The sequence below is a fragment of the Pseudomonas sp. ACN5 genome (assembly GCF_002303975.1).
GTDB classification, from domain to species: Bacteria; Pseudomonadota; Gammaproteobacteria; order Pseudomonadales; family Pseudomonadaceae; genus Aquipseudomonas; species Aquipseudomonas laurylsulfatiphila.
This window is the reverse complement of sequence record NZ_MRCP01000007.1, coordinates 56474-112781: the sequence shown is the minus strand read 5'-3', so window position 1 is coordinate 112781 and position 56308 is coordinate 56474. Positions and strand designations below refer to the sequence as shown.

Sequence of the window (56308 nt, the reverse complement as noted above, 5' to 3'; positions counted from 1 at the left end):
CTTGCTCGCGATGGCGTCTTCAAAGGCGCCAACCCTCTCTACTGGAGAATTGAGTCATGTCCGGCAAACACACCCTGCACGACATTGAAGAAGCCGAAAAAAAACCGCTGTGGCAGCGGCTCGGCTGGTTGGCCCTGATCTGGGTCGGCAGCGTGGGCGCCTTGTTCATCGTCGCCAGCCTGATGCGTCTGTTCATGAACGCGGCCGGCCTGACGACGCACTGACATCTCTCCCGCAGCCTCAAGGCGCGGATTTACAACCCTCCGACCGGAGGGTTTTTTTTGCCTGTTACTTGCGCGCCTTGAGGATCACGAATTTCGGATTGGCCGCCACTTGCTCGACGCCACGGAACAATCGCGCCAGCTTGCTGTGGTAACCCAGGTGACGATTGCCGACGATGTACAGCGCGCCGCCCACAACCAGCGCTTCGCGCGCTTGCTGGAACATCCGCCACGCCAGGAAGTCGCCCACGACCTGTTGCTGGTGAAACGGCGGATTGCACAGCACCACATCAAGCGATTGCGCTTCCTGGCCGGCCAGTCCATCGCCGGCACGTACGATCACTTCCCGCTCACCCAACGCTGCGCGCCAGTTTTCGGTAGCCGATTGCACGGCCATGAACGATTCGTCCACCAGCGTGTAGTGGGCTTCGGGGTTTTGCAGGGCGCTGGCGATGGCCAGGACGCCGTTGCCGCAGCCGAGATCGGCAACCCGCGCCGAGCCAAGGTTTTTCGGCAGGTGTGGCAAAAACGCTCGGGTGCCGATGTCCAGGCCTTCGCGGCAAAACACATTGGCGTGGTTGAGCAGTTCGATAGCCGGTTCGTCGAGTCTGTACCGTGTCGGATAAGGCGACACAACCGGGGGGGTGTCTTGCGCCGTGGCAATCAACAACCGCGCCTTCTTCACCGCCAGCGAGGCTTGTACGGGGCCGATGTAACGCTCCAGCAAATCGCCCGCTGCCCGAGGCAGGTGCTTGATCATGGCCGCGGCGACCACTTGGGCGCCGGGTGCCAGTTGGCCTTGCAGGCGGATCAGCTGCTCTTCCAGCAGTGCCAGGGTTTTCGGTACGCGGATCAGCACGCAGTCGAAGGGCCCGACGGGGGGCTCGCTGGCGGGGACGCTCGGTACCGCATCAAACGCCAGGCCGTTGCGCACCAGGTTCTTTTCAAGACCCTGCAAGGCCAGGAATGAATCACCGCTACTGACTACCCGCACCTTGCCCGTCAGGCTGGCCGCCAGGGCGCCGAAACTGTCGTTGAGCACCAATACCCGGGTATCGGCCGTCGGTTGCTGTTCGGCCAGATGGTTGAGCAGGTATTCATCAGCCGCATCGAAAGCTTGCAACGGTTCGTTCTGCTGTTCAGGCTGGCGGATCAGGTCGAGGCTGGCGAAAGGTGTTTCGAGCAAAGGCATGGGGCGGGGCTCTGGGTAATCAACGGATGTCCCGCTGCCCTCAGGCGTTGGTGCGGGCGGAGCCGTCCGAGTGTACTGCGTCGTGAAGGTTTACACGCCATCACTCAGGAGGGACCGCAAATGGTACGTTTTTTTTGTCTGGATTACCCGCAGGTTTTCCCGCGGTCGGGCGTTTTCAGATGACTTTGGCCCGGACCGCGGCCATGACTGCCGCCATCTTGTTGTTGACGCCGAGCTTTTCGATAGCCCTGTGCACATGAAAGTTGACCGTGCGTTCACTCAAATTGAGGATCCTGGCAATTTCATAGGCCGTCTTGCCATCGGCCGACAGTTTCAATACTTCGATTTCCCGCCGTGACAAGGGGGGCGCTTGAGTGCGAACCGGTTTTTTCGGTTGCATCCTGATCGCCAGGGCGTGCAGGTGGCGACTGATGAACACCGAGAATCCAAGATTCTCGTACAGCTCATAGGCTGAAATCGGGCAATGGCTTCGGGCCAGGCTGAGAATGCTGCGCAGGCCGGTTTCTTCATCGTGGATTGCTTGCGACCAGCCATGCGCCAAGCCTTGCTGTTGCAGCAGTTGCCATAACCACGGGGTTGCGCAGAAGAGCTCTTTGCTCCAGAGCACGGGTAGCATGGAGTGATTGCAATAGGCTGCTACTGGGTCAATCTTGCTGGCATTGCTTTGTTCATACTGTGTGTTCCAGTCGTGTGGATAGTTGTTCAGGTTGACGGGGCAGCAATCAGAGCAACTGTTGGCTGAAATGGTTGAAAAGGCACAAAATTTATATCCAAGGTTCCTGACGAAATTCAGTGATATTCGATAGGCCGTATTAATGTCCTGTGTTTGAGAAAGCAGTTGAAGCTGTGACTCCTTCCAGATTTCCATATACGGGGTTCTCCAACAGTATGTTTTCGGAAGGTGCTGACTTTGGATCCGAGATCACGACACGTGACGGATTGTAGGACATGTCCGACAAGTGTGGTTCGACGATTTTGCTCTTTTGACGGCTGAAAAGTGTGTTCCAAGTTCTTAAGTCGTGTGTGAAATATTAAATGCCGTATGTCATTTTAAGTTGGCTGGTGTTTCTCGATTCGAATAATCAATAAGTTGCACGCTCAATAACACTACAAAATGTCTGTGTTTATGCTGCCGTCTTTGCGGGACACTGAGGCATGTTTCGATTGGAGCCTTCCATGTCCGTCAGCGAAGAAAAATTTACCCGTCAGACCTTGCTCGAGGTTCATCCGTTGACCCCGAACCTGTTTACCCTGCGTGCCACGCGGGATGCGGGGTTTCGTTTTCGGGCGGGGCAGTTTGCCCGGTTGGGTGTCACCAGGGCGGATGGCAGCACGGTATGGCGCGCCTACTCCATGGTGTCCTCACCCTTTGACGAGTTCCTCGAGTTCTTTTCCATTGTCGTACCGGGCGGTGAGTTCACCAGCGAGCTCAGCCGGCTGGTCGTTGGCGACAAATTGCTGGTCGACCGCCAGGCCTTTGGCTACCTGACGCCGGACCGTTTTGTCGATGGGCGCGATCTATGGCTGTTATCCACCGGGACCGGCGTGGCGCCGTTCCTGTCGATACTGCAGGACTTCGAAGTCTGGGAGAGATTCGAGCGGATTATCCTGGTCTACAGCGTTCGTGAAGCCCGGGAACTGGCTTATCAGGAACTGATCGCGGGGCTGACGCAACGTGACTATCTGGCCGAGTACGCACACAAACTGCAATTGATCACCACGGTCACTCGTGAACAGCATCCGGGCTCATTGAACGGGCGGATCACCACGCTGATTGAAAGCGGCGAACTGGAGCGCACCGCGGGTGTTGCGCTGACGCCTGAACACTCACGGGTCATGTTGTGCGGCAATCCGCAGATGATCGATGACACGCGCAAGCTGCTTAAACAGCGGGACATGCACTTGAGCCTCAGCCGGCGACCCGGTCAGGTGGCGGTGGAAAACTTCTGGTAAAAAAACGGCGCCTCGAAAAGGCGCCGTTTTTATGCGGGTGCGTTCAAGGTCGGTTGTTCTGGACCTTGAGCAAGTCGCGGATCTCGCCCAGCAACTCTTCTTCCTTGGTTGGAACCGGCGGCAGGCTAGGGGCCACGGCCTCTTCGCGCTTCAGGCGGTTGATGGCCTTGACGCCCACGAAGATCGCGAGGGCGACGATGATGAAGTCGATGATGGTCTGGATGAATTTGCCATAGGCCAGCACCACCGCCGGAGTCGTACCCTCTGCTGCCTTGAGCGTTATGGCCAGATCACTGAAGTCCACGCCACCGATCAGCATCCCGATTGGCGGCATGACCAGGTCACCGACAAACGATGTAACGATCTTGCCGAAGGCCGCGCCGATGATGATGCCGACGGCCATGTCGACCACGTTGCCTTTGACCGCGAAGGCCTTGAACTCGTTTAGCACGCCCATAGGTTATTCCTTGTTACAGATGAGGTTGATGAACGCAGTGTAAATCAGCCAATCGCATTCTGCTCGAATCAAAGGCCTGCCGTGCTTGCCAGCAATCGATCCGGGTGGTCATGGAGAACTCGTCGATTGATCTCGTCTGTGGGCCGGCCAGCCCTTCTGCGGCGGTTCGCTTTTGGATTTTTTTCAGCGATATGACTTCGCTGTGTGAGCGAACCAGGTTGAAGGACCATCCTTGAGTTGGGATGTTGAAATTGTTCGGGTAGTTGTTAAACAAAAAACCGGCATTGAAATTTACTGCAACTGCAGTGCTGTTAACTGTTTTGTTAGTTTGGGCTCGGTTTTGTTTGAGTGTTTTTTAAGTTATGCATCAGGTATGAAAGTGAATAAAGCTTGTATAAGTTTTTAAGGCGGTAGTGAGGCTCGTATCAAGAGTCTGTTGAGTGTGTTGTGTGAAAACTTATACAAGGTTTTTGTATAGCGCTCGTGTTTCAAAAAAACACGACTGTAATAAGGCTATTTGACATCATTCAAGGGATTACAAAATATCTGGCCGCACTCGCGTGCCTCAGCTGAGCTATCATCGCGTTTTTTTCCGGGAGTTCCGATGGCCAAGGCCAAGCGCATGTACGGCTGCACCGAGTGCGGCTCAACCTTCCCCAAATGGGCTGGCCAGTGTGGTGAATGCGGGGCCTGGAACACGCTCACCGAAACCATGGTGGAAAGCGGCGGGGCAGGCGCCCCCAGCGGTCGTACCGGCTGGGCCGGGCAGCAGGCGCAGATCAAGACGCTGGCTGAGGTCAGTGTCGAAGAAGTTCCTCGTTTCTCCACCGCTTCCAGCGAACTCGACCGGGTTCTGGGTGGTGGCCTTGTGGATGGCTCGGTGGTGCTGATCGGTGGCGATCCGGGCATCGGCAAGTCGACCATTCTGTTGCAAACCTTGTGCAACCTCGCCAAGAGCATGCCGGCGCTGTACGTCACCGGTGAAGAATCCCAGCAGCAAGTGGCCATGCGCGCGCGACGCCTGGGTTTGCCTCAGGATCAACTGCGGGTCATGACCGAAACCTGCATCGAAGCCATCATTGCCACGGCTCGCCAGGAAAAGCCCCGGGTGATGGTGATCGACTCGATCCAGACGATCTTTACCGAGCAACTGCAATCGGCACCGGGTGGTGTATCTCAGGTGCGTGAGAGCGCGGCGTTGCTGGTGCGTTATGCCAAGCAGAGCGGTACGGCGATTTTCCTGGTGGGGCACGTCACCAAGGAAGGCGCGCTGGCGGGCCCTCGGGTTCTGGAGCACATGGTCGACACTGTGCTGTATTTCGAAGGCGAGTCCGACGGGCGTCTGCGTCTGCTGCGGGCGGTGAAGAACCGTTTCGGTGCAGTCAATGAACTGGGCGTGTTCGGCATGACCGACAAGGGCTTGAAAGAAGTCTCCAACCCTTCGGCGATTTTTCTGACCCGGGCCCAGGAAGAGGTCCCGGGTAGTGTGGTAATGGCGACGTGGGAAGGCACGCGGCCGATGTTGGTGGAGGTACAGGCGCTGGTGGACGACAGTCATTTGGCCAACCCGCGGCGGGTCACGCTGGGGCTGGATCAAAACCGGCTGGCGATGCTGCTGGCGGTGCTGCACCGTCATGGTGGCATTCCGACCCACGACCAAGACGTGTTTCTCAACGTGGTCGGCGGGGTCAAGGTGCTCGAAACGGCGTCCGACCTGGCGTTGATGGCAGCGGTGATGTCCAGTTTACGCAACCGGCCGTTGCCTCACGATCTGCTGGTGTTCGGCGAAGTGGGGCTGTCCGGTGAGGTGCGACCGGTGCCGAGCGGTCAGGAGCGTTTGAAGGAAGCTGCCAAGCACGGCTTCAAGCGGGCCATCGTGCCCAAGGGCAATGCACCGAAGGAGGCGCCACCGGGGTTGCAGATTATTGCCGTGACCCGTCTGGAGCAGGCGCTCGATGCATTGTTCGAATAGTTTCGGGTTAATACACAACCCTGTGGGAGCGGCGGTGCAGCGATCCGACTTGCTCGCGAACGCGGTGTGTCAGTCAACAGAGATGCTGAATGTAATGGCCTCTTCGCGAGCAAGCCCGCTCCCACATTGAATAGATGACAGGCTGTCAAACTTCGATCAAGGCACCCAGTTCGCGCTCCAACTCTTCTGGATCAGCCAGGTTGAGCTCGATCAGCCGCCGCAGCCGTTCGATGGACTCCAGACTGATGTGCAGGCAGGCAAAGCCCAGTTGATCATGGTCATCGTGGGCCAGTTGCGCATCCATGGTGATGTCGACGCCTTCGCTCAGATGAATGTTGACCAGAAAGTCCTGCTGCGGATTGCCCTGCCACGAATCGGGTCGCTCAATCAGCACCCCTTTGAACGACAGATCAACCAACTTCACCGGCCAGGTGAACTCACCCTGACTCAGCTCGGTTCGGGCATCGAATGCAATACGTTTGAAGCGGCGACGGTCGGCAGGGTGCTCGCTCATGGCACGATCCTCGTAGATGTACGCTGACTATAGACCTGCATTCTTCAAGGCTGCCAGCGCTGGCGGGTGTCCAGACCTATCTCGGGGGATGGCCTTTGCCGTCAGGAGCGCTAAACTCGGTGTGGCTGTCTTTCTTGTCCACTCTGGCTGGAATAATAAAATGAAAAATAATAATAGCCCGCTACGCCATCTGCCCTGGCTGGTGCTGGCAATCGTAGGTGCGTGCGCCCTGGGTGTCGTGGCATTACGCCGAGGGGAGGCAATCAATGCCTTGTGGATTGTGGTCGCTGCCGTGGCCATCTATCTGGTCGCCTACCGTTACTACAGTCTGTTCATCGCCAACAATGTCATGCAGCTCGATGCGCGACGGGCCACGCCGGCTGTGCTCAATAACGACGGTCTGGACTATGTTCCGACCAACAAACACGTGCTGTTCGGTCACCACTTCGCGGCCATTGCCGGTGCCGGTCCGCTGGTCGGCCCGGTACTGGCGGCGCAGATGGGCTACCTGCCCGGCACGCTGTGGCTGATTGCCGGCGTAGTGCTGGCCGGTGCCGTGCAGGACTTCATGGTCCTGTTCATGTCCACCCGCCGCAACGGCCGCTCCCTGGGCGACATGGTCCGTGAAGAAATGGGCCGCATCCCTGGCACCATCGCGCTGTTCGGTTGCTTCCTGATCATGATCATCATCCTCGCGGTGCTGGCGCTGATCGTGGTCAAGGCCCTGGCCGAGAGCCCTTGGGGCATTTTCACGGTGATGGCGACCATCCCGATCGCGATGTTCATGGGCATCTACATGCGCTACATCCGCCCGGGCCGCATCGGTGAGATCTCGGTGATCGGCGTGCTGTTGCTGCTGGGTTCCATCTGGCTTGGCGGGCAGATTGCCGCAGATCCGGTGTGGGCCAAGGCATTCAGCTTTACTGGCGTACAAATCACCTGGATGCTGATCGGTTACGGTTTTGTCGCGGCGGTGTTGCCGGTGTGGCTGATCCTGGCGCCCCGTGACTACCTGTCGACCTTCCTGAAAATCGGCACCATCGTCGCCCTGGCCATCGGCATCCTGGTGACCATGCCCGAGCTGAAAATGCCGGCCCTGACCCAGTTCATCGACGGCACTGGCCCGGTCTGGAAGGGCGGTCTGTTCCCGTTCCTGTTCATCACCATTGCCTGTGGCGCGGTCTCGGGTTTCCACGCGCTGATCTCCTCCGGTACCACACCGAAGCTGCTGGATAACGAAACCAATGCCCGCTACATCGGTTACGGCGGCATGCTGATGGAATCGTTCGTGGCGATCATGGCCATGGTCGCCGCCTCGGTGATCGAACCTGGCGTGTACTTCGCCATGAACAGCCCGGCGGCCGTGGTCGGCGGTGATGTTGTGGCCGTTGCGACAGCCGTCAGCAACTGGGGCTTTGCGATCACGCCGGAAGCCCTGCAAGCGGTGGCCCATGACATTGGTGAAACCACCATCCTGGCCCGTGCCGGTGGTGCGCCGACCCTGGCGGTGGGGATCGCGCAGATCCTGCACAGTGTTCTGCCGGGCGAGAACACCATGGCGTTCTGGTACCACTTCGCGATCCTGTTCGAAGCGCTGTTCATCCTGACCGCAGTCGACGCCGGCACCCGTGCCGGGCGCTTCATGCTCCAGGATCTGCTCGGTTCGTTCGTGCCGGCCCTGCGCCGCACCGAATCCTGGACCGCCAACCTGATCGCCACCGCCGGTTGCGTGGCCATGTGGGGTTATCTGCTGTACCAGGGCGTGATCGACCCGCTGGGCGGCATCAACACCTTGTGGCCGCTGTTCGGTATCTCCAACCAGATGCTGGCCGGTATTGCGCTGATGCTCGGCACCGTGGTGCTGATCAAGATGAAACGCCAGCGCTACATTTGGGTGACCCTGGTGCCAGCCATGTGGTTGCTGATTTGTACCACCACCGCCGGCTTCATCAAGCTGTTCGATGCCAACCCGGCGATCGGCTTCCTCGCCCTGGCGAAAAAATACAGCGATGCATTGGCTAACGGCCAGATCCTCGCCCCGGCCAAGGACATCACGCAGATGCAGCACGTGATTTTCAACGCCTACACCAACGCCACGCTGACCGCGCTGTTCCTGTGCGTGGTGTTCAGCATCCTGTTCTATGCGCTCAAGGTCGGTATTTCCGCCTGGGGCAGCAAAGAGCGTACGGATAAAGAAGCGCCATTCCAGGCGCTGCCGGAAGCGTGATCGAGGATTTGCATCATGTTCAATGACCTGAGTCGCCTCGGTAAATACCTCGGTCAGGCCGCGCGCCTGATGGTCGGCATGCCCGACTACGACAACTACGTCGAGCACATGCAGACCAAGCACCCGGACAAACCGGTGATGAGCTACGAGATGTTCTTCCGCGAACGTCAGGAAGCCCGTTACGGTGGCAAGGGCGGGCCGAAGTGCTGTTGATCTTGTGGGAGCGAGCTTGCTCGCGATGGACGTCAACGATAACGCGTGCTGTCTGAATGCTCGCGTTATCCTTGCGTTCATCGCGAGCAAGCTCGCTCCTACAGTTGTTTTTGCGTTTCCATTTCCAAGGAGAACCCGTTTGTCCTCTCCCATCCCGGTCACGATCCTCAGCGGCTTCCTCGGCGCCGGCAAGACCACCCTGTTGCGCCACCTGCTCAAGGCCGAGCACGGCCTGAAAATCGCCGTGATCGAGAACGAATTCAGCGACGCCGGTATCGATACCCAATTGTTGGGTGATGAACCGGTCCAAGTGATGACACTCTCCAATGGCTGCGTCTGCTGCACCATCCATACGGACCTGACCAAAGCGCTTTATCTGCTGCTCGAACGTCTGGACCAGGGCGACATTGCCTTCGACCGACTGGTGATCGAATGCACCGGCCTGGCCGATCCTGCACCCGTGGCGCAAACCTTCTTCATCGATGAAGAACTGCGCGAACGCTACATCCTCGACGGCATCATTACGCTGGTCGACGCGGCACATGCCGACTTGCACCTGACCCAGACCATCGCCCAGGCGCAGATCGGTTTCGCCGACCGCTTGCTGGTGAGCAAGCGCGATCTGGTAGACGAACCGACCTTCACCACGTTGAGCGACCGCCTGACCCGCATCAACCGTCGTGCCCCGATCCGCGTGGTCGACCACGGCAAGATCGACCTGGCCGAATTGCTGGACGTACGCGGTTTCAATCTCAACGCCGACCTCGGTGGCGGTGTGAGTTTGCGACCGGTCAGCCAGGCACCGTCCATCGATCGTATTTCCAGTCTGGTCCTGCGCACTGAAAAGCCGCTGGATATCGACGCGCTCAGCGAATTCATGAACGAGCTGCTGGAGGAGCATGGCAAGCAGTTGCTGCGCTATAAGGGCGTGTTGAACATCCTCGGCGAGCCGCGGCGGATGGTGTTTCAGGGTGTCCTGAAGTTGTACGGATTCGATTGGGACACGGAGTGGGCTGACGATGAATCGCGTGAAAGCGTGATCGTGTTCATTGCCGATGACTTGCCGGAGGAAAAGATTCGCGAGGGTTTTGCGCGTGTGGCGGCTCAGTAAAGTCAGAAATTGCAGCGAGCCTTGAGCCGCCATCGCGAGCAGGCTCGCTCCCACATTTAAAGTGCAGTTGCCTGTGGGGGTGAGCCCGCTCGCGAAAGCGGTCTAACCGGCGGCACAGTTTTGACCCAGTGCCGATGCAGGACTCAGCAACAAGTCTTCCAGATAATCCAGATGCCGGTTGAGCGCGACTTGCGCCGTCGCTGCATCTCCTCGCTCCAGCGCATCGAGAATCTCAAGGTGCACTTGTCCTGCGCAATAATCCTTCTGCTGCAGAGCAAACTTCGCAATCGCCAACGAAGTCAGTGGGACAAGGCTTTCAAGAAAATGCGCTAGCGGTGCATTTCCCGCCATTTGTGCCAACTGCAAATGAAACTCTCCCGACAAACGAATCGCCCGGCCACGCGCGGCGCATTGACGCTCGTTTTCGACCAGTGTCCGCAGGCGCTTCAAGTCTTGCGCGCAGGCTCGCTGAGCGGCCAGCCGCAACAGCGTGATCTCGGCCAGCCGACGGGCGTGCAGTGTCTGCCGGGTCTGCTCGGCATCAGGCTCGGTGACGCGGGGACGATGGTTGGCGCGCAGGAGGATGATGTGCTGATGGGACAGTCGCCTCAGCACCTCCCGCATGTCGCTGCGCCTTGCACCGAACATCTGCGCAAGGCTTTCTTCCGTAAAGCGACTGGCCGAATGGATGCGCTGCTCGAAAATGGCCTCGAGGACCCGTGAGTACAGATCATCCACGGAAGGGCGGACGGGCAGGGTGGCGAGTGTTTGTGGCGAGGCGAAGCGGTTCATGGCCGATCTCCAGTTAGAAGAGGTTTCAACTGCCGAGGTTGTCTTCCGGGATGTTCAGTTCGATGCCCATGCGTTGACCTTCGCGCAGAATGTGCCGGCGCATCTCGGCGCTGGCCTGGGCGCTGTTCTTGCTGCGGATTGCCCGCACCACGGCTTCGTTTTCTTCAAGTCGCTCGGCCAGATGCTCCGGGGAGTTGCGCAACACTTCGGCGCTTTGCTTGAGGGCATTGCTGGTTTGCTGCACCACACTCTGGAAGATCGGGTTCGACGTCAGCGTGAACAGCTCTTCGTGGAACGCAATGTAGGCGTTTACGCCGGCTTCACTGTCATTGGCCTCCAGGGCTTCGCGCATGTCCATCAAGGTCAGGCGCAGTTGCCCGACTTCCTTGCTGCTGATGGACTGCGCGACGAGGCCGACGATGAATGGCTCAAGGGTGTAGCGCAGTTGCAGCACGTCTTCCAGGCTCGCTGCGGCCACCGCGTTGTCATGGGCCTGGCTGTCGGCGAGATTGGCTTCGAGCACCACCACGCCTTTGCCCGGCATCGAGCGCACCAGCCCGAGGGTTTCCAGAACGATGACGGCTTCACGCAGGCTCGGACGGCTGATACCCAGTTGTTCGGCCAGTTCACGTTGCCCAGGCAACATTTCGCCGGAGCGCCACTGACCTCGGGCCAAAGCGGCCCGAAGTTTTTCTACCACTGAGTTGACGACGGTTGATGAGGTAATCACTTGTTCGCTCCACGAGCCGTGCCTGCGGTCGGCAGGCACGGCGATCATTCAGAATTCTTTGGCTGCCGCCTGAGCAACCGGTTTTCTTGGCTGAAAGGTATAACCCGCCTGGCCGGAAAGTACCTTGTTCGCCCGCTGCACATCGATGTCCTTTTCCCACCGCGCGATGGCCACGGTCGCCACACAGTTGCCAATCAGGTTGGTCAGCGCCCGGCCGATGCCCATGAACCAGTCCACGGCCAGCACCAATACCAGACCCACCACCGGAATTGCCGGAACGGCTGTCAGGGTGGCCGCCAGAATCACCAGCGCCGAGCCAGGAATACCGTGGGCGCCTTTGGATGTGATCAGCGACACCAGCAGAATGGTCAGCAGGTCAGTCATGGCCAGCGGCGTGCCGGTGGCGTTGGCGATGAACACGATGGCCAGGGTCAGGTAGATCGAGAAACCGTCGAGGTTGAACGAGTAACCCGTTGGAATCACCAGGCCGACAGTCGAACTGCCGATGCCCAGGTGCTCAAGCTTGCGCATGATTTGTGGCAGCACCGCGTCGGAAGAAGCGGTACCCATGACGATCAGCAGTTCTTCGCGCAGGTACTTGAGCAACGGCCACATCTTCAAGCCAGAAAGGCGCATCACCAGGCCGAGAATCAGGGCCACGAAGGCAGCGCAGGTCAGGTAGAAGAGGCCGACCAGACTGCCCAGGTGCTGCAGCGAGTCCAGGCCATATTTGCTGGTGGTGAAGGCGATCGCACCGAATACACCGATCGGTGCCAGCCGCACGATCATGCCCATGATGCGGAAGATCACATGGCTGAGTTCATTGATCAGCCGCGAAATACCCGATGCCGCCTCGCCCACCAGATTCAGTGCACTGCCGAACAACACTGAAAACAGCAGGACCTGCAGGATATTGTTATCGGCAAAGGCACCGATCACCGAAGTCGGAATCAGGTTCATCAAGAACTGCGCAGTGGTGTGCATGTGCTGACTGCGCTGGGCAATATCGCCCATGTCGGCTGCGGAAAGCTGCTCCAGGTGAATGTTCGCGCCGCTGCCGATGCCGGTGCTGAAGGCGAGCACCAGGCCGATCACCAGGGCGATGGTGGTCAGCACTTCGAAGTAGATCACCGATTTCAGGCCGATGCGCCCGACCTTTTTCAGGTCGCCGGCACCGCTGATGCCGCTGACCACCACGCAGAACACGATCAAGCCGATGAGCATCTTGATCAGCTTGATGAAACCGTCGCCGAGGGGTTTGAGTTGGGCGGAGTATTCGGGAAGGGTCAGCCCGCAGACGATGCCGAGCACCAGTCCGAGAACCACTTGGAGGAAGATTGAACGCGAGCACCATCTGAGCATGGGAGGAATCCTGGTCGGTGTCCTGGCTGCCGTGTGCGGGGCACATCAGATTCAGGACTTAATTATTGTGGTCTTACCGGTATGTCCAGTGCAGGCGCAGTCTACGCTGGATTTTTTCTCGATTACAAGTGGAAAACATAAAATTGGCATGACCGGTCTGACCAGTGGCCTACAGGTAAATCGCGGGCGAAAAAAAACCGGCCAATCACTTGGCCGGTTTTTCATGTTGCGGATTTAACGTCGCATTAAGCGCCGTACACCGGCAGCTTCTTGCAGATGGCCTTGACCTTCTCACGAACGGCGTCGATTACCGCTTCGTTGTTCAGGTCAGCCAGGATGTCGCAGATCCAGCCGGCCAGTTCCTTGCACTCTGCTTCCTTGAAGCCACGAGTGGTCACAGCCGGAGTGCCGAAGCGCAGGCCGGAGGTGACGAACGGGGAGCGTGGATCGTTTGGCACGGAATTCTTGTTGACGGTGATGAACGCTTTGCCCAGAGCGGCGTCGGCGTCTTTACCGGAGATTTCCTGCTTGATCAGCGACAACAGGAACAGGTGGTTCTGAGTACCGCCGGAAACCACGTCGAAGCCGCGCTCGATGAATACGCTGGCCATGGCCTGGGCGTTTTTCACCACTTGTTGCTGGTACGCCTTGAACTCAGGCTGCAGCGCTTCCTTGAAGCAGATCGCCTTGGCGGCGATCACGTGCTCCAGCGGGCCGCCCTGGGCGCCCGGGAATACCGCGGAGTTCAGTTTCTTCTCGATGTCGGCGTTGGCGCGAGCCAGGATCAGGCCGCCACGTGGACCGCGCAGGGTCTTGTGGGTGGTGGTGGTCACGACGTCAGCGAATGGAACCGGGTTCGGGTAGACGCCAGCGGCAACCAGACCGGCCACGTGGGCCATGTCGACGAACAGGTAGGCACCTACCTTGTCGGCGATTGCACGGAAGCGCGGGAAGTCGAGGATCTGCGAGTAGGCAGAGAAACCGGCCACGATCATTTTCGGCTTGTGCTCAACGGCCAGGCGCTCGACTTCGTCGTAGTCGATCAGGCCATTGGCGTCGATGCCGTACTGGATGGCGTTGTACAGCTTGCCCGAAGACGAAACGCTGGCACCGTGGGTCAGGTGACCGCCGTGGGCCAGGCTCATGCCCAGGATGGTGTCGCCGGCCGACAGCAGGGCCAGGTAAACGGCGCTGTTGGCTTGCGAGCCGGCGTGCGGCTGAACGTTGGCGTAGTCGGCGCCGAACAGCTCTTTGGCGCGATCGATAGCCAATTGCTCGACGATGTCGACGTACTCGCAACCACCGTAGTAGCGCTTGCCCGGGTAGCCTTCGGCGTACTTGTTGGTCAGTACCGAGCCTTGGGCTTCCATCACGGCAGGGCTGGTGTAGTTTTCCGAAGCGATCAGCTCAATGTGCTCTTCCTGGCGCTGAGCTTCTTGCTCCATGGCGGCAAAGAGATCGGCGTCGTACTTGGCAATAGTCAAATCACGGCTGAACATGGCGGTCCTCAGGGATCGGGGGCGGAAAAGGGGGGCATTCTAACCCAATGGGTTTTAGATGGCATATGAAACGGCATCATGTCGCAGACAAGTGGGCTTCATGAGCGGATATGCGGTGCCTGGGCGGGCCTCTTCGCGAGCAAGTCGGATCGCCGCACCGCCGCTCCCACATTTGGAATGCGTTCCCCTGTGGGAGCGGGCTTGCTCGCGAAGAGGCCGTCCGCATCAGCGCAAGGTTTCAGTCAAACATGAACAGCGCATCATTGCTGAACTGCCCTTCGAACCGCCCCGCCGGCATCGGCCGGCCGAACAGGTAACCCTGCACCTCGTCGCAACCGTGTTCCCTTAGAAAATCAAGCTGCTCGTGGGTTTCCACACCCTCGGCGATCACCGCCAGGTTAAGACTGTGGGCCATGGCGATGATCGCCCGGGCGATCTGCGCATCCTGTTCGCCCGAAGGCAATCCGTCGACGAAGGTACGGTCGATTTTCAGTACGTCGATCGGGAACTGCTTGAGGTAGTTGAGCGATGAGTAACCGGTGCCGAAATCGTCGACTGCAATGCTCAGGCCGAGGTTCTTCAGGCCGTCGAGGATCTGCATCGCCTCGCTGACTTCGCGCATCAGGATACTTTCGGTGAGTTCCAGTTCCAGGCACGCCGGCGGCAGGCCGGTTTCCTTGAGGATGGTGGCAATGCGCGTACCGAGCTGGCCGTCGGAGAACTGCCGCGCCGAGATGTTCACCGACACCTTCGGCACCCGTACCCTGGCCTGATGCCAGGCCTTGAGTTGACGGCAGGCTTCGCTGATCACCCAGTCGCCGACATCCACCACCAGCCCGAGCTCTTCGAGCACCGGTATGAAATCCCCCGGCGGCACCAGCCCGCGGCGGGGATGACGCCAGCGCAACAGCGCCTCGGCACCGGTCAGGCGCTTGCCGTCGCCGCTGAACTGCGGCTGGTAATACAGCACGAATTCGTTCTGTTCCAGGGCATGGCGCAAATCGCTTTCCAGTTCCAGTCGCTCCAGGGCGCTGGCGTTCATGTCCGCCTGATAGAACTGGAAGTTGTTCTTGCCACGCTCCTTGGCGTGGTACATCGCCGTGTCGGCGTTCTTCATCAACTGGCTGAGTTCGTTGCCGTCCTGCGGACTCAGGGCGATGCCGATACTGGCCGTGACGAAGAACTCGCGGCCCTCGAGCACAAAGGGTTTCACCAGGCTGGCGAGTATCTGTTCGGCCACGTGGATGGCCCGGTTCAAGGCGATTTCACGGTTGGCTCGCGGTTGCAGGAGCAAGGTGAATTCGTCACCGCCCATGCGCGCCACCGTGTCGTCATCGTCGACGCAACCGAGCAGGCGCGTGGCCATCTCCTTGAGCATGCGGTCGCCGGCGGCGTGGCCGAGGGAGTCGTTGATCGGTTTGAAACGATCGAGATCGAGGAACATCAGCACCACCCACGACTTCTGCCGTTCGGCCGATTGCAATGCCGTGTACAGGCGATCCTGGAACAGCGTGCGGTTGGGCAGGTGGGTCAGGGCGTCGTAGTAGGCGAGGCGATGAATCCGCTGCTCGCTGGCCTTGCGCTCGCTGATGTCGCTGAAGAAACACACATAACTGGCCAGGTCGCCTTCGTCGTCGAGTACGGCGGTAATCCCGACCCAGGCCGGGTAATGCTCGCCGTTGCGGCGCTTGAGCCAGACTTCGCCTTCCCAGGTACTGTGCTGGCCCAATTGCTTGAGCACATAACGCAGATGCGCTTCCTGCTGCTCGTCGACGGTCAGCATGTTCGGCAACTGGTCGAGCACCTGTTCCACGGCATAGCCGCTGACACGGCTGAAGGCTTCGTTGGCCTGGACGATGTAGCCGGCCGGGTCGGTGATCAGGATCGCCGAGGTCGAGTGCTCGAATACCGTGGCGGCCATGCGCAAGTCTTTTTCGGCCCGGCGTTGCTGGCTGATGTCGCGGCCGACGCCGAGCACGCCTTCGAACGTCCCGTGCTCGTCCCAGACCAATACCAGGCGCAGTTCGATCGGGATCTTGCGCCCGTCGGCCCGCAGGCAATCGAACAGGAACAGTTGGGTTTGTACCTGGCTGCGTAACACCGCCAGTTGGTCCGGCTGATCCAGCGCCTTGCTGACCCGGTCCATCAGGTGGTAGATGCCGGTCAGTTGTTGCGGGTTGGCGATGGTCGATTGCCAGCCGTTCTGGAAGATCCACTCGGCGTCATAGCCCAGCACGGCTTGCACCGAAGGGCTGACGTAATTGAGGTTGAGGCGGTTGTCAGTGGAGAAAATCACGTCGCTGATGCTTTCGGCGAGCATGCGGTAGCGCTGCTCGCTGTCGCGCAGGGATTCGCTGGCTTCGATCTGGTCGGTGATGTCCTTGGCCACGCCGATGATCCGCGTGACCTGGTCCTCGTTGTCCCGCGCCAGTGCCTGCTCGCGAATCTCGAAGCGTCGCCACTGGCCGTCCCGATGGCGGAAGCGCAACTGACACTGCATCAACTGGCGATAACCGGCCTGGCGCTGGATCTGGCGGGAGCGGTGGTAATAGTCGGCGTCTTCGGGGTGCAGGAGGATTTCCCAGAAGTATTCGCCCATCTGGTGCAGTTCGGTGCGGTTGTAACCCAGTGTCTGGCCCAGATGGTGGTTGCTGTAGATCATGCGCTGGCTGATTACATCCTGCACATACAGATGATCCGGTACGGTACGCACCACGTCCGACCAAAACCCTTCGCGTTCCTGCAACGACAGTTCGATGAGCTTGCGGCTGGTGATGTCGGTGATGCTCAAAATTACCGATTTATAGTCGTCCTGGGTTTGCGGCAGGCGCAGTACCAGCCACAGGTGCTGGTCGCGACCGCCGGCATCCTGCAATTTGATTTCCAGCTCAAGCTGTTGCTGCTGATTGAGCACCGCGTCGAGCACCTGGTTGCCGATGGCGGTGCCGTCCAGGGGATGGCCGTCGATCAGCAGCTTCCAGGCTTTATTGGCGTTATCGACATTGAGCAACTGCAGTGCGACCTGGTTGACCTCGGTGATCCGCAGCTCCTGCAGCAGTTGTCGGCGTTTTTCCGGGATCGCCAGCCACGCTTGCAGTTGTTCGCTGTCCTGCAGGTGTGCCTTGTCGAAAAAGCTCTTCAGCCCGGACATGTCGAGGACACACAAGGCCACACCGGTGCCTTCGAAAATGTCCTGATAGCGTCGGCGGCCTTCATTCAATTGGCGTTGACGCCGGCGCATGTTCAGCAAAGCGATGAACGGCAGCATGGAAAACGCCAGGCCCAGCAGGCATTTGCCGATGAACGCCGGTAGCAGTTCTTCCAGTACGCGCTGACGGTCAAACAAGCCGCGCAATTGCCAATCGCTGCTGCTCAGCGGAACCGTCAGCACACTGTTGGCGACATCGTCCTCGGTCAGTGTGCCCGGATTGACCGAGGGCAGCCCTTTGTCACGGCTGATGATCTGATGATTGATGCGGTTTTCCACCAGCCACAACGGACGGCTGCCGGTCTCGCTTTGCTTGGTCAAGGACGAAAAGAAGGTCGGTGTCAGGCGCAAGGCCCAGTAGCCCCGGGAACTGCCGCTGGCCTGATGCAACAATAAATGCACCACGGAACCATCGGTGGCGTTGCTGAAGTAGTGCGCCTGGGCATGGCTGCGGCGTACCAGTTCACCCAGGTAGTCGCTGTCTTCGCTGTCGGGAGCGCTGTCACTGATGACTTTTCCCGAGGGGCTGAGCAAGGCCAGGCTGCGCAGTTCCGGCAGCGACTGTTGCAGCTTGCGCAGCAGGGCCTGCAGCTCATCGGCATCCTGCGGTTGCTCGACGATGGGCAACAGGTTGAGGGCAATCTGGGCGTTGAGTGCCATGTTGAGGCTGACCTGCGCGGCCAGGTCGGCGGTGTAGTCGATGGTGTACTGGCGCTGGTTTTTCTGGGTTTCGCGCAACTGATCGAGTAACTGCCAGAACAGCAATGCCAGCAACAACAATGCAAGTGTCGCCAAGGTGCCCTTCAAGGTCCCGCGCAGGGGGGAGCCGGGCGCTGTGGTCGGCGCACTGGAAGTCAGGGGCGGAGGGACATTGGACAAGCTGTAATCCTGCGGTTTGGCTGGACTGGCGCGACGTGCACTATAAGCCGGACGCCCGAAGGGCGGCTAGCATGCCTTGAGTTGTGGCGAAGTGCCAGCCCCAGCCCGTCGGCTGGACTGCCATCGGTCATTAAGGTAGCTTTGCCGGTTACGCGGGAGCGTTCCAGCTCCTAGACTCAGACTTTTTCAGCGCGCACGTATTGATAGCCTCAAGCGAGCGACGCGCACGGTCTGGCCGGGCATTGCCTGCGCTCCAATCATTCATCAGTCACTGACCCTAGGTTCTCCATGGCTCAATACGTATTCACCATGCATCGGCTGGGCAAAGTTGTTCCGCCGAAGCGGGAAATCCTGAAAAACATTTCTCTTTCGTTCTTCCCCGGCGCCAAGATCGGTGTGCTCGGCCTTAACGGTTCGGGTAAGTCCACGCTGTTGAAAATCATGGCTGGCGTCGACACCGAGTTCGAGGGCGAAGCCCGTCCGATGCCGGAGTTGAACATCGGCTACCTGCCGCAGGAACCACAACTGGATCCGACCAAGACCGTGCGTGAAGTGGTCGAGGAAGCGGTCAGCGTGATCAAGGACGCCCAGGCGCGCCTGGACGAGGTCTACGCGGCCTACGCCGATCCGGATGCCGACTTCGACAAGCTGGCCGCCGAACAGGCCAAGCTCGAAGCCATCCTGCAAGCCAGCGACGGCCACAACCTGGAGCGTCAGCTGGAAGTCGCCGCCGATGCGCTGCGTCTGCCGGCCTGGGATGCCAAGGTCGAACACCTGTCCGGTGGTGAAAAGCGTCGTGTGGCCCTGTGCCGCCTGCTGCTGTCCGCCCCGGACATGCTGCTGCTCGACGAACCGACCAACCACCTGGACGCCGACTCCGTTGCATGGCTCGAGCATTTCCTGCACGACTTCCCGGGTACTGTGGTTGCGATCACGCACGACCGTTACTTCCTGGACAACGTCGCCGGCTGGATTCTGGAACTCGACCGCGGCGCAGGCATTCCGTATGAGGGCAACTATTCGGGTTGGCTGGAAGCCAAGTCCGATCGTCTGGCTGCCGAATCCAAGCAGCAGTCGGCTCATGAAAAGGCCATGAAGGAAGAACTGGAGTGGGTGCGCAAAGGCGCCAAGGCCCGCCAGTCGAAATCCAAGGCTCGTCTGCAACGCTTCGAAGAAATGCAATCGCAGGAATTCCAGAAGCGCAGCGAAACCAACGAGATCTACATCCCGGCCGGTCCACGCCTGGGTGACAAGGTCATCGAATTCAAGAATGTCACCAAGGGCTATGGCGATCGCGTGCTGATCGACAACCTGTCGTTCTCCATGCCTAAAGGCGCCATCGTCGGCGTGATCGGCGGTAACGGTGCCGGTAAGTCGACCCTGTTCCGCATGCTGATGGGCAAGGAAACGCCGGATTCGGGCAGCATCGAAGTCGGCGAAACCGTGCAACTGGCTTGCGTGGATCAGAGCCGCGAAGACCTGGACGGCAGCAAGACGGTGTTCCAGCAGATTTCCGACGGTTCCGACCAGATCCGCATCGGCAACTACGAGATCCCGTCGCGCACCTACGTCGGTCGCTTCAACTTCAAGGGTGGCGATCAGCAGAAGTTCGTCAAGGACCTGTCCGGTGGTGAGCGTGGTCGCTTGCACCTGGCCCTGACCCTGAAAGAGGGCGGCAACGTCCTGCTGCTCGACGAACCGTCCAACGACCTCGACGTTGAAACCCTGCGTTCCCTGGAAGAAGCCCTGCTGGACTTCCCGGGCGCCGCCATTGTGATCTCCCACGACCGGTGGTTCCTTGACCGCGTCGCGACGCACATCCTGGCGTACGAAGACGACTCGCAAGCGGTGTTCTTCGAAGGCAACTACACCGAGTACGAAGCCGACCGTAAAAAGCGTCTCGGCGAAGCGGCTGCCCAGCCGCATCGTGTACGGCACAAGAAACTGGCCTGATGTCGAGGCAGTGTTTTGAACAGCGAAGCCCCCAAGGGCAGGCAGTCAAGAGGTAAAGCCTGACTGCTGTTTGCGCCAAAAAAATCCGATGCCTTGCAAGGCATCGGATTTTTTTTGGCCGTTTATTACGTGAAGTGTCGATTTTGTTCACGTGTTTGTAATGGGTGTAATTAAATTATTAGAGTTTGTTTAGGGGCTCTAGCATTATTCGTAACAAAAAACCTCGTGTTGTGATGTGCCTCATGGCTTAAGTGTATTGTGTGTTGAGAGTGCTTCTGTGTGTTTTGTGGTCGTCGGGTTTGTATGTTGTATTGGCGGTGTTGGTATATTCAAATTGTTGTATTGCTGTGTCGTGCTTTAGCTGTTAATGCGGTTGTGCTATTTATATTGTGTAATAATTGGGCGGTTTCAGGTTCGGTTTATTGCGATATGGTGTGGCAGTGTGCTCGTAGTGTGAAAGGAATCTCTTTGATAGTGTTGTGTTGTTTGTAGTTTTTAATTGATGTCGTCACTGTCGATGTCGCTTTGTAGCACTACCGGAAATCAAACTGAATGGATCGTCAAGAATGATAATAGCTGAAGATAATGCTCGTGTTGAAAAGTGCCCAGAATACATAACGGGTACCGCCCAGCAAAACTATTTAACAGCCGAGCACGGCATACTCGAGGCTGCAAAACAAGGCTACAGCCACTGGTATATCGATGGCAGTTTGCCGGGGGAGCGCCCTTCCGACTGGACGGAAAACAGGATTGCGGCCTTGCGTGAGTCCATCTCGAATATGGGCGTAAAGCCTGTTTATCATGGGAACTTCAAGGCCCCGCTTGGAAGTGATGTTCGAGAATTAGGGGGGGCAGCACTTGACTATATAAAACGAGAGGTTGATTTAAGTTCTGCACTGGGAGGCGCACCCGTCATCGTTCATGGGGGTGGAATCGTAGAGCCACGCCTGGTTATCGAGGCTCGCCGTCTGGGACTGAATACCTTGATTGATAACCTGGGTGAGCTTGTTGAGTACGCACGTGAGCGGAATGTAGAAATATGGTTGGAAAATCTTAGCAACTATACGAAGTTCCATCCGTTCTACTATATCTGTGTTGCCGAGGACGAATATGCTGAGGTGCTGGAAAATGTTCCGGGGCTAAAGTTTTTTTTGGACGTGTCTCATGCCCATGTTAATGACGGTGACCCGGTTAAAGTCTTCGAACGGCTGCATCAGCATGTCGTTGGGATGTCCTTCAGTGACAATAAAGGGGAGCGTGATTCCCACTTTCCATTGGGAAGGGGAACCCTGGATTATCCCGGGTTGATCAAAGCGATATTGAAGCATGAGTGGCACGGCCTGGTAGGCTTCGAGACGCGTGGCAGCACGTTGTCCGATAGTCTTGCCTACCTCAATGCAGTAGGCAGCAGACTCTCCGATAAAGTTGCTTGATACAACATCGTCTTTCAGGTCGCTTGGCTGAAGCGACCTGATAAAGTTTGCTGTGCTGACTCTCCGTTGAATAGAAGGTGGCCTCCGTGAGCGCTTCTCGAGAAAAGTTTTGCCTTGGTAGTGATGACTTTATAAAGGGTTGTATTGATTCGATCCCTGTTTGCCTGGCTTTTTTGTTCATGTTTTTCTCTATCGGCGTTTTATTGGCATCTGCAGGTTTTTCTCTGATGCAGTCGATAGTCATGACACTTGCCGTACACGCTGCCCCGCTTCAGGTGTTCATTGGGCAGTCTGATGGGGGGATCACCATTGGAGCGTTAATCATGATCACGCTTCTGGTGAATTTCCGGTTCATGATTATGTCTTCGGTTCTTTGTGAGCAGTTCAAGTCAATATCGTTGACGAAGATGATGTGGTCGGTGCAGTTGCTCTCAGTATCGACCTTCACCCTTGCCAACTCAACCAAAGGCAGCGCTCTGGATAGTTATCGCTACTACTTGGGGTGCGGTATTACCAGTTTGTTTGTGGCTGTTTTGGCAACCGTCATGGGCTATCTCATACGCGCTGATTTGGGTGTCATGGCCTATGCGGTAATCGCGATGATATTGCCTATCCATTTTACTGCATTGGTTGGAATGTCTTGGCCGAAATGGCGACCTGTCGTGGCTACCGCTATCGGGTTTGTTGCTACGCCAATCGTTGGATCCTGGTTAGGTGCATACCACGTTTTTATTGTTCCCTTGGTACTGGGTGCTGTGTTTCTTTCTGCTGATCGCCTGAGTGGTAAGACTTCATGAGTAACTGGATGTTGATTTTGGTTGCTGCAAGCGTTTCATATGTCCTGCGTTTTTTGCCAGTCTTGATATTCCGGAAATATAAAATCAATGGGGATGGAAATGTTTATGTGTTTTTGAATTATTCCGCCTGTGCAGTGATGGGCGGGATCATTTACACCATCGCATTCGGCGACGCGTTGTTTCAGGATTGGCTGGGGCATTTCGAAGGGGGGCAGCTTATAAAACTTATCATGATCCTGTTGTCATTCTTTATTGCAGCGTTTACGCGCAGCGTCATCAAGTCGTTGATGTGTTGTGCTTCGATATATGCCGGTGCGTTGTATTTGCTTTGACGATGTTTCCTTCTTCAGATAGCTAAAGAGAAATGCAGATGAATGTATTCGCAGGCTTCGATAATCGGCCTGGCGAGCTGACTCGCCAACAACTTGAGATCTGCTATTCCCGAGTCACGGATAACCCGCTTGATATCAATATGAGTCGAGGATTGCCTTCGCCCGAGCAATTGAATCTGGCTGATTCATTTCTGTCGCTACCCGGGCAATCACGCTTCGCATCTGCCGCTGCTGGTGATTGGCGAAATTATGGCGGCTTACAGGGAATGCCGGAGATACGGGAGCTCGTCGCGGAAATATTGCTGGGATTGCCGGCCGATCAGATCGCCGTGGGGGAGAACTCCAGCCTCGCCTTGATGCATGAGACGCTGGGTTACGTATTCAGTCATGGCCTCCGGGCCAGTCCGGGTCCATGGGGTAAAGATTCGTCGATAAAGTTTCTTTGCCCGGTGCCGGGCTACGACCGGCATTTTGCGATGTGTGACGCATACAACATTGAAATGGTGCCGGTGCCCATGCTCGAAACCGGTCCGGACATGGACATGATCGAGCGCTTGGTGGCCTCGGACCCGACGATAAAAGGTATGTGGTGCGTACCCAAGTACAGCAACCCATCAGGCACGGTTTACTGTGGTGAAACGGTGGCGAGACTCGCCAGGATGCCAACGGCCGCAGAGGATTTCGTACTGTTTTGGGACAATGCCTATGCAGTACATCATCTGACTGATGATGAGGTGCCGAACCAGCCCATTGCTCGGTTATGTGAAGAGGCGGGAAATGGTGACCGCGTATTTGTTTTCGCTTCGACGTCGAAGATTGTTTTGCCGGGAGCCGGTTTGGCTTTTATAGGGTCATCTGCGGCGAATCTCGCTTGGTGGTTGGGCCATCGAAAGTACCGCACCATCGGTCCCGACAAAGTCAATCAACTGCGCCACCTGCTGTTCTTCCGCGACTGCAAAGGCGTTACGGATCACATGAAGAAACACCGTGAGTTGCTGGCGCCCAGGTTCGAGCGACTTGAGAGCGAATTGTCACACGGATTTGACGGGGTCAGCCGCGTGCACTGGACAAAGCCCAAAGGCGGGTATTTCGTCAGCCTGGATTTACCTGAAGGGTGCGCGCGCAGGGTCGTGGAGCTTGCGCTACAAGCGGGTGTCGCCCTGACTCAGGCAGGTGCTACCCATCCGAATGAACTGGACCCCCGTGACAGCAATATCCGGCTGGCACCCACTTACCTGGATCTTGAAACGCTCGGCGTTGCTGCTCAAGTGCTGGTGCTATGCGTGTTGCTTGCGCTTGCGCAGCGGGAATGCTCTCGATAACGTTGATCAGGCCCCTCGCGGAAGGTGAGGGGCTGGGTCATCAGAGACGGTCCCTATTGTGGTGCGGGTGTTGATTTTTCGGTCCGCTCGCATCTTGCTGCGCAATGGCTGCATCTGTGTGACTGAAGGGGCGAACATGCCGACCACCCTTGAAGTGGTCGACCTGTTCAACGAGGCGGACATTCTGTTTGCACCGGGCAAGGCATCCAACGCCGGTGGTGTGGTGGTGAGCGAGCTGGAGATGTCGCAGAATGCCATGCGCCTTGCCTGATCGCCGCTCGGCAAGTTTTCGCACGAAGCCTACGTTGGCTCGATACGAATCACTTCAATCAATTGATCCCCGGCGGGGCGCTGCCACAGCACTTCGTCATTGAGTCGTGCACCGAGCAGTGCCCGGCCCAGTGGCGAACCCCAATTGATCAGGCCGTGGGCGGCATCGGCCTGATCTTCGCCCACCAGTTGTACACGGCGTTCGGTGGCGTGTTCATCGGCGTAAGTCACCCAACTGCCGATCTGCACTTTCTCGGTCGACGTCGCGGCGGGTACCACCTGAGCGCTGCCCAGGCGCTGCTTGAAGTAACGCAGGTCACGTTCGAGATCGGCCAGGCGCTGCTTGTCGGCTTGCTCGCCTTTTGCCGATTGTTCGGCGTGCAGGCTTTGCAGTTCGGCGACTTTACCCTGCAACAGGCTAAGGCCTTGCGGCGTGACGTAATTGGGCTGCGCGCTGACCTGGCGTTCGACGGGCTGATCGGCTTGCGCGGCGGCGTTATCTTCATTGACGAAGGCACGGCTCATGAAATTCTCCCGATATAGAATTTGGGCCATGGTCGCAGGCATTTGGTTTCACTGGATGTCTGAAAGCGACTTACGGCGAGTGAAAGGCCAGGGCGGCGAGCAGGTCCTCGTGGGTTGACTGGCACCCGGCGATCAGCAACAACACACCCAGCCATCCCGCATACCGCCACGTCTCACGCTCTCAAGCCGATACGAGGCCCATAGAGAAAGTCTAGAGGTGGATTCGCCGGGGGATGTGAAAGGTGTGCATGCACTTTGTCGAACGCCACATAACCCTTGTGGGAGCGGGCTTGCTCGCGAATGCGATCTGTCATTCAAAATTAATGCTGACTGACACACCGCTTTCGCGAGCAAGCCCGCTCCCACAGGGATTTTCGTTGCGTTCGGGTCAGTAGTGATACCACTTCAGCTCAAGCATCACTTCGTTCTCGGCCGACGCCAAATGGCTGAACTCCCGCTGGGCGCTCAAGCGCAGTCCGAGATTGCGGGAGATTTCCCATTGCTGCTTCAGGCTCAGGCTGCGGCGCACTTCACCATTGGTGAAAAAATCGCCCTTGGCTTCGAGGCTCAAATTACCCAGCGGGTTTTTCCACAGCACCCCACTGTTGAAACCGGCGGCCGGCGCGATGAATTCGGCGAAGTCGTTGTTGTGCTCGATACGCACAGTGCCCAAGACAAATCCGAGCATGTCCTCGCTCAGTTGCCAGGTTCCACCACCACCGCCGTTGACATGGCTGACCAGGGTTTGGTCATCGTGCCGGCCCGGCACCCGTTCCAGGCCGCCCGTGACTTGCCATGACAGCGGTTGCAGCAATTCGTTACGCGGGGTCATGGAGCGAATGGTTGCCAGGTCCAGTTGCTGCACCTGCCAGTCGTTGCCTTCGTACTGGCGAAGTTTCAATTGCAGGATTTCGATCTGCGCGCCAAGGGGAAAGCTTTCGCTGTTGTCATTGAGGTCGTGATAAGCCATGCGCAAGCCGTACTCGCCAAAGGCTTTGTCTCCACGGGTGCCGAGACCGAGCTGCCAGGTGCGCGACTCGTGACCGTCTTCAGGCAGGCCGGGTTGCGGGATATTCAGCTCCGGCGCCGGGTTCTGGTTGATCGCCCGCAGCAGTTCGAAGCTGCGCTGGGCGCGCGCCGGATCGCGCTCCTGGCCGTTAGCGCGATAGCGCTCCAGGCGATAGGCGGCATCGATGATCAGCGCCTGGCGGTCGCGGGGTTGTGCCTTGAACGCCGGGTCTTGCAGTTGTTTCTGGTCGGCGCTGACTTTCAGCACCCATTGCTGCTCTTGCGGGTTCAACGGCTCGGCGCGACTGAGCAACTCGCGCTCCCGGGACGGGCGATACTGGATCGATTCCACCAGCCCGGCCGCTTTCACGGCCTTGACGGTGTCGGTGGGGATGGCCGTGAGCGGGAATTGGTCCGTCAGGTGCAGGCTCGGGCGAGCCACTTGCAGCAGTTCCAGCAAGCGGTATGAGCAGTTTTCGTCGAAGAAGAAATAGTCGAATTTGATCTGCTTCAGCTCCCAGACGTGCTCGACCATGCGCGCGGTTTCCTGTGGGGTCAGGTTAAGGCGGTACTCCCATAGGTCGCGGTTTTCCAGGCTGCGGTATTCCGAGAGCTTTTCCTGATAGGGCACCATCGCGAACAGGCCGGGATAACCGCCCATCAGGCCTTTCCAGGCATAGATGATGCTGTTGTCCGAGCCCTCGATGTAGGCGCCGAAGTTGATCGCGTAACTGAGCAGCGACGTCTTGTCGCTCTTCACTTCGGCCTGGTCGATGCGCAGCAGGGTATGGCCGAACATCGAGGAAGGGCTGTTCAGGTAGGCCGCCGGGAAGATCATCACCGCGCTGTCGGGCGAGACATCCTTGAACCATTGTTTGAACGCCGCGCAGTCCGGCGTTGGCAGACCGGTCAGGTCGAGTTGTTCCTTGAGCCAGCGGGCGCGGGCCGGGTAGACGCATTGCGCGTGTTGTTCACCGGCACTGGCCGGGGCGTACAAGGCTTGTACAGTCGCCGCCAGTTCATGGTCCGGATGTTCATTGCCATCGGTGGCGAGGAAGAACTTCCGGTCGCTGACATAGCTGCGCCAGCCGCCGAGCTTGGCGGTTTCGTAATGGCCCAGGGATATCCAGAAAGGGTCGTTGGCCAGTTGCTGCAAACGTTGTGGATCGATGTGGGGCGCGGCGGACAGCGGGGCGCAGACACACAGCGCCAGCCAGGCAAGGCGTTTGAACATAGATGGCAACTTAATCGATAGAAACTGAGCCCCGACCAGGATAGTGCCAGTCAGTCAAACCCATTCCATGTGGGAGCGGGCTTGCTCGCGAAAGGGTGGGTCAGTCAACATCATCGTCAATTGATACACCGCATTCGCGAGCAAGCCCGCTCCCACAGGTTTTGCGTGTTGACTTACCGACGCTCCCAAAGAGGGGCAGGTCCAAAAAACAAAACCCGCTTCCCGAAAGAAGCGGGGCGGGTCGAGCTTAAGCTTGAGTTGCGTACTTGGCCAGACGAGGGTCGGCTTTGAGCACGGCCAGGGTGTTGGTATGCACATCTTCGGCAGTCACGTCAGCCTTGCTGAAGATCTGCTGGAAGTGCTCATGAGTGACAGCGGCGAAGTGCGCACGGTCTTCCGGCGCTACGCCCAGTACCACGGCATAGGTGGTCAGCGCTTCGCCCTGACCCTTGGCCATGTCTTCGGACAGTTCGTTCATCATGCCGTTCATGGCAAACCAGGATTTGCCGCCGTAGGTCAGCGACGCATTGGTTGCGCAACCGTTGGTGCCGGATGTCATGCCGAAGGTTGCGTTGCCGGAAGTGCCGTTGGTGGTGGATGCCAGGAAGTGAGCCGGAGTACCACGCTGGCCTTCGAACAGCATGTTGCCCCAACCGCAATCCGGGCCGCCTGGCGCCTGAGCCATGGCGTTCATGGATACAGCGGTGAAGAGAGTACCAAGAAGAATCCGTTTCATAGCTTTGTTCTCTTTATGTGCATACCAGTTTGACAAGGGGTTCTGGCCCGTCTGGTGCCAGTGGGCCGGTCATTAGTCCAGCCGCGCAGTTTGGAGTTTAGGCACGATCGCGGGGTTCCGTGATTTTTTGCAAAAACAATCGTCGCAAACAGTGATTTGGCGCGGCTCTACGTCGGGGTTTCGGCTTGTCTATGCTTTGGCCTGCCGCGCTCCTTGCCAGTCGGGTATGGGCAGCGCCAGAATGCTGCCATCTGCCCCGCCTGATTGTTAAGGAAGCCCGATGCCTGATCCTGTTGCTGCCAGCTTGCGTCTAGCGCCCGAAGCGCTGACCCGTCCGTTTTCCGCTGAACAGTTCAGCTTCTCTACCACCAATGATCTGGAGCCCTTTCGCGGTGTGCTTGGCCAGGAACGTGCGGTCGAAGCCTTGCAGTTTGGTGTGGCCATGCCACGCCCCGGTTACAACGTATTTGTCATGGGCGAGCCGGGGACTGGCCGGTTCTCGTTCGTCAAACGCTACCTCAAGGCCGAAGGCAAGCGCCTGCAGACTCCGGCGGACTGGGTCTACGTCAACAATTTCGATGAGCCGCGCGAGCCGCGCGCACTGGAACTGCCGTCGGGCACCGCCGGTGCCTTCATCGGTGACATCAACGGCTTGATCGACAACCTGCTGGCGACGTTTCCAGCTGTCTTCGAGCATCCGTCCTACCAACAGAAGAAAAGTGGCATCGACCGCGCCTTCAACCAGCGCTACGACAAGGCCCTGGACGTCATCGAGCGTCTGGCGCTGGAAAAGGACGTCGCGCTCTACCGCGACGCCAGCAATATCGCCTTCACTCCGATGGGTGACGGCAAGGCCTTGGACGAAGCTGAATTCGCCCAGTTGCCGGAAGCCGAGCGCGACCGCTTTCACGAAGATATTTCGGCACTGGAAGAGCGCTTGAACGAAGAGCTCGCCAGCCTGCCGCAATGGAAGCGTGAGTCGAGCAACCAGTTGCGTCATCTGAACGAAGAGACCATCACCCTGGCCTTGCAGCCCTTGTTGTCGCCACTGTCGGAGAAGTATGCCGAGAACGCGGCGGTTTGCGGTTATTTGCAAGCCATGCAGGTGTATTTGCTCAAGACCGTGGTCGAGCAACTGGTGGACGACAGCAAGACCGACGCTGTCGCCCGCAAGTTGCTGGAAGAACAATACGCACCGAGCCTGGTGGTCGGTCACTCGGCCAGCGGCGGTGCGCCGGTGGTGTTCGAGCCGCACCCGACCTACGAAAACCTCTTCGGTCGCATCGAATACAGCACCGACCAGGGCGCGCTGTACACCACCTACCGCCAACTGCGGCCGGGGGCCTTGCACCGGGCCAACGGTGGTTTCCTGATCCTTGAAGCGGACAAAATGCTCAGCGAGCCATTCGTGTGGGACGCGCTGAAACGCGCCCTGCAATCGCGCAAGCTGAAAATGGAATCACCGCTGGGCGAGCTGGGCCGTCTGGCCACTGTGACCCTGACACCGCAACACATTCCGCTGCAGGTCAAAGTCGTCATCATCGGTGCCCGTCAGCTGTATTACACGCTGCAAGACCTCGATCCGGATTTCCAGGAGATGTTCCGCGTCCTGGTGGATTTCGACGAGGACATCCCGATGGTTGACGAGAGCCTGGAGCAGTTCGCCCAGTTGCTCAAAACCCGTACATCCGAAGAAGGCATGGCACCGCTGACCGCCGATGCGGTGGCGCGTCTGGCGACTTACAGCGCCCGCCTGGCCGAGCACCAGGGGCGCTTGTCGGCGCGTATCGGTGACTTGTTCCAGCTGGTCAGCGAGGCCGATTTCATCCGCCACCTGGCCGGTGATGAAATGACCGACGCCGGCCACATCGAACGGGCACTCAAGGCCAAGGCCACGCGAACCGGGCGGGTTTCGGCGCGGATTCTCGACGACATGCTGGCCGGGATCATCCTGATCGACACCGATGGCGCAGCGGTCGGCAAGTGCAACGGCTTGACCGTGCTGGAGGTCGGCGACTCGGCTTTCGGTGTACCGGCGCGGATTTCCGCCACGGTGTACCCGGGTGGCAGCGGTATTGTCGACATCGAGCGCGAGGTCAACCTCGGCCAGCCGATCCACTCCAAGGGCGTGATGATCCTCACGGGGTATCTGGGCAGCCGCTACGCCCAGGAATTCCCGCTGGCGATTTCCGCAAGCATCGCCCTGGAGCAATCCTACGGTTATGTCGATGGCGACAGCGCGTCCCTGGGCGAGGCCTGCACCCTGATCTCGGCCTTGTCGAAAACTCCGCTCAAACAGTGCTTTGCCATCACCGGTTCGATCAACCAGTTCGGCGAAGTGCAGGCGGTGGGCGGGGTCAACGAGAAGATCGAGGGCTTCTTCCGTCTGTGCGAAGCCCGCGGGTTGACTGGCGAGCAGGGGGCAATCATTCCTCACGCCAACGTCGCCACGCTGATGCTCGACGAGAAGGTGCTGGCGGCGGTGCGTGCGGGGCAGTTCCATGTCTACGCGGTCCGTCAGGCCGACGAAGCCTTGAGTTTGCTGGTTGGCGAGCCGGCCGGCGAACCGGACGAAAATGGCGAGTTCCCGGAAGGCAGCGTGAACGCGCGGGTCGTGGAACGCTTACGGGTTATCGCGGAAATGATCAGCGAGGATGATCTGAAGGAAGCCGAGAAAGAGTTGGCGCAGGAGGCATTGGCGGAAACCAAGCCTGCTTGATGCAATGACCCATGTGGGAGCGGGCTTGCTCGCGAAAGCGTCTTTTCATTCAACATTTATGTTGGCTGATACGCCGCCTTCGCGAGCAAGCCCGCTCCCACATTTGTTTGTGTGAACATCGGAGAGCGTCGTCGAAATGACGTCAATATTCACACTATGACCATTCGGCGCCTTTCGGTTTTGTCTCGGCCTGCAAGCCAGACTTTTCTTCTATTCTCTGCTCAGGGATATCGACAGTAATCACAGGATCGAAACAGCCTTCACATGGGGGCTGAATACCGGATCTACCGAGGGTCGCCGCCATGTCGCGCAACCTCTGCCTCACCCGTCAATGCCTGGGCCTTGTGACCCGTATCGAGTGTGCCATCCGTCCGTTGGCAGGAGACACGGGCATGTGGACTCTGTTGTTCGCCGCCGGAATGGCCGGTGAACAACCTTCGGCCATCAAGGCCCAAGGCCCGTTTCATGGTCCAATCGCCGCTGAATCAATCCTCGACACCATCGTTGAAAGCCTGACCTTGCATGGCTACGAGTTGGCCGACGATCCGCAAATCTGGTGCCTGCACCTGCAAGCCCAATTGCGGGAAATCAACGGTGGTCGCTGCCGTAACCTGGGCGGCTTCGAGTTTCACCCCGAGCACTGAGTCGCACTATTGATCAAGGCGTGTCATGTCAGCCTTGTCGAGTTTGACCTCGAAACCATATTGCACGGTGGCGAGGTCAGTGCGCTGATAGGTTTCCAGGCGCGTAGGCTGCCCGTAGAAGTAATGCACGGCAAATTGCGCCCGGCCTTGTGCGTTCGCGCCACGGCTGACCGATAGAATTTCCTTCAAGTAATTGCCACTGTCGTCCTTGGCGAAAAAGCGCCAGTCCTGAGCGGGAAACACCTTCAGATTCACTATCAGAGCATTGTCCTTGAGCTCAAGGCCTTTGGGCAGTTGACGGGTATCGAGGCTTTTTTGCTCGATCGTGGCCAGGAACAACGGCATCGAGCCCACTGCGTAGGCCGGCGTTTCCGGAAACAGATTCAGATCGTAGGTGATGGTGCCGCGCAGTGGATCGATCTGGTAGGCCTCCGGTGGCAGCTCGATCGGTTCGTCGCGTTTGCCAAGAGTGTCTTCGGTAAAGAAGCTCACCGGGCTTTCACCGGGGTTGAGCGAGGTGCCCAGCAGTTCATCGTTGAAGCTGCGCAGATGGGTGAATTCGATTCGAGCAGCGCTGGGGTCGTCGACCGACTGGCTGATGCTGACGTTCTTTTTCAGTTGATCCTCGCTCAGCGTTGCCCCTTTTAGCCAGGTTGCGGCCTGGTCGTCATAGACCACCACAGGCAGGTTCAAGGGCTGAATGCCCTTGTCCGGGGTCTCGGCATCGAAGTGCCGGACCGGTAGGTCAAGGTCCTTGCGGGTGACTGTGACGGCGGAAAAATCCAGCATGCTGACTTCGAGTGTTTCGATCGTCCCGTTGAAATATACCTTTGAATAGCGTCGGGTCTGCCGTTTCTCAAAGGTGCGTTGTTCTTCGTCCAGTTGCTTTTCCAGCGTCTCGCTCCAGCTCTGTTGTTGCTGCATCTTGGCCAGTTGCTGCCGATAGAAGGCAATTTGTGCCGCGGTTTCGTTGATCGAACCTGCGCGCGTGATGTATTGCCCGGTGCTGTCCCTGGCCTGGACGATCAACGGGTTCAGTGGTGTTTCACTGACTTCAGGCGCCAGCGGCGCGCTGTCGTTGTATTCGATTTCCGCGTAGTTGTTCGTCAGTGTGAGCAAGGTGACGCTCAGGTTGTCATTGGTGCGGGTCTGGCCGATGTCCTTTTTCGTCAGGTCGAAACTGTAGAGCCGGCGGGGCGCGATGACTTCGACCTTACCCTGCAGGCTCACGGGCTGCGGCTGGTTTTTTTTGTCGATGTCGAGGCCTTCGATGAAGGGGTAAGACACTGTCAGGTCATCGGGGTTGGTCAGGTTGGAGCTCGATGGGCTGAGTTGAATGCCGGGGTCGGTTTCCGACCATTCCGACTGGAAGGCAATGACCCGTTTATTGCTCAGGGTGACGGACTGCCACTCCAGGCCGTGGGGAAACAAAAACGCGGCAGGAACGCTGAACGTGAAGGGAAACACCGGTTGCAGATCGGTCAGGTAGTCGGAACTGGAATCCTTTTGCAGCACGAACAACCCGTTGATGTAGGTGTCGACCAGGGCTTGCGGGGTCGGGTAGTGCTTGAGCATGGCAAGGGCGTCTTCGCCGTATTCGGTTTCCACTGGTTTGCTGTCGAGCTTGAGTTGCGCGCGCTCGAGCAGCAGCAGTGAGCCGCCCAGCTCCGACACGGCATCCTTGAGCTTCGGATCCTGGATGGCGTCCAGCGACTTTTCGAACTGCGCGGTTTTTTCTTCGAGGCTGACCTGGCGTTTTTCATCGCTGGGTGAGCAGCCACTTAGCAGCAGTGCCAGGCAAATTCCGGCACTCGTCAAAGGCAATCGCACATCCATTTCCAGTCTTCCTGTCCAATATCACTGAGCGTTCAATGATTTGGACACTAGCAGAAAAACCTTGATACACAGGTGCAGGTGGCGGATTTTTCGACGTTTTCTGGCAGCTTCTGGATAGGGGCGGGCGACTGATATACTCGCCGCCATTTACAGTCCACATGTGAGATTCAATGGAACGCTTTATCGAAAATGCAATGTACGCCTCGCGCTGGCTGCTGGCGCCGATCTATTTCGGCCTGTCCCTCGGGCTGTTGGCGCTGGCACTGAAATTCTTCCAGGAAGTCTTCCACGTCATCCCGAACGTGTTCTCGATGGCCGAATCGGACTTGATCCTGGTGCTGCTGTCGTTGATCGACATGGCGCTGGTGGGCGGTTTGCTGGTGATGGTGATGATTTCCGGCTACGAGAACTTCGTCTCGCAACTGGACATCGACGACAGCAAGGAAAAGCTCAACTGGCTCGGCACCATGGACTCTTCGTCGCTGAAGATGAAAGTGGCCGCGTCGATCGTGGCAATCTCGTCCATTCACCTGCTGCGCATCTTCATGGACGCCAAGAACGTCGACCCCGAGCATCTGCAGTGGTATGTGATCATCCACATGACCTTCGTGGTTTCGGCATTTGCCATGGGTTACCTGGATAAAGTCACCAAGCACTGATTCGGTCAGGCTCCCTTGTGGCGAGGGAGCTTGCTCCCGCTGGATTGCGAAGCGATCCCGCTTTTTTTGGGCTGCTCCGCTGCCCGGCGCGAGCAAGCTCGCTCGCCACAACCTCTCGCGATAACAGACAAACGGTCCGGCCAGTGGCTTGTGCTTTGATGCACCGAAGCCTATCCCTGTAAGTATGTTGGCTCGCCATTGCGTGAGGTGCGTACATGAACCTGCAAGAGTTGAATGCCTATGCCGTCGCCGGGAAGGTCGATGAGCTGAACCTGATCTCCATGGAGGGCGGCATCTACCTGCTTGAGGCTCGGATGCACGGCGCGGCGTATCCATTGAGCGATGCGCACGGGCACATGATGAGCCTGCGTTCGGTGGAGCATGCCCGTGATGTGCTGCGCTCCTTTCCCAAGCTGCACTTCAACCTTGTGCACACCGTCGTGCATGACGAGATGTGCGGGCTGGTTGCCGATGTGCAGGATACCCTGAAGGTGCCGATCGCCTGACGTCCCTCATCAATGGCATGACATCTGTGCTAGTCTGCTGGCCCTTTTGGTTCCGGGCGCTCCGGGACGCGCTGTGCACGCACGGCAAGTTCCAGGCCGTCCGCACAGCGGAGCAGTGTCATGTCCGAAGTAAATCTGTCCACCGACGAAACCCGCGTCAGCTACGGCATTGGCCGCCAGCTGGGCGACCAACTGCGTGACAATCCGCCACCGGGCGTCAGCCTGGACGCGATCCTGGCGGGTCTGACCGACGCATTCGCCGGCAAGCCAAGCCGTGTGGGTCAGGAAGAAATGTCCGCCAGCTTCAAGGTCATCCGTGAAATCATGCAGGCCGAAGCTGCAGCCAAGGCTGAAGCGGCCGCTGGCGAAGGCCTGGCTTTCCTGGCTGAAAACGCCAAGCGTGAAGGCATCACCACTCTGGCTTCCGGCCTGCAGTTCGAAGTTCTGACTGCTGGCGAAGGCGCCAAGCCATCCCGTGAAGACACCGTGCGTACTCACTACCACGGCACCCTGATCGACGGCACTGTGTTCGACAGCTCCTACGAGCGCGGCCAGCCTGCAGAATTCCCGGTTGGCGGCGTGATCGCCGGCTGGACCGAAGCCCTGCAACTGATGAACGCCGGCAGCAAATGGCGCCTGTACGTGCCGAGCGAACTGGCTTACGGCGCTCAAGGCGTTGGCGGCATCCCGCCGCACAGCGTACTGGTGTTCGACGTCGAGCTGCTTGACGTTCTGTAACACCGATTACCTGTAGGAGCGAGCTTGCTCGCGATGGGCGTCAACGATTACGCGGGCATTCTGAATGAACGCGTGTCTTTGAGTTTTTCGCGAGCAGGCTCGCTCCTACAGAGTCTTGCGACGTTTCTCATAGTTCGATCTTGTGGTGCAGTTCACTGTGCGGGCGCAACGCCCGGGCATAGCAGAACAGAAACAGATTGCGCACCAGTTCCTTGAGCACCACCGGCTCGCTTGAGCTCAGGCCGTTGACGTCAAGGTCACCCTGGTCCTGCAGCTCGTTCAAGGCTTCCTCTTCCAGCACGGCACAGACTTCCCCGGTTTCCCGATGCAGGATCCTGAGGTAAGGGTGTGGGCGGTCCAGCCAGGCATCGATCAAATAAGTCATGGTTCTCATCTCCATTGAAGGTTTGATGAGAATAATTCTTATTCATCAAATAGCAAGGGCCTATTGGCGGTTTGCGCTTTTTTCCGGGTAAAGATTGCGTCAGGTCAAAAGGACTGGCGTCTGGCTATTACCTGGATTGACCGGGCGAAGCGGGGGGGGGCTCCATCCCGTGCGGGGCGCGGGATGGATAACAGCAGGATCAGACTTTTCTGACGAACTCGGACTTGAGTTTCATCGGGCCGATGCCGTCGATCTTGCAATCGATGTCGTGATCGCCATCGCACAGGCGGATGTTCTTGACCTTGGTGCCGACCTTGACCACCAGGGACGTACCCTTGACCTTGAGGTCCTTGATCACGGTGATGGTATCGCCGTCCTGCAGGACATTGCCGACCGAATCCTTTTTCACTGTGTCATCGGACGCCGCTTCGGCTTCACCGCTGGCGGACCATTCGTGGGCGCACTCGGGGCAGATCAGCTGGGTGCCGTCTTCGTAGGTGTATTCGGAATTGCATTTTGGGCAGGGTGGCAGCGTGCTCACTAAGGCTCCTTGGATTCAGGATCGTTAAAAAGCGCACATTATATAGGGTTTTAGGCGGGAGAGGGCAGCAACGAAAAACCTGTGGGAGCGGGCTTGCTCGCGAAGACGGACTCACATCCAACATCTCCGTCGACTGTTACGCCGCATTCGCGAGCAAGCCCGCTCCCACAAGGGATCTTCGTGTCAGTGCGTGCGGGCTACCGCGAACTCACTCAGTTCAACCAGCGCATCGCGGTATTCGCTGGCGGGCAGCGCTTCGAGGCACTTGATCGCGCGGGCCACATAATCGCGGGCCAGTTGCGCGGTGTACTCCAGCGAACCCGAGGCTTCCACGGCTTCGCGGATGCTTTCCAGGTCTTCGATTCCGCCTTTCTGGATCGCCTTGCGCACCAGGGCGGCCTGTTCCGGCGTACCTTCGCGCATGGTGTAGATCAGCGGCAGGGTCGGCTTGCCTTCGGCCAGATCGTCACCGACGTTCTTGCCCAGGGTCTCGGCGTCGCCTTTATAGTCAAGCAGGTCGTCGACCAGCTGGAAGGCCACCCCCAGGTGATCACCGAATGTACGCAGGGCTTCGGCCTGTTCCGGCGTGGCTTCGCACAGGGCGGCGGCACTGTGGGTCGAGGCTTCGAAGAGCATCGCGGTCTTGCCGCGGATGACTTCCATGTAGGTTTCTTCGGTGGTGCTGGCGTCACGCACCTTCGACAGCTGCAACACTTCCCCTTCGGCGATGATGCGCGTGGCTTGCGAAAGGATCTTCATCACTGGCATGGAACCCAGCTCGACCATCATTTCGAAGGAGCGCGAATACAGGAAGTCACCGACCAGCACGCTTGGCGCGTTGCCCCACATGGCGTTGGCGGTCGAGCGGCCACGGCGCATACCGGACATGTCGACCACGTCGTCATGCAGCAGGGTGGCGGTGTGCAGGAACTCGATGGTGGCGGCCAACAGGCGCAGTTCGTCGCCTTCACGGCCCAGGGCCTTGCCACACAGCAGCACTAACAAGGGGCGCAGGCGTTTACCGCCGGCCGAGGTGATGTAATCGCCGATTTTCGATACAAGCGGCACCCGCGAAGTCAGCTGCTTCTTGATGATGCCGTCAACGGCGCTAAAATCGTCCGCCACCGCGCGGTAGAAAGCTTGGGGTTGCATCAGCGACAGTCGCTCCAGAAGGGTTGCGCGGCATGCTAGGACCCACGCCAGCAGGTGTCAAGGCGCGATGGACGGCCCCTTGCAAGGCGCTCGTGCCTTGCGTACAATCGCGCACCCTGAACTTCCTGGGCAGCACCTGCCTTACGCAATTGCAAGCGGGCCTTCCAGCCCCATGCAGCCATGCCAGCCAATACCTCTTCTTATAAAGAGCTGGGTGAGCAGGATTATCGGAGAAATACCATGTCTTATGCAGTAATCGTTACTGGCGGCAAGCAGTACAAAGTCGCCCCAGGTGAATACCTGAAGATCGAAAAACTGGAAATCGCTACCGGCGAATCCGTTACCTTTGATCGCGTTCTGTTGGTTGCCAACGGTGACGACGTGAATATCGGCGCTCCAGTTGTTGCTGGCGCTACCGTTGTGGCTGAAGTGATCTCCCAAGGTCGTCACGATAAAGTCCGCATCATCAAGTTCCGTCGCCGTAAGCACCACATGAAGCGTATGGGCCACCGCCAGTGGTACACCGAGATCAAAATCACCGGTATTCAGGCTTAATTTCAGCCTAATTCCTCACTAGGAGAATTGAACTCATGGCACACAAAAAAGCTGGTGGTAGTACCCGTAACGGTCGCGACTCAGAAGCCAAACGCCTTGGCGTGAAGATGTATGGCGGCCAGGCTATCAAAGCAGGCAACATCATCGTGCGTCAGCGCGGTACCCAATTCCACGCTGGCTACGGCGTTGGCATGGGTAAGGATCACACCCTCTTCGCTAAAGTCGAAGGCGTGATCAAGTTCGAAGTAAAAGGCGCCTTCGGTCGTCGTTACGTGAGCGTAGTCGCAGCTTAATTGCGCGATCGCTGGAAAAGCCCTGTCTCGCGACGGGGCTTTTTCGTTTGTGGGGTGAGTCTCTTGCAAAGCTGTTTGTATGGGCTGTCGGCGTACGATGTAGGTGTCGTGGTTTGGGGTCGCTGCGCTCATTTTTGCAAGAGTCTTATGTCTTGATTGTTTTTCGGCTCGTCCGTATGGCGAGAGGCGTTTGTTATGAAGTTTGTTGATGAAGTATCGATTCGAGTAAAAGCCGGTGACGGCGGCAATGGCTGCATGAGTTTCCGTCGCGAAAAATTCATCGAAAACGGTGGTCCGAACGGTGGTGACGGTGGTGATGGCGGTTCCATCTACATGATGGCCGACGAAAACCTCAATACCCTGGTGGACTACCGTTACACCCGGCACTTCGATGCCGAGCGTGGCTCCAACGGCGGCAGCACCGACTGCACCGGCAAGAAGGGTGAGGATCTGATCCTGCGTGTACCGGTGGGTACCACGGTGATCGACTCGGCGACTCAGGAGGTCATCGGCGACCTGACCAAGGCCGGTCAGAAACTGATGGTCGTGCAGGGTGGCTGGCACGGTCTGGGCAATACCCGTTTCAAATCCAGTACCAACCGTGCGCCGCGCCAGACTACTCCGGGCAAGCCGGGTGAGCAGCGCGACCTGAAGCTGGAAATGAAAGTTCTGGCTGACGTCGGTCTGCTGGGTTTGCCGAACGCCGGTAAAAGTACCTTTATCCGCTCGGTTTCGGCTGCCAAGCCGAAAGTTGCCGACTACCCGTTCACCACGCTGGTGCCGAACCTGGGTGTGGTCAGCGTCGATCGCTGGAAGAGCTTCGTCATTGCCGATATTCCGGGTTTGATCGAGGGTGCTTCCGAAGGTGCTGGTCTGGGCATTCGCTTCCTCAAGCACTTGGCGCGTACGCGTCTGCTGCTGCACCTCGTGGACATGGCACCGCTGGATGACGCCAGTGCACCGGATGCCGCTGAGGTGATCGTCAACGAGCTGATCAAGTTCAGCCCGTCCCTGGCGGAGCGTGATCGCTGGCTGGTCCTGAACAAGTGCGACCAGATCCTTGATGAGGAGCACGATGCTCGCGTCAAGGAGATCGTCGATCGCCTGGAGTGGACCGGTCCGGTGTACGTGATCTCGGCCATCTCCAAGCTCGGTACCGAGCGTCTGTGCCACGACATCATGCGTTACATGGAAGATCGTGCTGATCGCCTGGCCAATGACCCGGCCTACAAGGAAGAGCTGGCCGATCTCGATCAGCGCATCGAAGACGAAGCCCGCGCGCAGCTGCAGGCGCTGGATGACAAGCGTGCCCTGCGTCGCAGCGGCGTGAAGTCGGTCCACGACATCGGCGACGATGATTGGGACGAAGAAGATGTGGATGACGAAGACGGTCCGGAAATCATTTACGTGCGTGACTGATTCGTTGCGATAAACTTAAGCGCCGCTCAATCGAGCGGCGTTTTAGTATCTGTAAATCGTTGGTCGCGAATAGCCACGAATAACGTCACGGGCAGTGCCAGGTCGCGCTGTCCTCAAGCTAAGGTTGAAGATGATGCGGAGCAAGGTGACAGGTGCGCAGCGTTGGGTCGTGAAGATCGGCAGCGCTTTGCTGACGGCGGACGGCAAGGGCCTGGATCGCGCGGCAATGGGTGTCTGGGTTGAGCAGATGGTGGCCTTGCATGAGGCGGGTGTCGAACTGGTGCTGGTGTCCTCTGGGGCGGTGGCGGCCGGTATGAGCCGTTTGGGTTGGACTTCGCGACCCAGTGCGATGCACGAGCTTCAGGCCGCTGCTGCAATCGGCCAGATGGGGCTGGTGCAGGCCTGGGAGTCGAGCTTTGCCGAGCACGGCCGGCATACCGCGCAGATTCTCCTGACCCACGACGACCTGTCCGACCGCAAGCGCTACCTGAACGCCCGCAGTACCTTGCGCGCATTGGTCGAGCTCAAAGTCATTCCGGTCATCAACGAGAATGACACCGTGGTCACCGACGAAATCCGTTTCGGCGACAACGACACCCTGGCGGCGCTGGTGGCGAACCTTGTCGAGGCAGACTTGCTGGTGATCCTGACGGATCGCGATGGCATGTTCGACGCCGATCCGCGCAACAATCCGGATGCCCAGCTGATTTACGAAGCGCGTGCCGATGATCCGGCGCTCGATGCAGTGGCGGGCGGTACGGGCGGGGCGCTGGGGCGTGGCGGTATGCAGACCAAGCTGCGTGCGGCGCGTCTGGCGGCCCGTTCCGGCGCTCACACCATTATCGTGGGTGGGCGGCTTGAGCGTGTGCTGGATCGCCTCAAGGCGGGCGAGCGTATCGGTACCTTACTCTCGCCGGAGCGTGGCATGCTGGCGGCGCGCAAGCAGTGGCTGGCCGGTCATCTGCAAACCCGTGGCACCCTGGTGCTGGATGCCGGTGCGGTGACTGCGTTGTCTCAGGGCAACAAGAGCTTGTTGCCGGTCGGGGTCAAATTGGTGCAGGGCAGCTTCCGTCGTGGCGAGATGGTGGTTTGCGTGGCGCCGGACGGTCGTGAGATTGCCCGCGGCCTGGCCAACTACAGTGCGCTGGAAGCACAAAAAATCATTGGTCAGTCGTCCGAGGCGATTGTCGGTCTGCTGGGTTACATGGCGGAACCGGAACTGGTTCACCGCGATAACCTGATCCTGGTCTGAAGGAATACCTGAATGCGCGTGGCAAAAGGATTATTGGGATTGCTGTTGGCGATGCCGCTGCTGGCTTCGGCCGAGGAAATCGGCCAGGTGTCGACGGTGTTCAAGTTCGTCGGGCCAAATGACCGGATCGTGGTCGAGGCCTTTGATGATCCCAAGGTCGATGGTGTGACCTGCTACCTGTCGCGCGCCAAGACGGGTGGGGTCAAGGGAGGTCTTGGATTGGCCGAGGATCGTGCCGAGGCGTCCATCGCCTGCCGACAGGTCGGGCCGATCAGCTTCAGGGGTGAGCTCAAGGATGGCGATGAGGTATTCAAGGAGCGCACGTCCCTGGTGTTCAAGACCATGCAGGTGGTGCGCTTCCTCGACAAGAAGCGCAATACGCTGGTGTACCTGGTGTACAGCGATCGCTTGATCGAGGGCAGTCCGCAGAATGCGGTGACGGCGATTCCGATCTTGCCGTGGGCGCACGCCCAATAATTTGACGCAAAACAAACTGTGGGAGCGGGCTTGCTCGCGAAAGCGTTGTATCAGTCAATATTGATGTCGACTGACACGCCGCCTTCGCGAGCAAGCCCGCTCCCACATTTTTTTGCGGTGCCTGCTAAATCGCAGGCAATAAAAAACCGACCCTGAGGTCGGTTTTTTAATGAGCGTGTCGCTTAGGCAGCAGCGGCAACGTTCAGGGCCTTGACGTGGCCATTCAGGCGGCTCTTATGACGAGCGGCCTTGTTCTTGTGGATGATGCCTTTATCGGCCATACGGTCGATAACTGGCACAGCCAGAACGTAAGCGGCTTGAGCTTTGGCAGCGTCTTTTGCGTCGATGGCCTTAACTACATTCTTGATGTAGGTACGAACCATGGAACGCAGGCTGGCGTTGTGGCTGCGACGCTTCTCAGCCTGTTTTGCACGTTTTTTGGCGGAAGGTGAGTTGGCCACCGTCGAGCTCCTCGAAAGACTTTTTAGGAAATAGCAAACAAAATAGGCCGCGAATCATGCCGATGAGTTGAAGTCTTGTCAAGGGCGCTTGAAACGTTCCGCTAAGTGGTAGGCGTGGTGCGACGGGATATTTCTTTCCGGCGTGTGACCTGTAAACTCGCGAGCTTTGGCTCTGTGCTGTTGCGGCGCGGAGTATCGCACAAGTAGGCGCTTAGTTCGCCTGCTGTTTATCGACAGGCACAAACTCTTTCCATGAATCTGCTCAAATCGTTGGCCGCCGTCAGCTCTATCACGATGCTTTCCCGGATTCTTGGGTTTGTCCGAGACACCCTCATCGCGCGCACATTTGGCGCAGGAATGGCGACTGACGCCTTCTTTATCGCCTTCAAATTACCCAATCTGCTGCGGCGAATCTTTGCCGAGGGGGCGTTTTCCCAGGCGTTCGTGCCGATTCTTGCCGAATATAAAAGCCAGCAGGGTGAAGAGGCGACGCGTACCTTCATCGCCTACGTTTCGGGCCTGCTGACGCTGGTACTGGCGCTGGTCACGGTGTTGGGCATGATCGCCGCGCCATGGGTCATCTGGGTCACCGCGCCGGGTTTCACCGACACACCGGAAAAATTCGAACTGACCTCCAGTCTGTTGCGGGTGACCTTTCCCTACATCCTGCTGATTTCCCTGTCGTCGTTGGCCGGTGCGATCCTCAATACCTGGAACAGATTTTCGGTACCGGCCTTCGTGCCGACTCTGCTGAACGTCAGCATGATCATCTTTTCGGTGTTTTTGACGCCGTACTTCGATCCGCCCGTCATGGCGCTCGGCTGGGCGGTACTGGTCGGCGGCCTGGCGCAGTTGCTCTATCAGCTACCGCACCTGAAAAAGATTGGCATGCTCGTACTGCCGCGCCTGAACCTGCGTGACAGCGGTGTGTGGCGCGTCATGAAGCAAATGTTGCCGGCCATTCTCGGTGTCTCGGTGAGCCAGATTTCGCTGATCATCAATACGATCTTCGCGTCTTTCCTGGTGGCCGGTTCCGTGTCGTGGATGTACTACGCCGACCGTTTGATGGAGCTGCCGTCCGGGGTGTTGGGCGTGGCGCTGGGGACGATTTTGCTGCCGACCCTGGCCAAGACCTACGCCAGCAAGGATCGCCACGAATACTCGCGCATCCTCGATTGGGGCCTGCGTCTGTGCTTCGTGCTGGTATTGCCTTGCGCCCTGGCGCTGGGGATTCTGGCCGAGCCGCTGACGGTTTCCCTGTTCCAGTATGGTCAGTTCGATGCCCATGATGCGGCCATGACCCAGCGTGCGTTGATCGCCTATTCCGTCGGGTTGCTCGGGATTATCGTGATTAAAGTGCTGGCGCCGGGCTTTTATGCGCAACAAAACATCCGCACGCCGGTGAAAATCGCAATTTTCACGCTGGTCGTCACTCAGTTGTTCAACCTGTTGCTGATTGGTCCTCTGGCTCACGCGGGCCTGGCGCTCGCCATCAGCGCCGGCGCCTGCCTCAATGCGGGGTTGCTCTTCTATCAGCTGCGTAAACAGCAGATGTACCAGCCGCAACCGGGCTGGGCAAAGTTCGGCTTCAAGCTGGTGATTGCGGTGGCGGTGATGTCTGGCGTGTTGCTGGCCGGGATGCATTTCATGCCGGCCTGGGGTGAGGGGCAGATGCTTGAGCGTTTCCTGCGTCTGGGGGCCTTGGTCATTGCCGGTGTGGTGGCTTATTTCGGCATGTTAGTGTTGATGGGCTTCCGTTTGCGCGACTTCAATCGCAAGACGCTTGGCTGAGGTTCCGGCCTCGATAAACACGGGCGAACCGGCGGTTTTGTCGGTTCGATCACTTTGGGTTACGGTGTTGCCTGTCGTCGGCCGCCGGGTGTGGTTATAATCGACCACTTTATGAGCAAGAAGCGCGTTATGCAGCTGGTTCGAGGCCTCCACAATCTGCGCCCCCAGCATCGGGGCTGTGTCGCCACTATTGGCAACTTTGACGGTGTACACCGTGGCCACCAGGCTATCCTGGCGCGGCTGCGTGAGCGTGCGCTCGAGTTGGGCGTGCCCAGTTGCGTGGTGATTTTCGAGCCGCAACCGCGCGAGTTCTTCGCTCCGGAGACTGCACCGGCCCGTCTGGCCCGTCTGCGGGACAAGCTGCAATTGTTGGCCGCCGAAGGCGTCGACCGCGTTCTGTGCCTGGCTTTCAACCAGCGCCTGAGCAAGCTCAGCGCCAGCGAGTTCGTCGACACCATTCTGGTCGATGGCTTGGGTGTCCAGCACCTGGAGGTCGGTGATGACTTCCGTTTCGGTTGTGACCGCGCGGGAGATTTCGATTTCCTGCTACAGGCCGGCATCCTTCAGGGATTTACCGTCGAAGCGGCGCAAACCGTCGAGCTGGATGGCATCCGGGTCAGCAGCACGCAGGTCCGCAATGCCCTGGCCGCCGCGGATTTCGCCCTGGCTGAACGCCTCCTCGGACGGCCGTACCGGATCGCCGGTCGCGTATTGCATGGCCAGAAGCTTGCTCGGCAGTTGGGTACGCCCACGGCCAACATACAACTCAAGCGCCGTCGCGTACCGTTTACCGGGGTTTACCTGGTGGATGTCGAGATCGATGGCAAGACCTGGCCCGGCGTCGCCAATATCGGCGTGCGGCCCACGGTTCAAGGTGATGGCAAAGCCCACCTGGAAGTGCATCTTTTGGATTTTGCCGGCGATCTGTATGACCGGCGTTTAACGGTGGTTTTCCACCACAAGCTGCGTGAAGAGCAGCGTTTCGCCTCTCTGGAGGCACTGAAAACGGCGATCAGCGCGGATGTCGCCGCCGCCCGTGCACTAGCCGCACCTAGCGCCCATCGCTAATGAAGAGCCTTAAATGACCGACTATAAAGCCACGCTAAACCTTCCGGACACCGCCTTCCCAATGAAGGCCGGCCTGCCACAGCGCGAACCGCAGATCCTGCAGCGCTGGGACAGTATTGGCCTGTACGGAAAGTTGCGCGAGATTGGCAAGGATCGTCCGAAGTTCGTATTGCACGACGGCCCTCCGTACGCCAACGGCACGATTCACATCGGTCATGCGCTGAACAAGATTCTCAAGGACATGATCATCCGCTCGAAGACCCTGTCGGGCTTCGACGCACCTTATGTCCCGGGCTGGGACTGCCACGGCCTGCCGATCGAGCACAAGGTCGAGGTGACCCACGGCAAGAACCTGGGCGCGGACAAGACCCGCGAACTGTGCCGCGCCTATGCCACCGAGCAGATCGAAGGGCAGAAATCCGAGTTCATCCGTCTGGGCGTGCTGGGCGACTTCGCCAACCCGTACAAGACCATGGACTTCAAGAACGAGGCCGGGGAAATCCGTGCCCTGGCTGAAATCGTCAAGGGCGGTTTCGTGTTCAAGGGCTTGAAGCCCGTGAACTGGTGCTTCGACTGCGGTTCGGCCCTGGCTGAAGCGGAAGTCGAGTACGAGAACAAAAAGTCCTCGACCATTGACGTGGCCTTCCCGATTGCCGACGAAGCCAAGCTGGCCGCCGCCTTCGGTCTGCCTGCCCTGGGCAAGCCGGCCTCGATCGTGATCTGGACCACCACCCCGTGGACCATCCCGGCCAACCAGGCGTTGAACGTCCACCCGGAATTCAACTACGCCCTGGTCGATGTCGGCGACAAGCTGCTGGTGCTGGCTGAAGAGCTGGTCGAGTCGTGCCTGGCGCGCTACTCGCTGGAAGGTTCGGTGATCGCTACCGCCGCTGGTTCGGCGCTGGAACTGATCAACTTCCGTCACCCGTTCTACGACCGCCTGTCGCCGGTATACCTGGCTGACTACGTCGAGCTGGGTGCCGGCACTGGCGTGGTTCACTCCGCACCGGCCTATGGCGTGGACGACTTCGTGACCTGCAAGAAGTACGGCATGGTCAACGACGACATTCTCAACCCGGTACAAAGCAACGGCGTGTACGTGCCTTCGCTGGAGTTCTTCGGCGGCCAGTTCATCTGGAAGGCCAACCCGGCCATCGTCGACAAATTGACCGAAGTCGGTGCGCTGCTGCACACCACCGTCATCGAACACAGCTACATGCACTGCTGGCGCCACAAGACTCCGCTGATCTACCGCGCTACCGCGCAGTGGTTCATCGGCATGGACAAGCAGCCGACCACCGGTGACACCCTGCGCCAGCGCTCGCTCAAGGCCATTGAAGACACCCAGTTCGTTCCGGCCTGGGGCCAGGCGCGCCTGCACTCGATGATCGCCAACCGTCCGGACTGGTGCATCTCCCGTCAGCGCAACTGGGGCGTGCCGATCCCGTTCTTCCTGAACAAGGAAAGCGGCGAACTGCACCCGCGCACCGTCGAGCTGATGGAAGAAGTCGCCAAGCGCGTCGAAGTCGAAGGCATCGAAGCCTGGTTCAAGCTGGACGCCGCCGAGCTGCTGGGCGCCGAAGCGCCGCAGTACGACAAGATCAGCGACACCCTGGACGTCTGGTTCGATTCGGGCACCACGCACTGGCACGTCCTGCGCGGTTCGCACCCGATGGGCCACGAAACCGGCCCGCGTGCCGACCTGTACCTGGAAGGCTCGGACCAACACCGCGGCTGGTTCCACTCGTCGCTGCTGACCGGTTGTGCCATCGACAACCACGCGCCGTACCGCGAACTGCTGACCCACGGCTTCACCGTCGACGAGTCCGGCCGCAAGATGTCCAAGTCCCTGGGCAACGTGATCGCGCCGCAGAAAGTCAACGACACCCTGGGCGCCGACATCATGCGCTTGTGGGTTGCCTCGACCGATTACTCGGGTGAAATGGCGGTTTCCGAGCAGATCCTGCAACGCAGTGCGGACGCCTACCGGCGTATCCGTAACACCGCGCGCTTCCTGCTGTCGAACCTGACCGGCTTCAACCCGGCCACCGACCTGCTGCCGGCCGAAGAAATGCTGGCGCTGGACCGTTGGGCCGTGGATCGCACCCTGCTGCTGCAGCGTGAGCTGCAAGAGCACTACAGCGAATACCGCTTCTGGAACGTGTACTCGAAGATCCACAACTTCTGCGTGCAGGAGTTGGGTGGCTTCTATCTCGACATCATCAAGGATCGCCAGTACACCACCGGCGCCGACAGCAAGGCCCGCCGTTCGTGCCAGACCGCGCTGTTCCATATCTCCGAGGCGCTGGTGCGCTGGATCGCGCCGATCCTGGCGTTCACCGCCGACGAACTGTGGCAGTACCTGCCGGGCGAGCGTAACGAGTCCGTCATGCTCAACACCTGGTACGAAGGCCTGAGCGAACTGCCGGAAGGCTTCGAGCTGGGTCGCGCCTACTGGGACCGCATCATGGAAGTGAAGGTCGCGGTCAACAAAGAGATGGAAATCCAGCGTGCAGCCAAGGCTGTCGGTGGCAACCTGCAAGCCGAAGTGACCCTGTTCGCCGAAGACGCGCTGACTGCCGACCTGGCCAAGCTGAGCAACGAACTGCGTTTCGTGCTGATCACCTCGACTGCCAGCGTTGCACCCTTTGTTAAGGCACCCGAGGACGCGGTCGTCACTGAAGTCAGCGGCCTGAAGCTGAAGATCGTCAAGTCGGCCCACGCCAAATGCGCCCGTTGCTGGCATTGCCGCGAAGACGTCGGCGTGAACCCGGAGCATCCGGAAATCTGCGGTCGTTGCGTGGATAACATCAGCGGCGCTGGCGAGGTCCGTCACTATGCCTAATGCCGTTGGCCGTTTCGGACGGCTGAGCTGGCTCTGGTTGAGTTTGCTGGTACTGGTCATCGACCAGGCCAGCAAGTTCTACTTCGAAGGCAAGCTCCAGATGTACCAGCAGATCGTGATCATCCCCGATTACTTCAGCTGGACCCTGGCCTACAACACTGGCGCGGCGTTCAGCTTCCTGGCTGACAGCTCCGGCTGGCAGCGCTGGCTGTTCGCCTTGATCGCGGTGGTGGTCAGTGCGGTGCTGGTTGTGTGGCTCAAGCGTCTGGGGCGCAACGAAACCTGGCTGGCGGTTGCGCTGGCCCTGGTACTCGGTGGCGCGCTGGGCAATCTGTATGACCGCATTGCCCTGGGCCATGTGATCGATTTCATTCTGGTGCATTGGCAGAACCGCTGGTATTTCCCGGCGTTCAACTTTGCCGACAGTGCAATCACGGTAGGTGCTGTCATGCTGGCACTGGATATGTTCAAAAGTAAAAAGACCGGAGAAACCGTTCATGACTGAACAGGTATTGGCTGAGCAACGCATCGGCCAGAACACGGAAGTCACCTTGCATTTCGCATTGCGCCTGGAGAATGGCGACACGGTGGACAGCACCTTCGACAAAGCCCCTGCGACCTTCAAGGTCGGTGACGGCAACCTGTTGCCAGGTTTCGAAGCAGCCCTGTTCGGTTTCAAGGCCGGTGACAAGCGTACACTGAGCATCGAGCCGGAAAACGCCTTCGGCCAGCCGAACCCGCAAAACGTGCAGATCATTCCGCGCTCGCAGTTTGCAGACATGGAACTGTCGCCGGGTTTGCTGGTGATCTTCAACGATGCGGCCAATACTGAACTGCCGGGCGTGGTGAAAGAGTTCGACGACGCGCAAGTGACCATCGACTTCAACCACCCGCTGGCGGGCAAGACGCTGACCTTTGACGTGGAAATCATTTCCGTCAAAGCGTTGTAAAAGTGTGGGAGCGGGCTTGCTCGCGAAAGCGGTGTGTTAGACGACATCAATGTTGAATGTCAGTCAGCATTCGCGAGCAAGCCCGCTCCCACACCAAACCCTCGCTGTTCTTGAACACGGTGTTCGACGAACGGCAGGGCATTACCATTTTTCGCGCGCAAGACACGAGGCACAGCATGCAAATCAAACTCGCCAACCCCCGTGGCTTCTGCGCCGGTGTGGACCGGGCGATCGAAATCGTCAACCGCGCCCTGGAAGTCTTCGGGCCGCCGATCTACGTACGCCACGAAGTGGTCCACAACAAATTTGTCGTCGAAGACCTGCGCTCCCGTGGCGCGATCTTTGTCGAAGAGCTGGATCAGGTGCCGGACGACGTCATTGTGATCTTCAGTGCACACGGCGTTTCCCAGGCCGTGCGCAGCGAAGCGGCTGGCCGCGGGCTGAAGGTGTTCGATGCCACGTGCCCGTTGGTGACCAAAGTTCACATCGAAGTGGCGCGTTACAGCCGTGACGGCCGAGAGTGCATTCTCATCGGCCACGCCGGTCACCCGGAAGTCGAAGGCACTATGGGCCAGTACGATGCCAGCAACGGTGGCGCGATCTACCTGGTCGAAGACGAGAAAGATGTCGCGGCGTTGCAGGTGAACAACCCTGAAAAGCTCGCTTTCGTGACCCAGACCACCTTGTCGATGGACGACACCAGTCGCGTTATCGACGCTCTGCGTTCGCGTTTCCCGGCCATTGGTGGACCGCGCAAGGACGACATTTGCTACGCCACGCAAAACCGTCAGGACGCGGTCAAACAATTGGCCGATGAGTGCGACGTGGTGCTGGTAGTCGGCAGCCCGAACAGCTCCAACTCCAATCGCTTGCGCGAGCTGGCAGAGCGCATGTCCACTCCGGCCTACCTGATCGACGGTGCCGAAGACCTGCAAAAGAGCTGGTTCGACGGCGTCGAGCGTATTGGCATCACCGCTGGCGCATCCGCCCCGGAAGTCCTGGTGCGCGGGGTGATCCAGCAGTTGCAGGCCTGGGGTGCCACCGGTGCCGATGAGCTGGCGGGTCGCGAGGAGAACATCACGTTCTCGATGCCTAAAGAACTGCGCGTTCGCTCGTTGCTCTGAATTCAGTCCTTTTTTCGCATAACGCCTGCTCAACCTTGTCGTTGCGCAGGCTGACGCGACCGGTCCGTGCCAACACCACTTGATGTTGGCTTACCGGTTCGCGAACCGCGCAAATGTGTAACGTCCCTCCAATCAGTGCTTCGCCCTGACCTCTGAATCGTATTGAGCTTTCGACCGAACCGTTCCCTGCAATCGACACGCGTGCGCCGCTCTGGCGTTCGGCCAGCAGTGGATTGTCGCTGTCCATCTCCCCTTTGCCGCTGATATCCAGGATCATCCGCCAGCCTTGGCTCCAGTCGCCATTGATGCCGTGAATCACCACGGCCTGGTTGCGGACGATGGCTTCGCTCCGGGCGGTGCGAATACCACTGAAAAGAGCCTGCGCCGCTTGCTGTCTTTGGTTCGACTCGATCAGCGTTGCGAACGCCGGAGTGACCAGAAGCAGAACAATTCCTGTAATTGCCAGTCCCATGAGCAGTTCGATCAGGCTGAAGCCGTGTTGTCGCATGATATTTCCCTCCGTGGCGTGCTGTGGCTCGCGCAATCCGTGCGCGAGCAATGGCAACGCACAGCATCGTTCGAACGTTGTGCTGCGCAACAGCAGGTATAGCCGAAGGAAACAGAAGGGCCCGATGGAGCATCGTACAAAAGGTTTCACGCTGATCGAGTTGCTGGTCGCGCTCGCGATTCTTCTGATCCTGCTGACTATGGCCGTCCCGACGTTTACCCGCTCGACGCAGACAACCAGGGCTGATACCGAAATCGCGGACCTGAAACGAGCGTTGAATGTTGCCCGGCTCGAAGCCATCGATCGGGGCAATACCACGCGTGTGCGGCCGACAGCCGGCGGGGATGTCTGGAGTGGGGAGCTGGCGATTTACGACGGTACTGGCGCTTTGGCCAATGTATTGCGGGTTGTTCCGGCGATGAGCAACGGCGCAACTCTGGCGCTAACCTCTGGCGTCACTGCCATCGATTTCAACAGTCTGGGCGGATTGTCATCACCGTCCTCGGAGGTGGTGATCAGCTATGGGCGAGGAGCACAAAGCAGGACGCTGACAGTGTGTTTGAGCGGCCGAATTCTATTGGGTGGACGTTGCGGATGAGAGCAGGGATGCAAGGCTCGCAGGAGGGCATGACGCTGGTCGAAGTCCTGGTGGCGTTAGTCATTCTGGGAGTGGGGTTGCTGGGCGCAGCGGCGTTTCAGCTCAATGCGCTGAAGTACACGGACAGCGCGCGCATGACCAGTCAGGCCAGTTTTATCGCCTACGACATGCTGGACCGCATTCGCGCCAATGCCGCTGCGGACTACACCATTGCGCCTCCGGCTTCGGGCAATCCGGACGTTGCCCGGGATCAGGACCTGTTTGACTTCAACGCCAATATTGTCAGCTCGCTCGGTGCATCCGCGATCGGCAGTGTCACTGTCAATCAGCAGGTGTACACCATCACGATTACCTGGGACGACTCACGGGCTGCCAATGCTGCCGACTCGCGGCGCAGCTTTGTCCTGAGCAGCCGGACGGCCATTGATCCGGTGGTGATCCCGTGAGTCGGCGTAGCAGAGGCTTTGGCCTGGTCGAGTTGCTGATCGCCCTGGCATTGAGCCTGATCGTGGTGCTCGGCGTGGTGCAGGTTTTCATCGCGGCCAAGAACACCTATCTCAGCCAGAGTGCGGCCGCGAACATGCAGGAGGATGCACGTTTCGTGTTGAGCAAAATGATTAAGGAAGTCCGCATGGTCGGGATGTTCGGTTGTCTGGAAACGATCACTGATTCAAGTGAGAAAGGTGATTTCCATACCAGTCGTACAACGCCGATCCGTTGGGACAATGGTAGCCGCAGTTTGACGCTGGTTATGGCGGATATCGGCGGTAATGGCGACAAACCGGACTGGACCGTGCTTTCCGATTGTAGAATCCATTCGACGGCCTACAGTGAAGGCCGGACGCCAGCGGCAGGGCAGCAGGCATTTCCGATCCGGCGGCTGACTTACAGGTTCAGCAACAACCAATTGCTCATGAAGGGCGGGGCCGCAGCACCCCAGGTATTGGTGGATAACGTCCGCGCTTTCGACGTGAGCTTCGGCCTGGCCAGCACGGCCACTGATCTGGCAGCATCGCGCTACAGCAGCAACCCGCCGGACCCCGCGCTGATTCGTAGCGTACGCCTGAGCCTGACCCTCACCGATCCGAGCCGCCGGGTGAGCGATCAAACCTTCAACGTGGTTGCCGCGCTACGCAACCGCTTGCCATGAGGGGATGCCATTGAATCGTTCTCCCATGACGCATTACCCCCAGCGCGGCATGGCGCTGCTGGTCAGTCTGGTGTTCTTGCTCTTGCTGACGCTGATTGGCCTCTCCTCGATGCAGAGCGCGACCCTGCAGGAAAAGATGGCCGGTAGCGTCGCCTTGCACAACCAGTCGTTTCAGAGCGCCGAGGCAGCATTGCGGGTGGGCGAGAGTGGCGTGCAGCGGGACAGTTATGCGCTACCTGTTTGCAGCGGCATCGTTCAATGTGCACCACCGTCCGAGTCCTCGACCATTACCGCAGCCGGCTTCAACGCCACTTCCGGAGTGACCTGGATTGCATCGGGCAAGGGTTTTTATGGCGTGCAAAACATCGGTGTCAGCAAGAAGGCGGTGAATGTGCCAATCAATACCCCGGCGACCTTGTATCGGGTAACCGCAGTCGGCATCGCGGGTCATTCGCGCAGTGTGGTGGAGAGTATCTATGCGAAGTACTGAGCGACCTGTCAGGTTATGGTCACACCTGCTCGGCGTTGTAGTCGCGCTTGACCTGTCGATGTCGGCGCACGCAGCCACGCCAGCGGATTCGCCAGCGCTGAACCGGCCAACCTGTCTGGCGAATGGCAACTGGTACGGTTTCTATCATGGCAATCAGGGCTTGAAAGCCGTCTGCCTGAAGCTGCCCGAAGCGATCAGCGTTAAGATGCTCGACAGCAACGCCGATGGCGTGGTCGACAACCTCGACACCCTGTCTGAAGGCGTGATCTTCGTCGGAGAGCATTCGACCCAGGACGCCGGTGATAATGGCGGGGGCGTGAACGATTCCACTGGCGACGATACGCCAGGGATGGAAAAATCCGGTGGCAGCCGTCGCATCATGTGGCGACAAATACAGTAAGTGAGAGTTGAGGCATGCGTAGTTCCAACCGCGGTTTTACCCTGATCGAAATCATGATCGTGATTGCGATCATCGGGATTGTCATGACCATTGCCGCCCCGAGTTTCACCGAGTACCTGAACAAGGGCCGTCGCGCGGAAGTCGCTGGTCTGCTTTCGGAGCAGGCGCAGCTGCTGGAGCGCTTCTACTCGCAGAAAAATGTCTACACCGATGCGACGGGCCTCAGCGCCGGCAATGACTACTACAGCATCACTCCAGCCCTGACCGACCAGACCTTTCTGCTGACGGCGGTACGCAAGGCCGGCTCAAGCATGGCCACTGACAAATGCGGTGATCTGACCATCACCAACACCGGTGTACTGGGTATGGTCAATGCGAAGTCCGGCCTGACCAGCAAAGATTGCTGGGGGCGCTGAGTTTCTTTTTCGGGTGCCTTTTGCACCCGCTGTCTATTTAACGATTGGATCAGAACATGACCAGGCAACAGCAAGTGGTGATTGTCGGCGGTGGGGTGATTGGCTTGCTGACGGCCTTCAATCTCGCCTCCGAAGTGCAAAGTGTTGTGCTGCTGGATCGCTCGAACGTCGGTCAGGAGTCGTCCTGGGCCGGTGGCGGCATCGTTTCACCGCTTTACCCGTGGCGCTACAGCCCGGCGGTCACTGCGTTGGCTCACTGGTCACAGGACTTTTATCCACAACTGGGCGAGCGCTTGTTCGCCGCCACCGGTGTTGATCCTGAAGTGCATACCACCGGTCTGTATTGGCTGGATCTGGATGACGAGGCCCAAGCGCTGGCCTGGGCCGCCCGGGAACATCGTCCGTTGAGCGCCGTGGATATCTCGGCGGCACACGACGCCGTGCCAGTGCTGGGCAGCGGTTTTTCCCGGGCGATCTACATGGCCGACGTCGCCAACGTGCGTAACCCGCGTCTGGTGAAGTCGCTCAAGGCCGCGTTGCTGGCGCTGCCGAACGTGACGATCCATGAGCAGTGCGAAGTCAGCGGGTTTGTTCGTGACGGCAACAAAGTGGTCGGCGTGCAGACCGCCACAGGAGCTGTTCTCGGCGATCAAGTCGTCCTGACGGCGGGGGCCTGGAGCGGTGAGTTGCTCAAGCGTCTTGATCTGACGCTGCCGGTCGAGCCGGTGAAAGGGCAGATGATTCTCTACAAGTGCGCGGCGGACTTCCTGCCAAGCATGGTCCTGGCCAAGGGCCGTTATGCGATTCCCCGGCGCGACGGACACATACTGATCGGCAGTACGCTGGAGCATGAAGGTTTTGACAAGACACCGACTGGGTCTGCACTGGAAAGCCTGAAGGCGTCGGCGGTGGAATTGATCCCGGCACTGGCCGATGCCGAAGTGGTGGGGCACTGGGCCGGATTGCGCCCGGGATCACCCGAGGGCATTCCCTATATCGGCCCGGTGCCCGGGTTTGACGGGCTCTGGCTCAACTGTGGGCATTACCGTAACGGACTGGTGTTGGCGCCGGCGTCATGTCAGTTGTTTGCCGATGTGATGCTGGGTCGTACGCCGATTATCGATCCGACGCCTTATGCGCCTGCTGGAAGACTGTGATCTGTTTAAAGTCTCAATCCAGTCCCAATTTCTTGAGCCTGTAACGCATCGACCTGAATGACAGATTCAACCGCTGAGCCGCCGCCGTGCGGTTCCAGCGGGTTTCCTCCAGGGCCTGGAGCAGCAGTTGGCGCTCGACGTTTTCCAGATAGGTGTCCAGATTGTCTATCCGGGACAGGTCCGGTATTCCACTTTCAGCTGCGCAATTGCCTTGAGCCAGACGCAGGTCAATGGCTTCGATCTGATTGTCCTCGCACAAGGTGTGAGCCCGTTCGAGCATATTTTCCAGTTCCCGCACATTGCCCGGGAAGCGATAGCTTTTCAGCGCATCGAGGGCTTGGGGGTGGAGTCTGGCTGCCGGTTGACCCGTATCGGCGGCCAGGCGCTTGAGTATGTGGCTGGCCAGCACCTCGATGTCATCGCGACGCTCGCGCAAGGGCGGCACCCGGAGTTCGATCACATTCAAGCGGTAGTAAAGATCATGCCGAAATCGCCCGGCGGCGACTTCGGCGCCAAGGTCCTTGTGTGTGGCGCAGAGAATGCGCACATCCACCGCCACTTCCTGCTGCCCGCCGACGCTGCGTACGGCTTTCTCCTGAATGGCGCGTAGCAGTTTGACCTGCATTGCCAGCGGCAGGTCAGCCACTTCGTCCAGGAGCAGGGTGCCGCCGTGAGCTGTCTGGAACAGACCGGGTTTATCTTCGATGGCGCCGCTGAAGCTGCCTTTGCGATGGCCGAAAAACTCGCTCTCCAACAGTTCCGAGGGAATCGCCGCGCAGTTGATCGCAATGAACGGCTGCTTGGCGCGGGGGCTTTGATCATGGATCAGGCGCGCGACCAATTCCTTGCCACTGCCGGATTCTCCGCTGATGTATACCGTCGCATGACTGTTGGCCAGTTTGGTGATGTGCTTGCGCAGGTTGCGCATGGGTAATGAGTCGCCCAGCAAACGGCGATCGATGTCGACTCCGCGGGCAGGAAGCAGCAGGGCGCTGGTGACCAGTTCACGCAGGCGCGTTAGGTCCACCGGTTTGGTCAGGAAGTCGAATGCTCCGGCCTTGAGCACATTGATTGCGGTTTCGAGACTGGCATAGGCGGTGATCATCGCCACCTGGACCTGAGGGTGACGTTGCTGGATGTGCTGCACCAATTCCAGGCCGGTGCCATCCGGCAATTGCATGTCGGTCAGGCAGAGATCGAATGTTTCGCTTTTCAGTAGCGATTGCGCTTCGACGACATTGCGGGCGTTGAACGTCTCCAGTTTCATCCTTCCCAGGGTGATTTCCAGGAGTTCGCGTATGTCTGGTTCGTCATCGACGATCAAGACTTTTTGTCGTGGTCTCGTGTTCAAGCTAGGTTCCGTCCGTGAGCAAAGGTCATGCAAAAGCAGCCGCTTTCCTGGCGTGCCTTGAAGTCTAGGCGGGACGGAGTGCTTTCGCCCGGCTGGCCGGACAGATAAAGCCCCGGGCCCTTGATAGACGGGGCGGGGGCTTCGGGATGGAGTATTTCCAGTGATTTCAGGTCAAGCCATGGCGGCAACATTTGCGCGCGGCGCTGCAGGTACAGGACGTTTTTGATTACCCGGTTCATTCGCAGAGAGAGGTCTTGAATAATCTGTGTCAGACGTCACTCGATGCCTTTCAGTTCCTTGGGTGTCAGCGATAGTCCTCGATCGGCTGCCAAATCGGGAGAGTGTCAGCGGTCGCCGGAGTCCTTGTCCTGCTCGAGATGAGCCTGGCTGCAATACCACCGCTGGTCGAGGCTCAGCGCGCGGTCACGGGGCAGGTGAACACCGCAATGGGCGCAGCGGACCATGGGCGCCGCATCCCGTTCGGCAGGGGGGCTGGGGGTGGATGCCTGACCCTTGAATTTGCGCCAGAACCATACGGCAGCGGCAATCAGGGCAATCCAGAACAATAAACGAAGCATGGTGAGCTGCTTTTCGACGAGTGATTGGCTAGTTTAGCCAAGGACATGACCAGCGCACAGCCTAATAGCTTATGTAGGAGCGAGCTTGCTCGCGATGGTCTCAAGGACGACGCGTTTATTCAGACAAAGCGCGTGAACGTTGACGTCCATCGCGAGCAAGCTCGCTCCTACAAGTCTCCCTTTTGCACAGTGCGAGGTGTCAGTCGAACACGCCCAGGGTCATGTAGCTGAACCACGAGCGGTCGCTGTTGTTGCCTTCCGCTTCGTGATTTTCTTCTTCGATC

Annotated in this window: 55 protein-coding genes and 1 pseudogene (1 of these 56 only partly in view); 35 read left to right on the top strand and 21 right to left on the bottom strand. The window is 58.7% G+C overall.

Annotated elements, in window-relative coordinates; translation table 11 throughout:
• The first annotated feature begins 56 nt into the window (after window positions 1-56).
• A complete protein-coding gene (locus BSF40_RS14915; RefSeq protein WP_095942044.1) occupies window positions 57-224 on the top strand; it encodes a DUF2474 domain-containing protein in 168 nt (55 codons plus the stop codon).
• A gap of 64 nt (window positions 225-288) precedes the next feature.
• On the opposite strand, the gene BSF40_RS14910 is transcribed toward BSF40_RS14915, so the two are convergent.
• Together BSF40_RS14910 and BSF40_RS14905 are read right to left on the bottom strand one after the other, a co-directional pair.
• A complete protein-coding gene (locus BSF40_RS14910) occupies window positions 289-1413 on the bottom strand; it encodes a class I SAM-dependent methyltransferase (protein ID WP_095965669.1) in 1125 nt (374 codons plus the stop codon).
• 175 nt (window positions 1414-1588) lie between these two features.
• Entirely contained in the window at window positions 1589-2302 is a 714-nt protein-coding gene (locus BSF40_RS14905; RefSeq protein WP_095965668.1) for a LuxR C-terminal-related transcriptional regulator, read from the bottom strand.
• Between the two features lie 308 nt (window positions 2303-2610).
• Between BSF40_RS14905 and BSF40_RS14900 the strand changes: the two genes are divergently transcribed.
• Window positions 2611-3387 carry a ferredoxin--NADP reductase gene (locus tag BSF40_RS14900; protein WP_095965667.1) on the top strand — a complete coding sequence of 259 codons (777 nt, stop codon included), beginning with the start codon at window positions 2611-2613 and terminating at the stop codon, window positions 3385-3387.
• Window positions 3388-3430: 43 nt separating this feature from the next.
• Here the strand turns inward: BSF40_RS14900 and mscL are convergent, their stop codons facing one another.
• Window positions 3431-3844, bottom strand: coding sequence for a large-conductance mechanosensitive channel protein MscL (gene mscL, locus BSF40_RS14895; RefSeq protein ID WP_015096912.1), 414 nt, complete (start codon window positions 3842-3844; stop codon window positions 3431-3433).
• Window positions 3845-4448: 604 nt separating this feature from the next.
• Between mscL and radA the strand changes: the two genes are divergently transcribed.
• Window positions 4449-5816: a DNA repair protein RadA gene (gene radA / locus BSF40_RS14890; protein ID WP_095965666.1), complete on the top strand. Its 1368-nt coding sequence runs from the start codon at window positions 4449-4451 to the stop codon at window positions 5814-5816.
• 145 nt (window positions 5817-5961) lie between these two features.
• Here radA and BSF40_RS14885 read toward each other — a convergent pair whose 3' ends face one another.
• Window positions 5962-6330: a PilZ domain-containing protein gene (locus BSF40_RS14885; RefSeq protein ID WP_095965665.1), complete on the bottom strand. Its 369-nt coding sequence runs from the start codon at window positions 6328-6330 to the stop codon at window positions 5962-5964.
• 160 nt (window positions 6331-6490) lie between these two features.
• Here BSF40_RS14885 and BSF40_RS14880 point away from each other — a divergent pair, with 160 nt between their 5' ends.
• From BSF40_RS14880 to yjiA, 3 genes are all read left to right on the top strand, one after another.
• Window positions 6491-8557, top strand: a complete 2067-nt coding sequence (locus tag BSF40_RS14880) for a carbon starvation CstA family protein (RefSeq protein WP_095965664.1) — start codon at window positions 6491-6493, stop codon at window positions 8555-8557.
• Window positions 8558-8572: 15 nt separating this feature from the next.
• Window positions 8573-8770, top strand: coding sequence for a YbdD/YjiX family protein (locus tag BSF40_RS14875; RefSeq protein ID WP_007895266.1), 198 nt, complete (start codon window positions 8573-8575; stop codon window positions 8768-8770).
• A gap of 139 nt (window positions 8771-8909) precedes the next feature.
• Window positions 8910-9881 carry a GTPase gene (gene yjiA, locus BSF40_RS14870; RefSeq protein WP_095965663.1) on the top strand — a complete coding sequence of 324 codons (972 nt, stop codon included), beginning with the start codon at window positions 8910-8912 and terminating at the stop codon, window positions 9879-9881.
• Between the two features lie 102 nt (window positions 9882-9983).
• On the opposite strand, the gene BSF40_RS14865 is transcribed toward yjiA, so the two are convergent.
• The 5 genes from BSF40_RS14865 to BSF40_RS14840 form a co-directional block, all read right to left on the bottom strand.
• Window positions 9984-10673, bottom strand: coding sequence for a GntR family transcriptional regulator (locus tag BSF40_RS14865; RefSeq protein WP_095965662.1), 690 nt, complete (start codon window positions 10671-10673; stop codon window positions 9984-9986).
• Between the two features lie 25 nt (window positions 10674-10698).
• A complete protein-coding gene (locus BSF40_RS14860) occupies window positions 10699-11403 on the bottom strand; it encodes a FadR/GntR family transcriptional regulator (RefSeq protein WP_041475084.1) in 705 nt (234 codons plus the stop codon).
• A 48-nt stretch (window positions 11404-11451) separates the two neighbouring features.
• Window positions 11452-12765, bottom strand: a complete 1314-nt coding sequence (locus BSF40_RS14855) for a C4-dicarboxylate transporter DctA (protein ID WP_095965661.1) — start codon at window positions 12763-12765, stop codon at window positions 11452-11454.
• Window positions 12766-13010: 245 nt separating this feature from the next.
• Entirely contained in the window at window positions 13011-14264 is a 1254-nt protein-coding gene (gene glyA / locus BSF40_RS14845; RefSeq protein WP_007970889.1) for a serine hydroxymethyltransferase, read from the bottom strand.
• A gap of 238 nt (window positions 14265-14502) precedes the next feature.
• Window positions 14503-18351 carry an EAL domain-containing protein gene (locus BSF40_RS14840; RefSeq protein ID WP_095965659.1) on the bottom strand — a complete coding sequence of 1283 codons (3849 nt, stop codon included), beginning with the start codon at window positions 18349-18351 and terminating at the stop codon, window positions 14503-14505.
• A 288-nt stretch (window positions 18352-18639) separates the two neighbouring features.
• Between BSF40_RS14840 and ettA the strand changes: the two genes are divergently transcribed.
• The 6 genes and pseudogenes from ettA to BSF40_RS14810 all read left to right on the top strand — a co-directional run.
• The gene (gene ettA / locus BSF40_RS14835) at window positions 18640-20304 is read left to right on the top strand and encodes an energy-dependent translational throttle protein EttA (protein ID WP_007970893.1); all 1665 of its coding nucleotides are present in this window, start codon (window positions 18640-18642) and stop codon (window positions 20302-20304) included.
• A gap of 566 nt (window positions 20305-20870) precedes the next feature.
• A complete protein-coding gene (locus BSF40_RS14830; protein WP_095965658.1) occupies window positions 20871-21737 on the top strand; it encodes a sugar phosphate isomerase/epimerase in 867 nt (288 codons plus the stop codon).
• 86 nt (window positions 21738-21823) lie between these two features.
• A complete protein-coding gene (locus BSF40_RS14825) occupies window positions 21824-22534 on the top strand; it encodes an AzlC family ABC transporter permease (RefSeq protein WP_095965657.1) in 711 nt (236 codons plus the stop codon).
• Window positions 22531-22866, top strand: coding sequence for an AzlD domain-containing protein (locus BSF40_RS14820; protein ID WP_095965656.1), 336 nt, complete (start codon window positions 22531-22533; stop codon window positions 22864-22866). Before BSF40_RS14825 ends, BSF40_RS14820 begins: the two co-directional genes overlap by 4 nt.
• 38 nt (window positions 22867-22904) lie before the next feature.
• Entirely contained in the window at window positions 22905-24188 is a 1284-nt protein-coding gene (locus BSF40_RS14815; protein ID WP_095965655.1) for an aminotransferase class I/II-fold pyridoxal phosphate-dependent enzyme, read from the top strand.
• An 85-nt stretch (window positions 24189-24273) separates the two neighbouring features.
• Window positions 24274-24453 (top strand): annotated as a pseudogene (locus tag BSF40_RS14810) (glutamate dehydrogenase); the annotation flags it as partial.
• Window positions 24454-24488: 35 nt separating this feature from the next.
• On the opposite strand, the gene BSF40_RS14805 reads toward BSF40_RS14810, so the two are convergent.
• The 3 genes from BSF40_RS14805 to BSF40_RS14795 all read right to left on the bottom strand — a co-directional run bounded on the left by BSF40_RS14805 (window position 24489) and on the right by BSF40_RS14795 (window position 27961).
• On the bottom strand, window positions 24489-24983 hold the full coding sequence (locus BSF40_RS14805; RefSeq protein ID WP_007970897.1) for a GreA/GreB family elongation factor: 495 nt from the start codon (window positions 24981-24983) through the stop codon (window positions 24489-24491).
• A gap of 388 nt (window positions 24984-25371) precedes the next feature.
• Complete coding sequence (locus tag BSF40_RS14800) at window positions 25372-27225, bottom strand: DUF4105 domain-containing protein (protein WP_095965654.1); 1854 nt, start codon at window positions 27223-27225, stop codon at window positions 25372-25374.
• 247 nt (window positions 27226-27472) lie between these two features.
• Complete coding sequence (locus tag BSF40_RS14795) at window positions 27473-27961, bottom strand: DUF3015 domain-containing protein (RefSeq protein ID WP_095965653.1); 489 nt, start codon at window positions 27959-27961, stop codon at window positions 27473-27475.
• Window positions 27962-28241: 280 nt separating this feature from the next.
• Between BSF40_RS14795 and BSF40_RS14790 the strand changes: the two genes are divergently transcribed.
• Window positions 28242-30680, top strand: a complete 2439-nt coding sequence (locus BSF40_RS14790) for a Lon protease family protein (protein WP_008052054.1) — start codon at window positions 28242-28244, stop codon at window positions 30678-30680.
• A gap of 302 nt (window positions 30681-30982) precedes the next feature.
• Window positions 30983-31324 (top strand): hypothetical protein, encoded by a 342-nt coding sequence (locus tag BSF40_RS14785; RefSeq protein WP_007970902.1) that lies wholly within the window; start codon window positions 30983-30985, stop codon window positions 31322-31324.
• A gap of 6 nt (window positions 31325-31330) precedes the next feature.
• On the opposite strand, the gene BSF40_RS14780 is transcribed toward BSF40_RS14785, so the two are convergent.
• The gene (locus tag BSF40_RS14780) at window positions 31331-33160 is read right to left on the bottom strand and encodes a hypothetical protein (RefSeq protein WP_095965652.1); all 1830 of its coding nucleotides are present in this window, start codon (window positions 33158-33160) and stop codon (window positions 31331-31333) included.
• Between the two features lie 170 nt (window positions 33161-33330).
• On the opposite strand from BSF40_RS14780, the gene BSF40_RS14775 reads away from it, so the two are divergent.
• From BSF40_RS14775 to BSF40_RS14765, 3 genes are all read left to right on the top strand, one after another.
• Complete coding sequence (locus BSF40_RS14775) at window positions 33331-33819, top strand: TIGR00645 family protein (protein ID WP_007970904.1); 489 nt, start codon at window positions 33331-33333, stop codon at window positions 33817-33819.
• A 215-nt stretch (window positions 33820-34034) separates the two neighbouring features.
• Window positions 34035-34325, top strand: a complete 291-nt coding sequence (locus tag BSF40_RS14770; RefSeq protein WP_015096896.1) for a DUF6482 family protein — start codon at window positions 34035-34037, stop codon at window positions 34323-34325.
• Between the two features lie 120 nt (window positions 34326-34445).
• On the top strand, window positions 34446-35063 hold the full coding sequence (locus BSF40_RS14765; protein WP_007970907.1) for an FKBP-type peptidyl-prolyl cis-trans isomerase: 618 nt from the start codon (window positions 34446-34448) through the stop codon (window positions 35061-35063).
• Between the two features lie 127 nt (window positions 35064-35190).
• Here BSF40_RS14765 and BSF40_RS14760 read toward each other — a convergent pair whose 3' ends face one another.
• From BSF40_RS14760 to BSF40_RS14750, 3 genes are all read right to left on the bottom strand, one after another.
• Window positions 35191-35448 carry a hypothetical protein gene (locus BSF40_RS14760; protein WP_095965651.1) on the bottom strand — a complete coding sequence of 86 codons (258 nt, stop codon included), beginning with the start codon at window positions 35446-35448 and terminating at the stop codon, window positions 35191-35193.
• 199 nt (window positions 35449-35647) lie between these two features.
• Entirely contained in the window at window positions 35648-35989 is a 342-nt protein-coding gene (locus BSF40_RS14755; protein WP_007970912.1) for a zinc ribbon domain-containing protein YjdM, read from the bottom strand.
• A gap of 183 nt (window positions 35990-36172) precedes the next feature.
• Window positions 36173-37141, bottom strand: coding sequence for a polyprenyl synthetase family protein (locus tag BSF40_RS14750; protein WP_007970914.1), 969 nt, complete (start codon window positions 37139-37141; stop codon window positions 36173-36175).
• 240 nt (window positions 37142-37381) lie between these two features.
• Between BSF40_RS14750 and rplU the strand changes: the two genes are divergently transcribed.
• The 5 genes from rplU (at window position 37382) to BSF40_RS14725 (ending at window position 41137) form a co-directional block, all read left to right on the top strand.
• Entirely contained in the window at window positions 37382-37696 is a 315-nt protein-coding gene (rplU, locus tag BSF40_RS14745; RefSeq protein ID WP_003176051.1) for a 50S ribosomal protein L21, read from the top strand.
• Between the two features lie 35 nt (window positions 37697-37731).
• Window positions 37732-37989, top strand: coding sequence for a 50S ribosomal protein L27 (gene rpmA, locus BSF40_RS14740; RefSeq protein ID WP_003281574.1), 258 nt, complete (start codon window positions 37732-37734; stop codon window positions 37987-37989).
• Between the two features lie 195 nt (window positions 37990-38184).
• Window positions 38185-39408: an Obg family GTPase CgtA gene (gene cgtA / locus BSF40_RS14735; RefSeq protein ID WP_008022500.1), complete on the top strand. Its 1224-nt coding sequence runs from the start codon at window positions 38185-38187 to the stop codon at window positions 39406-39408.
• 133 nt (window positions 39409-39541) lie between these two features.
• The gene (gene proB / locus BSF40_RS14730) at window positions 39542-40660 is read left to right on the top strand and encodes a glutamate 5-kinase (RefSeq protein ID WP_033047437.1); all 1119 of its coding nucleotides are present in this window, start codon (window positions 39542-39544) and stop codon (window positions 40658-40660) included.
• A 12-nt stretch (window positions 40661-40672) separates the two neighbouring features.
• Window positions 40673-41137 (top strand): CreA family protein, encoded by a 465-nt coding sequence (locus BSF40_RS14725; protein WP_090451491.1) that lies wholly within the window; start codon window positions 40673-40675, stop codon window positions 41135-41137.
• Window positions 41138-41319: 182 nt separating this feature from the next.
• Here the strand turns inward: BSF40_RS14725 and rpsT are convergent, their stop codons facing one another.
• Window positions 41320-41598 carry a 30S ribosomal protein S20 gene (rpsT, locus tag BSF40_RS14720; protein WP_007970922.1) on the bottom strand — a complete coding sequence of 93 codons (279 nt, stop codon included), beginning with the start codon at window positions 41596-41598 and terminating at the stop codon, window positions 41320-41322.
• 252 nt (window positions 41599-41850) lie between these two features.
• Between rpsT and murJ the strand changes: the two genes are divergently transcribed.
• From murJ to ispH, 6 genes are all read left to right on the top strand, one after another.
• Entirely contained in the window at window positions 41851-43389 is a 1539-nt protein-coding gene (murJ, locus tag BSF40_RS14710) for a murein biosynthesis integral membrane protein MurJ (protein WP_095965650.1), read from the top strand.
• Between the two features lie 129 nt (window positions 43390-43518).
• On the top strand, window positions 43519-44457 hold the full coding sequence (gene ribF, locus BSF40_RS14705; protein ID WP_007970925.1) for a bifunctional riboflavin kinase/FAD synthetase: 939 nt from the start codon (window positions 43519-43521) through the stop codon (window positions 44455-44457).
• Between the two features lie 13 nt (window positions 44458-44470).
• Window positions 44471-47302 (top strand): isoleucine--tRNA ligase, encoded by a 2832-nt coding sequence (ileS, locus tag BSF40_RS14700; protein WP_007970927.1) that lies wholly within the window; start codon window positions 44471-44473, stop codon window positions 47300-47302.
• Window positions 47295-47807 carry a signal peptidase II gene (lspA, locus tag BSF40_RS14695; protein WP_007970932.1) on the top strand — a complete coding sequence of 171 codons (513 nt, stop codon included), beginning with the start codon at window positions 47295-47297 and terminating at the stop codon, window positions 47805-47807. The genes ileS and lspA overlap by 8 nt, the downstream gene beginning before the upstream one ends.
• Before the next feature lie 7 nt (window positions 47808-47814).
• Window positions 47815-48252 (top strand): FKBP-type peptidyl-prolyl cis-trans isomerase, encoded by a 438-nt coding sequence (gene fkpB / locus BSF40_RS14690; RefSeq protein WP_172435717.1) that lies wholly within the window; start codon window positions 47815-47817, stop codon window positions 48250-48252.
• Window positions 48253-48428: 176 nt separating this feature from the next.
• Window positions 48429-49376: a 4-hydroxy-3-methylbut-2-enyl diphosphate reductase gene (gene ispH / locus BSF40_RS14685; RefSeq protein WP_015096888.1), complete on the top strand. Its 948-nt coding sequence runs from the start codon at window positions 48429-48431 to the stop codon at window positions 49374-49376.
• Here the strand turns inward: ispH and BSF40_RS14680 are convergent.
• Entirely contained in the window at window positions 49345-49884 is a 540-nt protein-coding gene (locus BSF40_RS14680) for a GspH/FimT family protein (RefSeq protein WP_095965649.1), read from the bottom strand. The genes ispH and BSF40_RS14680 overlap by 32 nt on opposite strands.
• Before the next feature lie 124 nt (window positions 49885-50008).
• Here BSF40_RS14680 and BSF40_RS14675 point away from each other — a divergent pair, with 124 nt between their 5' ends.
• Genes BSF40_RS14675 through thiO form a run of 7 tightly spaced genes read left to right on the top strand, consistent with a single transcriptional unit; the run spans window position 50009 to window position 54095 of the window.
• Complete coding sequence (locus BSF40_RS14675) at window positions 50009-50482, top strand: GspH/FimT family pseudopilin (protein WP_095965648.1); 474 nt, start codon at window positions 50009-50011, stop codon at window positions 50480-50482.
• On the top strand, window positions 50479-50928 hold the full coding sequence (gene pilV, locus BSF40_RS14670) for a type IV pilus modification protein PilV (protein WP_095965647.1): 450 nt from the start codon (window positions 50479-50481) through the stop codon (window positions 50926-50928). The genes BSF40_RS14675 and pilV overlap by 4 nt, the downstream gene beginning before the upstream one ends.
• On the top strand, window positions 50925-51632 hold the full coding sequence (locus BSF40_RS14665; RefSeq protein ID WP_095965646.1) for a PilW family protein: 708 nt from the start codon (window positions 50925-50927) through the stop codon (window positions 51630-51632). Before pilV ends, BSF40_RS14665 begins: the two co-directional genes overlap by 4 nt.
• Before the next feature lie 25 nt (window positions 51633-51657).
• Window positions 51658-52122 carry a PilX N-terminal domain-containing pilus assembly protein gene (locus BSF40_RS14660; protein WP_371918087.1) on the top strand — a complete coding sequence of 155 codons (465 nt, stop codon included), beginning with the start codon at window positions 51658-51660 and terminating at the stop codon, window positions 52120-52122.
• A 58-nt stretch (window positions 52123-52180) separates the two neighbouring features.
• Window positions 52181-52522, top strand: a complete 342-nt coding sequence (locus tag BSF40_RS14655; protein ID WP_256589512.1) for a hypothetical protein — start codon at window positions 52181-52183, stop codon at window positions 52520-52522.
• 14 nt (window positions 52523-52536) lie between these two features.
• Window positions 52537-52938 carry a type IV pilin protein gene (locus tag BSF40_RS14650; RefSeq protein WP_007970514.1) on the top strand — a complete coding sequence of 134 codons (402 nt, stop codon included), beginning with the start codon at window positions 52537-52539 and terminating at the stop codon, window positions 52936-52938.
• Between the two features lie 56 nt (window positions 52939-52994).
• Window positions 52995-54095: a glycine oxidase ThiO gene (thiO, locus tag BSF40_RS14645; protein WP_095965644.1), complete on the top strand. Its 1101-nt coding sequence runs from the start codon at window positions 52995-52997 to the stop codon at window positions 54093-54095.
• A 13-nt stretch (window positions 54096-54108) separates the two neighbouring features.
• Here the strand turns inward: thiO and BSF40_RS14640 are convergent, their stop codons facing one another.
• The 3 genes from BSF40_RS14640 to BSF40_RS14625 form a co-directional block, all read right to left on the bottom strand.
• The gene (locus BSF40_RS14640) at window positions 54109-55446 is read right to left on the bottom strand and encodes a sigma-54 dependent transcriptional regulator (RefSeq protein ID WP_095965643.1); all 1338 of its coding nucleotides are present in this window, start codon (window positions 55444-55446) and stop codon (window positions 54109-54111) included.
• Between the two features lie 344 nt (window positions 55447-55790).
• Window positions 55791-56024: a PP0621 family protein gene (locus tag BSF40_RS14630; RefSeq protein ID WP_095965641.1), complete on the bottom strand. Its 234-nt coding sequence runs from the start codon at window positions 56022-56024 to the stop codon at window positions 55791-55793.
• 199 nt (window positions 56025-56223) lie between these two features.
• A protein-coding gene (locus BSF40_RS14625) for an outer membrane protein assembly factor BamD (protein ID WP_015096879.1) crosses the window boundary here: on the bottom strand, window positions 56224-56308 show its 3' portion. It continues 938 nt past the right edge of the window; 85 of the gene's 1023 nt are visible here — the last part of the coding sequence; its start codon lies beyond the right edge, outside the window; the stop codon is at window positions 56224-56226.

Bases quoted from the DNA above. Each gene is read 5' to 3' on its own strand.
- BSF40_RS14915 (WP_095942044.1), top strand. From the start codon at position 57: ATGTCCGGCAAACACACCCTGCACGACATTGAAGAAGCCGAAAAAAAA.
- BSF40_RS14910 (WP_095965669.1), bottom strand. From the start codon at position 1,413: ATGCCTTTGCTCGAAACACCTTTCGCCAGCCTCGACCTGATCCGCCAG.
- BSF40_RS14905 (WP_095965668.1), bottom strand. From the start codon at position 2,302: ATGGAAATCTGGAAGGAGTCACAGCTTCAACTGCTTTCTCAAACACAG.
- BSF40_RS14900 (WP_095965667.1), top strand. From the start codon at position 2,611: ATGTCCGTCAGCGAAGAAAAATTTACCCGTCAGACCTTGCTCGAGGTT.
- mscL (WP_015096912.1), bottom strand. From the start codon at position 3,844: ATGGGCGTGCTAAACGAGTTCAAGGCCTTCGCGGTCAAAGGCAACGTG.
- radA (WP_095965666.1), top strand. From the start codon at position 4,449: ATGGCCAAGGCCAAGCGCATGTACGGCTGCACCGAGTGCGGCTCAACC.
- BSF40_RS14885 (WP_095965665.1), bottom strand. From the start codon at position 6,330: ATGAGCGAGCACCCTGCCGACCGTCGCCGCTTCAAACGTATTGCATTC.
- BSF40_RS14880 (WP_095965664.1), top strand. From the start codon at position 6,491: ATGAAAAATAATAATAGCCCGCTACGCCATCTGCCCTGGCTGGTGCTG.
- BSF40_RS14875 (WP_007895266.1), top strand. From the start codon at position 8,573: ATGTTCAATGACCTGAGTCGCCTCGGTAAATACCTCGGTCAGGCCGCG.
- BSF40_RS14865 (WP_095965662.1), bottom strand. From the start codon at position 10,673: ATGAACCGCTTCGCCTCGCCACAAACACTCGCCACCCTGCCCGTCCGC.
- BSF40_RS14855 (WP_095965661.1), bottom strand. From the start codon at position 12,765: ATGCTCAGATGGTGCTCGCGTTCAATCTTCCTCCAAGTGGTTCTCGGA.
- glyA (WP_007970889.1), bottom strand. From the start codon at position 14,264: ATGTTCAGCCGTGATTTGACTATTGCCAAGTACGACGCCGATCTCTTT.
- ettA (WP_007970893.1), top strand. From the start codon at position 18,640: ATGGCTCAATACGTATTCACCATGCATCGGCTGGGCAAAGTTGTTCCG.
- BSF40_RS14830 (WP_095965658.1), top strand. From the start codon at position 20,871: ATGATAATAGCTGAAGATAATGCTCGTGTTGAAAAGTGCCCAGAATAC.
- BSF40_RS14820 (WP_095965656.1), top strand. From the start codon at position 22,531: ATGAGTAACTGGATGTTGATTTTGGTTGCTGCAAGCGTTTCATATGTC.
- BSF40_RS14815 (WP_095965655.1), top strand. From the start codon at position 22,905: ATGAATGTATTCGCAGGCTTCGATAATCGGCCTGGCGAGCTGACTCGC.
- BSF40_RS14805 (WP_007970897.1), bottom strand. From the start codon at position 24,983: ATGAGCCGTGCCTTCGTCAATGAAGATAACGCCGCCGCGCAAGCCGAT.
- BSF40_RS14800 (WP_095965654.1), bottom strand. From the start codon at position 27,225: ATGTTCAAACGCCTTGCCTGGCTGGCGCTGTGTGTCTGCGCCCCGCTG.
- BSF40_RS14795 (WP_095965653.1), bottom strand. From the start codon at position 27,961: ATGAAACGGATTCTTCTTGGTACTCTCTTCACCGCTGTATCCATGAAC.
- BSF40_RS14790 (WP_008052054.1), top strand. From the start codon at position 28,242: ATGCCTGATCCTGTTGCTGCCAGCTTGCGTCTAGCGCCCGAAGCGCTG.
- BSF40_RS14785 (WP_007970902.1), top strand. From the start codon at position 30,983: ATGTCGCGCAACCTCTGCCTCACCCGTCAATGCCTGGGCCTTGTGACC.
- BSF40_RS14780 (WP_095965652.1), bottom strand. From the start codon at position 33,160: ATGGATGTGCGATTGCCTTTGACGAGTGCCGGAATTTGCCTGGCACTG.
- BSF40_RS14775 (WP_007970904.1), top strand. From the start codon at position 33,331: ATGGAACGCTTTATCGAAAATGCAATGTACGCCTCGCGCTGGCTGCTG.
- BSF40_RS14770 (WP_015096896.1), top strand. From the start codon at position 34,035: ATGAACCTGCAAGAGTTGAATGCCTATGCCGTCGCCGGGAAGGTCGAT.
- BSF40_RS14765 (WP_007970907.1), top strand. From the start codon at position 34,446: ATGTCCGAAGTAAATCTGTCCACCGACGAAACCCGCGTCAGCTACGGC.
- BSF40_RS14760 (WP_095965651.1), bottom strand. From the start codon at position 35,448: ATGACTTATTTGATCGATGCCTGGCTGGACCGCCCACACCCTTACCTC.
- BSF40_RS14750 (WP_007970914.1), bottom strand. From the start codon at position 37,141: ATGCAACCCCAAGCTTTCTACCGCGCGGTGGCGGACGATTTTAGCGCC.
- rplU (WP_003176051.1), top strand. From the start codon at position 37,382: ATGTCTTATGCAGTAATCGTTACTGGCGGCAAGCAGTACAAAGTCGCC.
- rpmA (WP_003281574.1), top strand. From the start codon at position 37,732: ATGGCACACAAAAAAGCTGGTGGTAGTACCCGTAACGGTCGCGACTCA.
- cgtA (WP_008022500.1), top strand. From the start codon at position 38,185: ATGAAGTTTGTTGATGAAGTATCGATTCGAGTAAAAGCCGGTGACGGC.
- proB (WP_033047437.1), top strand. From the start codon at position 39,542: ATGCGGAGCAAGGTGACAGGTGCGCAGCGTTGGGTCGTGAAGATCGGC.
- BSF40_RS14725 (WP_090451491.1), top strand. From the start codon at position 40,673: ATGCGCGTGGCAAAAGGATTATTGGGATTGCTGTTGGCGATGCCGCTG.
- murJ (WP_095965650.1), top strand. From the start codon at position 41,851: ATGAATCTGCTCAAATCGTTGGCCGCCGTCAGCTCTATCACGATGCTT.
- ribF (WP_007970925.1), top strand. From the start codon at position 43,519: ATGCAGCTGGTTCGAGGCCTCCACAATCTGCGCCCCCAGCATCGGGGC.
- ileS (WP_007970927.1), top strand. From the start codon at position 44,471: ATGACCGACTATAAAGCCACGCTAAACCTTCCGGACACCGCCTTCCCA.
- lspA (WP_007970932.1), top strand. From the start codon at position 47,295: ATGCCTAATGCCGTTGGCCGTTTCGGACGGCTGAGCTGGCTCTGGTTG.
- ispH (WP_015096888.1), top strand. From the start codon at position 48,429: ATGCAAATCAAACTCGCCAACCCCCGTGGCTTCTGCGCCGGTGTGGAC.
- BSF40_RS14680 (WP_095965649.1), bottom strand. From the start codon at position 49,884: ATGCGACAACACGGCTTCAGCCTGATCGAACTGCTCATGGGACTGGCA.
- BSF40_RS14675 (WP_095965648.1), top strand. From the start codon at position 50,009: ATGGAGCATCGTACAAAAGGTTTCACGCTGATCGAGTTGCTGGTCGCG.
- pilV (WP_095965647.1), top strand. From the start codon at position 50,479: ATGAGAGCAGGGATGCAAGGCTCGCAGGAGGGCATGACGCTGGTCGAA.
- BSF40_RS14660 (WP_371918087.1), top strand. From the start codon at position 51,658: ATGACGCATTACCCCCAGCGCGGCATGGCGCTGCTGGTCAGTCTGGTG.
- BSF40_RS14655 (WP_256589512.1), top strand. From the start codon at position 52,181: ATGTCGGCGCACGCAGCCACGCCAGCGGATTCGCCAGCGCTGAACCGG.
- BSF40_RS14650 (WP_007970514.1), top strand. From the start codon at position 52,537: ATGCGTAGTTCCAACCGCGGTTTTACCCTGATCGAAATCATGATCGTG.
- thiO (WP_095965644.1), top strand. From the start codon at position 52,995: ATGACCAGGCAACAGCAAGTGGTGATTGTCGGCGGTGGGGTGATTGGC.
- BSF40_RS14630 (WP_095965641.1), bottom strand. From the start codon at position 56,024: ATGCTTCGTTTATTGTTCTGGATTGCCCTGATTGCCGCTGCCGTATGG.